The following is a 51,084-nucleotide window of genomic DNA, read 5'->3' as shown; positions in this document are numbered from 1 at the left end:
TCCCAAAACAGCATCCAACCATCACCACCGCGGGGTGGAGCAGCCCGGTAGCTCGTCAGGCTCATAACCTGAAGGTCACAGGTTCAAATCCTGTCCCCGCATCCAAAAAAGCGATTAATGATCGGCGCTTCGTTTCCCAACGAAGCGCCGCATTGCTTTTTGTTCTTCTCCGTGCAGCAATTGCGCTCTCAAGGCCGGTGACAAGGCCTGCAGGAAGGCACGCATGGCATCTGCTTCACGGAGACGCACCATGTTGACATTGACACGCCGCGGCTTGGCTCTGGCCCTACCTTTTATGGCTGGCTTGGCTGTGGCGCAGGCCGCGCAGGCTCAGAACCTCAGCCTGGCTGTCGCGGCACCGCCGACGACATTGGACCCGCACTATCATACGCTGTCCCCCAACAACATGGTGGCAGAGCACTTCTTCGATAAGCTGGTTGGACGCGATGCCCAGGCCAAGCTTGAGCCTGGCTTGGCGGAATCCTGGACACTGATCGATGACACCACCTGGGAATTCAAGCTGCGCCAGGGTGTGAAGTTCAGCGATGGCACCGATTTCAACGCACAGGACGTGCTCTACACTTTGGAGCGGGTGCCCAATGTGGTGAACAGCCCCGGCTCGTTCAGCATCTATACCCGTGCCATCACCCGGACCGAGGTGATCGATCCCCATACCGTCCGTTTCCACACCAACGGCATCTATCCACTCCTGCCGCAGGATCTGAGCCAGGTCTTCATTATTTCCGATTCCATCAAGGGTCGCGACGGCACAGCCGACTTCAACAACGGCCGCGCCACGGTTGGCACCGGACCTTTCCGCCTCGTGTCCTATACGCCCGATGACCGCATCGTCATGGAGCGAAACGAGAATTACTGGGGTGAGAAGCCGGCCTGGAAGCAGGTTACCTACCGCTTCATCGCCAATGACGGGGTACGTGTCGCGGCTCTGCTGTCCGGTGACGTGCAGATGATCGACGTGGTGCCGCCCGCCGATATCCCTCGCCTGCGCCAGACGCAGGGCATCGGCTTCTCCGAGGTGCCCAGCCTGCGCTCGATCTACATCAAGATCGACACGGCGCATGACTCCTCTCCGTATATTACGGACAACAATGGTCGCAAGCTCGACCGCAATCCCCTCCGCGACCTTCGCGTCCGGCAAGCCTTGTCCACCGCCATCAATCGCAAGGCTATCGCTGATCGCGTGATGCAGGGTGCAGCGACCCCCAGCGGCCAGATGATGCCGCCGGGCGCCAACGGCTATATCGCCGATCTTCCGGCACCGCCCTATGAACCGGACGGGGCCAAGAAGCTTCTGGCCGAGGCCGGCTACCCTGATGGCTTCCGCATCACCCTGATCGGACCCAACAACCGCTACGTCAACGACGCCCAGATTATCCAGGCCGTGGGACAGATGTGGCAGCGCATCGGCGTCGCGACCACCGTGGACGCCATGCCCTTCTCTGTCATGGCCCAGCGCCAGGCCCGCAACGACATGTCCGCCATGCTGATCGGCTGGGCCACGGCGGGCGAGCCTTCCACCGCCCTGCGCGGCAATCTCACCACCCGCATCCCGGAAAAGGGGTTCGGCACCGTCAATTTCAGCGGCTACTCCAACACCAAGGTTGATGCATTGGTGGAGGAAGGGCTTCGCACCGCAGATGACGAGAAGCGCGAGGATATCTTCAAGCAGGCGATGCGGGTCGCCATGGAAGATGTTGGGCTGATCACTCTGCACATGCAGAAGAATATCTGGGCGCTGCGGGGTGGCCTGACCTACGAGGCGCGGGCAGATGAATACACTGTCGCCATGGGGGTGAAGCCGGCCAAGTAGTTTCCAGCCTCCGCAACATCTTGCAACTCGGACGGGCAAGGGTCGTTCCGGTTGCAACTTGCGGATCGCCCGATGACCACCGACCAGCTCATCGTCACCGGCCTGACCCTTCTTGCCCTGGCCGGCTTTGTTTTGCAGCCTGTGCGCTACGACCTCGTCGCCATGCTGCTTCTTCTGGCGCTGGTGCTGACCGGGCAAGTAGGGGCGGAAAGCGCCTTCCTCGGCTTCGCCGAACCCGCCGTGACCACCGTCGCGGCCGTGCTTGCCATCAGCAAAGGATTGCAATCGGCCGGTACGGTGGATCTCTTGCTGCGCCGGCTGGGGGGCATGCGAGGCAAGCCTCGCCTGCAAGTCGGTGTGCAGAGCGGTCTTTGCGCAACCTTCTCGGCCTTCATGAACAATGTGGGCGCGTTGGCGCTCTTTATGCCCGTGGCCCTCCGTAACGCCCATCGGGATCAGTACCCGCCGGCCCGTTCGTTGATGCCGCTCGCCTTCGCCTCCGTGCTGGGAGGCTTGGTCACCCTGATCGGCACTCCGCCTAATCTGATCATTTCGGCCATCCGGCAGGAGCGCACGGAACTCGGCCCCTACGCCTTGTTCGACTTTGCCTGGGTGGGGCTGCCGATCGCGGTGGTGGGCGTCGCCTATGTGATTCTGGCCGGGCGGCTGCTTCGTGGGCGCTCCAATGGCGCGGCGGTCCGTTCCGATGTTGATACCGGTGATTATGTCGCGGAAGCCCTGATCAAGGAGGGTAGTGCGGCCATCGGCTTGTCCATCCGCGCATTGGAAGCGCTGGGAGAGGACGACGTCACCGTGGTCGGCCTGTTCCGCGGGCCCAACCGATCCCTGGCTCCGCCCGGCGAGGCCCGGTTGAGGCTGGGTGATGTGCTTCTGCTGGAAGGACCTCCGGACGCTTTACGTGACTTGGTTCAAGCCGCCAGGCTCTCGCTGACCCAGAAGGGGGCGGATGAGGAGGCGGATGCCGAGGCCGCCGATGGCGGCGGGTTGCGCGCCCTGGTTGCCGCCGATCTCGATGCGGCGGAGGCCGTGCTCAGGCCCGGCTCCCCCCTGGTTGGCCGCACGGTTGGGATGCTGCGCCTGCGCAGCCAGTACGGAGTGAACCTCCTGGCAGTATCGCGCCAGGGCCGTCGCGTGACCGCACGCATGGCCGAGATCGTACTGCGCAGCGGCGACGTTCTGCTCCTGCAAAGCCTGCCCGAGCGGCGCGCCGAGGCCTTCCAGCGGCTCAACCTCCTGCCACTCGCCGACCGTAACCTGACCTTGGGTCGACCTCAGCATGCCTGGCTTGCGGGCGGGCTCTTTCTCGCTGGCATCCTGGCGGTGCTCTTCGAGTTGGCGCCGGCCCATATCGCTTTTGCCGCCGTGCTGGTAGCGATGATCTGTGCCCGCGTGCTGCGCGCCGACGAGGCCTATACGGCCATCGACTGGCCGGTGATCATCCTGCTGGGTGCGTTGTTTCCGTTGGGCGAGGCCATGGAGCAGTCCGGCACGATGGCGCTGTTGGTGGACAGCCTGGCCGGGCCTGCGGCTGCCTTGCCGGCATGGGCGCTCATCGCGGTGGTCATGGCGGTCTGCATGGTGTTGTCCGAGATCATGGCCAACAACGCCACCGTGCTGATGATGGCGCCGATCGCACTCGGGCTGGGCCAAGCCTCTGGCCTGCCTTCCGATGCCATGCTGATGGCGGTGTGCATGGGCACCTCCTGCACCTTCCTCAGTCCAATCGGTCACCAATCTAACACCCTGGTGATGGAGCCTGGCGGCTACAGTTTCGCGGACTACCCTCGATTTGGTGCGCCCCTCACACTGATCTGCCTTGCTATCGGCACGCCGCTGATCCTTGCTGTATGGGGTTGAGGAGGTGGGCATCCATGGCGTCACCAGTGCTGCAGACCTTCAGGTCGATGGCCTACAATAATGGCTGGGCCAACCATAGGCTGCTGAGCGCGTGCACAGGCCTCACCCAGGACGAGTTCGAGGCGCTGCGTACCGGCTTCTTTCCATCCCTCCGCGCTACGCTGAACCACATCCTGGTGATCGACCGTTTCTATGTCGACGCGCTGGAGGGAGGCACGCTCGGCCCGGCGGCCTGGGCCGATGACCAACCTTGCCGCGACATCCCGTCCCTTCACGCCGCACAGGCTGCGGTGGACCGGCGGCTGATCGCTTTCTGCGAGCAGCTGGATGAGTCTGGCCTGACCGGTTGTACCCAGGTGCATCGCGCCACGCGCATCCAGCATGAACGGACTGACCGCCTGCTGCTGCACCTGTTCCAACACCAGATCCACCACCGTGGCCAGGCGCATGCGATGCTGTCTGGGACTTCCGTGCCGCCGCCGCAGCTCGATGAATTCTTTGCCGAGGAGGAGGCGCCGTTGCGGTCCAGGGAGTTCAGCGACCTGGGCTGGAGCGAGGCGCTGATCTGGGGGGAGACAGGCGCCGGATAGACAATCCCGACGACGGTAATTCGATGGGCTTGCCGCTCTTCTCCGGGAACGGGAGCGGCATGGCATGTCGGCCCGTCACGTGCCGGATCTTGGCGAAAGGGCAGCCGGTGGGCGAGCCCGCTGCCAGGCCATGGCAACAACGATCAGCGCCAGTGCGCCGGCAACAAGGGCGACGGCCAAGTCAAGCTCCCGTTCCACCGTGTTGGCATAGAGAATGGCCAGCATGGCCCAGGCGACGGCCGCTGCATACCAGGGTGATCCATGCGCGGCCCAGAGCACACCCAGTGTGAAGCCACCAGCGGCCAGCAGAAGCAACACCGCCGCGAATGTGCCGGCGGCACCATCCGCCACTATGGCGCCTGAAAGCAGGGCGGCGCCGGCGATATTGGCGAAGGTGGCGACCGAGACCCAGCCCGCCAGCAGGCCGACCAGGGGGCGCACGATCCAGAGCTCGGGCCAGCCCCGTGCCTGTCCGCTGTGCAGGAGCTGGCGATTGGCGAAGAAGGCGGCCAGTGAACCGGCCAGCACGACGAACATTACCAACACCAGATGCCAGCCATTCTCGGTCAGTTGCGACAGCACCATCCAGAGGATCGAGCCCGCGAAAGCCAGGGCCAGCGGCCAGCCCAGGCGGCGGGCGACGATGCTGTTCTTGCCGCCATCGGGCAGCACCTGCCAGATACCCCAGGCGATGGAGAGCGCGAAGAGCAGCCCCCAGATGGAGAAGGCATAGCCTGCGGGCACCACGGCGGTCTGGCTGCGGGCGGACATCTCGGCCTGGGTGTGCCCGATGCCGAAGACCGGCGCCATCATGGCCACCAGCGGCTGCGCCATGGGCAGAAGCAGGTTGAGCAGGGTGCGGGCGTCGTCACGGGTCATGGGCAGCCTCCATTCGCGGGGGCAACGCCAGGGGAAGGGCGAGGTTGGCGCGGGTTTCGGACAAGGCAAAAAGAAAGGGGCCCTTGCGGGGCCCCTCGGATCGTTGCGTGGTGACGCCGGGGCGTCACGCCGCGGCCTCGTACTTGATGCCCTTCTCGTCGAGCAGGGCGGTCAGCTCGTTGTTCTGGAACATCTCCATGACGATGTCGCAGCCGCCGACGAATTCGCCGCTCACATAGAGCTGGGGAATGGTGGGCCAGTTGGTGAAGGCCTTGATGCCCTCACGCAGCTCGGCGTCTTCCAGCACGTTCACGCCTTTGAACGGCACGCCGACATGGGACAGGATCTGCACCACACGGGCCGAGAAGCCACATTGGGGGAAGACCGGCGTGCCCTTCATGTAGAGGACCACCGGGTTCTCGGTGATTTCGGCCTGGATGCGGTCGAAGGTCGGGTTGCTCATGCGGGGGCTCCCTGGACGGGTGTGGCAGGTGCGGAGGTTTGCAGGGCAAGGGCGTGCAGCTCACCGCCCATGCGGCCCTGGAGCGCCGCATAAACCATCTGGTGCTGCTGCACGCGGGAGCGGCCGCGGAAAGCCTCGGACACCACGGTCGCAGCGTAGTGGTCGCCATCCCCGGCCAGATCCTGGATATCGATCTGGGCATCGGGGAAGGCCGCCTTGATCAGGGCCTCGATCTCTGCGGCGGGCATCGCCATGCGGGAACTCCTTTTCTCGCGCCGAAGCTTAGCGGGCCATCAGCGCCGGCAGGAAGCGCTCATGCGCGTCCCGCAGGTCAGCGACGGATATGGTTTCGCCGCCGGGGAGAACCAAGGCCCTGCCGCCCGAACGGCCGATCGGGCGGGCCGGGACGCCGGCGCTGCCGGCGGCGCTGAGCAGGGCGCGGCTGTCGGCGGTGGCCAGGACGTAGCGGCCCTGATCCTCGCCGAACAGGAACGCATGGACCGGGCCCTCAGGCAGGGCGGCCAGGGTAAGGCCGGTATTGCCTTCCATGGCCATCTCCGCCAGGGCGACCAGCAGGCCGCCATCGGCGCAGTCATGGCAGGCGGCGACATGACCGGCCAGGATCTGCTCGCGGACGAAATCGCCGTTGCGGCGCTCGGCGGCGAGGTCCACGGACGGAGGGGCGCCTTCCTCGCGTCCGGCGATCTCGCGCAGCCACAGGGACTGGCCGAGATGGCCCGCCGTGTCGCCCACCAGGATCAGGTCGAGCTCCGGGGCCAGGGCGTAGCCGACCGCCTGCCTCGCATCTTCCAGCACGCCGACCGCCCCGATGGCGGGGGTGGGGAGGATGCCCTTGCCCTCCGTCTCGTTGTAGAGGGAGACGTTGCCGGAGACGACGGGGAAGTCGAGCGCCTTGCAGGCGGCGGCCATGCCGCGCACGGCGGCGGCGAACTGGCCCATGATCTCGGGCTTTTCCGGATTGCCGAAATTCATGTTGTCGGTGATGGCGAGCGGCTTCGCGCCGGTGGCGGAAATGTTGCGCCAGGCTTCAGCCACGGCCTGCTTGCCGCCTTCCTCCGGGTCCGCCGCGCAGTAGCGGGGGGTGCAATCCGTCGTCATGGCGAGCGCCCGGGCCAGGCCGTCCAGCTTGACGATGGCGGCGTCGGCGGCGCCAGGGCGCTTCACCGTCTGTCCGCCCACCGTGCTGTCGTACTGGTCCCAGATCCAGCGGCGGGAGCAGAGATCGGGACTGCCGATCAGCTTCAGCAGGTCGGCGCCGGGGGTGGTGGTGGCGGTGACCTGCGCGGCGTCCAGCACCGGCTGCTTCGGGGTCTCGGCCGTGGGACGGTGGTAGAGAGGGGCTTCGGATTCCAACGGAGCGAGGGGGATGTCGGCCTCTGTCACGCCCTTATGCTTGATGACGATGTGGCCGGTATCGGTCAGATGGCCGATCACGGCGAAGTCCAGCTCCCACTTGGTGAAAATGGTCTCGGCCACGTGCTCCTGGCCGGGCTTGAGCACCATCAGCATGCGCTCCTGGGATTCCGAGAGCATCATCTCGTAGGCGGTCATGCCCGTTTCGCGCTGCGGCACATGGTCGAGGTTCAGCTCGACGCCGACGCCGCCCTTGCCGGCCATCTCGACGCCGGAGGAGGTGAGGCCGGCGGCACCCATGTCCTGGATGGCGACGATGGCGTCGGTCGCCATCAGCTCCAGGCAGGCCTCGATCAGCAGCTTCTCGGCATAGGGGTCGCCGACCTGGACGGTGGGGCGCTTTTCTTCCGAGTCCGCGCTGAACTCGGCCGAGGACATGGTGGCGCCGTGGATGCCGTCGCGGCCGGTCTTAGAGCCGACATAGACCACGGGGTTGCCGATGCCGGCGGCGGCGGACAGGAAGATGCGGTCGCGCGGGGCGATGCCCACGGTCATGGCGTTGACCAGCGGGTTGCCGTTGTAGGCGGGGTGGAAGTTGACCTCTCCGCCCACGGTGGGGACGCCCACGCAGTTGCCGTAGCCGCCGATGCCGCGCACCACGCCATCCAGCACATGGCGGGTCTTCGGGTGGTCCGGGCTGCCGAAGCGGAGAGCGTTGAGGTTGGCGATGGGGCGGGCGCCCATGGTGAAGACATCGCGCAGGATGCCGCCGACGCCGGTGGCGGCGCCCTGGTAGGGCTCGATGAAGGAAGGGTGGTTGTGGCTCTCCATCTTGAAGATGGCGGCCAGGCCGTCGCCGATGTCGATGACGCCGGCATTCTCGCCGGGGCCGTGGATCACCCAGGGGGCCTTGGTCGGCAAGGTGCGCAGCCAGACACGGCTGGATTTGTAGGAGCAGTGCTCCGACCACATCACCGAGAAGATGCCGAGCTCCGTCAGGGACGGGGTGCGGCCGAGGATGGCCAGGGCCCGCTCATACTCATCCGGCTTCAGGCCGAATTCGGCGGCGAGTTGCGTGGCGCGGGCGGGGTCAAGGGGTGCGGGCGTCGGCATGGGTGCCTTGTCGGCACCCGCGCGGCGCTTGTCCAGAGGTTCGATGGTGGGGGTGCCCGGCGCCGCGTGCATCACGGCCAGCCGAGGCGGACGGAGCGGAGGATGGAGGCGCGGCCCGCCGCATCCCGCGTCAGGCGCCTGACCGTATTCGTCGGGATCAAGGTTGAGCGCCATCGGGACGAAGCAGCGGAGGCGTTCCGAAAGTCTGTGCGGGCAATGCCGGAGGTCGTTTCGTGCCATCTGGTGTCCGGCGAGGCCGACTTCCTGCTGCAAGTCGTCGTGCCGGATTTGGCCGCTTATGAACGGCTCCTGTTGCGGACCCTTCTCAAGATGCCGCGCGTCACTGACATCCGCAGCAACTTCGCCATCCAGACGGTGAAGGAGCAGGCCCCCTTCCACTCGATCATCTACCGGGAAAGGCGGCTCCGTAGGACCGCCAAGGGTCAGAAGCCGCCGACCCATTTTACTTCGCCGTGGCGGAAGGTGCAGGAAACTCGGTTTCCTGCCGGGGTGCAGGGGCGGCGCCCCTGCGTGCACGGCTCCCGCATCCGCCTCCGTAACATGAATCTCGTGTAACCTTCGCCTGGCACTTCGGTTGGCTCTGCGGCAAGGATGGGGTGGCGTGCGTGGCGGAGGGTAAGCCCGAGGGTTTGCAGGACATCCTGCGGCGGCTGGAACAGGCGGGGGAAGAGCGGGACTGGGTGTCGGTCGGCGACATGCAGGCAGCGATGGGCGAGCGCAGCTACGGCCCCTTCCTGCTGGTGCCGGCGGTGGTGGAAATGTCGCCGGTCGGCGGCGTGCCGGGGGTGCCAACCGTGCTGGCGGCCATGATCGTGATCTTTGCCGCGCAGATGATGCTGGGGCGGCGGCGTTTCTGGATGCCGCGGCTGTTGCGCGAGCGGTCGGTGCGGGGCGGCAGGCTGCGGCGCGCGGCGGGGGCGATGCGGCCGCTCGGGCGGTGGACGGACCGGGTGTTCCACGGGCGGCTACGGGGGCTGGTGCGGTGGCCGGCGGTGCGGGTGGCGGCGGGGCTGTGCATCCTGCTGTGCCTGACCGTGCCGCTGCTGGAGCTGATCCCCTTTGCCAGCACCGTGCCGATGGCGGCGATCGCCCTGTTCGGGCTGGCGATGCTGGTGAAGGACGGGTTGCTGATGCTGTTGACCGGGGTGCTGGCGCTGGCGGCGCTGGGGCTTGGGGTCGGGTGGCTGGGCGGCTGGCTGTAGGGCGCGGGGCCTTGAAAGGGCGCGGCGGGTGCAACGCGCGGCCGTGGGTGCGTTCGCACCAGTGAGAAGGGCGCTGCCGCCTGGGGCGTCCTGTTGCAGAGGGGTGGTCATGGCGCACAGGGTTGTGGTTGTCGGTGCCGGGTTCGCGGGCCTGCATGTGGTGTTGGGGCTGAAGGGGGCGGGGTGCGAGATCGTGCTGATCGACCAGCGCAATCACCACCTGTTCCAGCCGCTGTTGTACCAAGTGGCGACGACCTTGCTCGCGACCTCGGACGTGGCTTGGCCGATCCGACGCATCCTGAGTGGCCGGCAAGATGTGACGACGCTGCTGGCCAAGGTGGTGGAGGTGGACCGGCCGGGGCGGGCGGTGGTGCTGGAGGATGGGCGGCGTGTGCCGTTCGATACGCTGGTGGTCGCGTCCGGCGCGCGGCACGCCTATTTCGGCAATGACCAGTGGGAGGCGGATGCGCCGGGGCTGAAGACGCTGGAGGATGCGACCACCATCCGGCGGCGGCTGTTGCTGGCGTTCGAGCGCGCCGAGATGGCAGAGGACGAGGCGGAGCGGCGGGCGCAGCTGACCTTTGTGCTGATCGGGGCGGGGCCCACGGGGGTGGAGCTGGCGGGCATCATCGCGGAGCTGGCGCGGCATGTGTTGCCCGGCGAGTTCCGGCGGATCGACACGCGGCAGTCGCGCATCCTGCTAGTGGAGGCGGGTGACCGGGTGCTGGCGGCGTTCCGGCCGGAGCTGTCGGAGTATGCCGAACGGGCGTTGGGGGAGCGCGGGGTGGAGGTGATGAAGGGCCGCCCCGTGACGGAGGTGACGTCCGCGGGCGTGAAGATCGGCGATGAGGTGGTTCCCGCGCGCACGGTGATCTGGGGGGCGGGGGTGCAGGCCTCCCCCGCGCGGGACTGGCTGGAGGCGGAAGGCGACAAGGCGGGGCGGGTGCTGGTGGAGCCGGACCTGACGCTGCCGGGCGACCCCTCGGTGTTCGTGCTGGGCGACACGGCGCATGTGGAGAGCGAGGGGCGGATGGTGCCGGGGATCGCGCCGGCGGCCAAGCAGCAGGGGCGGCACGCCGCGAGGGTGATCCGGGCACGGCTGGCGGGCAAGCCGGCGCCGGGCCCGTTCCGGTACCGGCACATGGGCAACCAGGCAACGATCGGGCGCAATGCGGCGGTGATCGAGCTGGGCCGGTACTCGCTGACGGGGCGGCTGGCGTGGTGGGCGTGGGGGATCGCGCACATCTACTTCCTGGTCAGCACGCGGTCGCGGCTGATGGTGGCGACAAGCTGGTTGTGGAGCTTTGCATCGGGGCAGAACTCGGCGCGGCTGATCACGCAGAAGGAAACGCTGCGCCCGAAGGCCTGAGGGGCCGGCAGGGGGATCCAGGGCGGCTTGCCCTGATCACCCCCTTGACGCCGGCCAGAGGGTGCCGGGCGGCCGGCGGACCGGCCGCCGCGGGGTCAGCCTGCGAAGATGATGTCGCTGTTGCTGATGGCGGAAACGCCGGCCAGAAAGATGCCGGGGGTGCTGCTGTAGAAGTCGAAGCTCACCGTCAGCCCGCCATTTTCCTGGGTGAAGGCAAGCGTCTCGTTGTCGGCGGTGATGCCGAAATCGCTGATGTCCAGCTTGTCGCGGCCTGGGCGGAAATCCATCACCGTATCATAGGGGCTGCCGGGCGAGGCGAAGTCGGGGGTGCCGGCGGCGAGGGCGAGCACGAAGGTATCGGCGCCGGCGCCGCCCCAGAGGGTGTCCTTGCCGCCGCCGCCCCAGATCTCGTCGTTGCCGGTGCCGCCGAAGATGCGATCGTCGCCGGCGCCGCCGCGCAGCTCGTCATGGCCGGTGCCGCCGAACAGCCAGTCCTTGCCGCCGCCGCCGGAGATGGTGTCGTCGCCGCTGCCGCCGTGGAGGATGTCGCGCTCGTCGCGGTTGGCGATGGCGAGGGCGGCGCTGGGGGTGGGGCCGCCGGTGCCGAAGCCGGAAATGATGTCGTTGCCGGTGCCGCCGTAGACGATGTCGTCGCCGAAGCCGGCGATCACGCGGTCATCGCCGCCGCCGGCATAGATGATGTTGCGGGGGGCGTCCTCAGGCCAGTCGTCCCAGTCGCCATAGTCGGCGCGGGCGCCGAGGATGGTGTCGTTCGACCGGCCGAAGGAATAGGTCAGGACGAAGCTGCCGAGATCGCGGGTGATGATGGCCATGCTCTGATGCCTTCTTGGCTGGGCCCGGGGTTGTTGCCTTGTGGGGCCGGTGCTGGCGACGCGGCGTTATCGTTCCACAAGAGCAACTTCCTCGTCCAGGCCGTTCCGCACGGCGGGCGGGCCACCGCGCGAAGATGCGATCAGGGCCAGCCGACGCCGCCGGTCTGGCCGTAGATCTGGCCCGTGGTGTAGCTGGAGGAGGCGGCGGCGAGCTCCACGAAGACGGAGGCGAGCTCGGCCGGCTGGCCGGGGCGCTTCATGGGCGATTGCGCGCCAAAGGTCTTGAGGCCCTGCTCCGTCTGGCCGCCGCCGACCTGGAGCGGGGTCCAGAACGGGCCGGGAGCGACGCCGTTCACGCGGATGCCCTTGTCGATCACCTGCTTGGCGAGGCCTTTCACGAAGGCCTCGTTGGCGGCCTTGGTGCAGGCGTAGTCGAGGATGTACTGCGAAGGGCGATCGGCGTTGACCGAGGAGGTGACGATGATGGCCGCGCCTTCCGGCAGGTGGGGCAGGGCCGCCTGGGTCACCCAGAACATGGCGTAGACATTGGTTTTCATGGTCTGGTCGAGCTGCTCGGCGGAGATGTCGACCAGCTGATGCTGGGCGTGCTGGTAGGCGGCGTTGTTCACCAGGATGTCGAGGCCGCCGAGCTCGCGCCGGGCTTCCTCCACCAGGCGGTTGCAGAAGGATTGCTCGCGCAGGTCGCCGGGGATGAGGACGGCCTTGCGGCCGGCATCGCGGATGTGGCGGGCAACGTCCTCGGCATCGGACTGCTCCGGGGGGAGGTAGTTGATGGCGACATCGGCGCCTTCGCGGGCATAGGCGATGGCAGCGGCGCGGCCGATGCCGGAATCGCCGCCGGTGATCAGGGCGCGGCGGCCAGCGAGGCGGCTGGAGCCGCGGTAGCTTTCCTCGCCGCAATCGGGCACCGGGTTCATCTTGGATTGCAGGGCGGGCCAGGGCTGGGATTGCGCGGGGAAGGGCGGCTTGGGGAAGCGGTTCTGCGGGTTGGACAGGATGGGTGCCGAGGGCGGCTGCTGGGCGGGCGCCTGCGGCATGGGTGCCTGCTGCACCGGGGCCGCGGCCGAAGCGCTGCCGGTGCCGGAGGCAAGATGCGTTGCAAGGCCGCCGGCGGCGAGGCCACGGACCAGGTCGCGGCGGGAAGCAGGGGGAGTGCTGGGCATGGGCCGCTCCGTTCGGGGGTGTCCGGAAGGGAACGGCGCAGGCGGGCGGGTGTTGCGGCAGGGCGGCCACGGTGGACCACGGGCTGCGCAGTGGAGCGCAGCCCGGCCTGAAGGTTCAGGCGGCGTAGATGATGTCGCCGTTCTGCAGCGCCGGCACGCCGAGCAGGTCGATGCTCACCATGCTGCCGAAGAAGTCGAAGCTGACGGTGAGGCCACGGGCGGTCGCGGTGAAGGTGGCCTCGCCGGCGGCTACCTGGTAGCCGGCAAGGGAAAGCTTGTCGGTGCCGGGTTCGAAGTCGAAGATGGTGTCGGCCTGGCCATCGGCGAAATCGGCATCGGAGGTCGAGGGGGCAAGGGCTTTGACAAAGGTGTCCGCGCCGGCGCCGCCCCACAGCTGGTCGGGCCCGCCGCCGCCCCAGATCTCGTCATCGCCGGAGCCGCCGAAGATCCGGTCGGCCTGGGCGCCGCCATGCAGCTCATCATTCCCGGTGCCGCCGAACAGCAGATCCTCGCCCCCGCCGGCCAGCAGAACGTCGTTGCCGGCGCCGCCATCAAGGATGTCGTTCTCCAGGCGGCTGTAGAAGGTGCTGTTCGCACCCGGCGTCGGGGCGCCTGATCCCCAGGCGATCAGGGTGTCATTCCCCGCACCGCCAAAGGCGATGTCGTTGCCGAAGCCGGTCCAGACGCGGTCATTCCCCGGACCCGCATAGATGATGTTGTCGGGCGGATCCTCGGGGGGGAAGCTTTCCCAGTCACTGTAGTCGGCCAGATGCCCATAGAGGGTCTTGTCCGATGAACCATAGGCGAAGGTAAGGAAAAAGGAGCCGAAGTCTTGCGTGATCACAGGCATGGTTCGAAGCCTTCCTGGCTGAAAACCCCCGCCCGGCCGATGGCCCGATGGGGCGCTGCTGCGGCCTTCATGTTCCACATAAGGAACGATGGAGTCCAGGGCCGGGGACCCTCCGCAGGGCGGGCGCCCATGGCCGGCGCCGCGCGGGTGATGTAAGCCTAGCGGCCATGCGCGTGGTGGCACTTCTGATGTCGGCCGGCACCGGCTCCCGGTTCGGGGCGGAGCGGCCGAAGCAATATCTTGACCTGCGGGGACGGCCGGTGATCCGGCACGCGGCCGAGGCACTGCTGGCCGACGGGCTGGTGGATGCGCTGCTGCCGGTGGTGGGGTCGGAGGCGGATGCGACGCTGGTGGCGCGACTGCTGGATGGGCTGCCGGTGCTGCCGGCCGTGCGGGGCGGCGCCACGCGGCAGGCCAGCGTGCGGGCGGGGCTGGAAGCGCTCGCGGCCGCAGCCATGCCGCTTGGCACCGTGCTGGTGCATGACGCGGCGCGGCCCTGCCCGCCATCCGGCACGGTGAAGGCGTTGCTGGCAGCGCTGGAAGCGGGCGCGGCCGGTGCCATCCCGGCGCTGGCGGTGACGGACACGGTGAAGGCGGTGGAAGGCGGGCGCATCACCGGCACGGTGCCGCGCGACGGGCTGCGCAGGGCGCAGACGCCGCAGGCCTTCCGCCTGGCTCCTCTGCTGGAGGCGCATCGTGCCGCCCTGGCCGAGGTGACGGATGACGCGGCGCTGCTGGAAGCGGCGGCGCCTGTGGTTTGGCTCCCTGGATCGGAAGACAACATCAAAGTGACCTACCCCGAGGATCTGGCGAAGATCGAGGCGCGGCTGATGCCGGCCACCTTTCCGGCGATGGGCACGGGATTCGACGTGCACAGGCTGGTGCCCGGGCGGAAGCTGATCCTGTGCGGGATCGAGGTGCCGCACCCGCTGGGGCTCGACGGCCATTCGGATGCCGATGTCGGGTTGCACGCGCTGTGCGACGCCATCTACGGCGCGCTGGCCGAGGGCGATATCGGCCGGCACTTCCCGCCCAGTGAGGCGGAATGGAAGGATGCCGACAGCGCGCGGTTCCTGCGCCACGCCGCCGGGCGCGTGACGGCGCGGGGCGGCATCATCACCCATGCCGATGTCACCCTGATCTGCGAGCGGCCAAAGATTGGCCCGCATGCCGACGCCATGCGGGCGCGGCTGGCGGAGCTGATGGGCATTCCGGTGGCGCGCGTTTCGGTGAAGGCGACCACCACCGAGCGGCTGGGCTTTACCGGCCGGGGCGAGGGCATCGCGGCCCAGGCGGCGGCGACGCTGTTGCTGCCGCCAGGCTGAGCCTTCTCCCCTTCTGTTTCGTGGCGGAAGCGCAACGGCTTGACGTTCCGGCGGTTTACGCGCCAGGACATGGCCGGGCGTTTGCCCAGCGGGAGGGGAGCGCGCGGATATGGCGGGTGCGGCGCCCGAGGAGTTCCGCGACGAGGCGGAATTGCGGGCCGAGTTCGACCGGCTGCGGCGAAGCGAGGCGCAGTGGCGCGCCATCTTCGAGAACATGCATGAGGGCTTTGCCTTGTTCGAGGTGGTGCGCGGTCCCGACGGCGCGCCCGATTTCCGCTACCTGGAGCTGAATGCCGCCTGGGAGCGCCTGACCGGCGTGCCGGCCTCGGCAACCTTGGGGCGCCTGGGCAGCGAGGTGTTTCCCGGCCTGGAGCCGTTCTGGACGGAAACCTTCGCCCGGGTCGCCGAAACCGGGGAAGCGGTGCATTTCGAGCATTGCCTGACACCGGTGTCGCGGTGGTTCGAGGTGTTCGCTTACCGCACCGGGCCGGGCTGCGTGGCCACGCTGTTTCTCAACATCACGGAGCGGCGGGAAGCTGAGGCGCGGCAGACGCTCTTGCTGCGCGAGCTGAGCCACCGCGGCAAGAACGCGCTGGCGGTGGTGCAGGCGGCGCTGCGGCTGACACGGGCGGAGGACCTGCCCGCCTATGTGCAGGCGATCATCGGCCGCGTGGACGCCCTGGCCCGGGCGCAGGCGCTGCTGGCCGAGGGACGGTGGGACGGCGCGGATCTGCGCAGCCTGCTGCAAGGGGAGCTTGCCCCGTTTCTGGATCGGTCGGGACGCCATGGACCCCGCGCCGCCCTGTCGGGCCGGCCGGTGCGTCTGCCGGCGCTGATGGCGCAGCCCCTGGCCATGGCGCTGCACGAGCTGGCCACCAACGCGGTGAAGCACGGCGCGCTGTCTGTCCCGGGGGGGCGCCTGCGGGTGCGCTGGACGGTGCGGGTGGCCGCCCGGCGGTGGCTCGAGCTGGAGTGGAGGGAGGAGGGCGGGCCAAGCGTGTCCGGAGCGCCGGAGCGGCAAGGCTTCGGCTCCCGCCTGCTGGACCGGACGGTGCGGGTGCAGATGGGGGGAAGCCTGTCCCTGCACTGGGCGCTGGGAGGGCTGATCTGCGCCCTGCATGTGCCGATGGAGCAACCCGGCATGGCCCGCTTCGATCCCGGTTGAAGTTCAAGCCGATGTGAGGTGGTATTCACCGATTCTGCGCGTTATGGTTGCGAATGCCCGAGGACTGGACAACCATAGACGATCCTGCCGATCTTCGGCTCGGTGCCGTGATGCCGGCCTGGTTCGCCGGCCGCATGATGGCGGATGAGTGGGTCTTTGCGCTGTTGCTGTCCGGTGGGCAGACGGTGCTGATCCGCCGCATCGATGCGGTGCATGTTTCGCCGGCGGGCACGGTTTTGCTGGATGTGGATCTGCTGGAAGGTGACGAGGTGCCGCGCTTCCTCCGTCGGGATGCCTTGTCGCAGCCGGTTCTCGCTGCGCCCACCGGGCGGGTCAGGGCCACGGTGAACCTGGCACATCTGGCCATGGCTTACGAGGTCGCGGAGGGCGGCTGAGCGCCGCGCCCCCATGGCCTTGCCGGTGAGCTTCCGGGCCCGCCCCTGTGGCGGCGTTCCGGCGGGCCGGCCGGTGTCCGCCCAAAACGGCGCGTCCCAAAATGGATTGCCCCAAAACGGGACGCCCCAAAACGGGACGCCCCAAAACGGGACCCGGCGGCGGCCGCCGCCCTACAGGCCGAATCGTGGCCGGCGTCCATCCCTGAACAGCGAAAGTGGCCCTCGGCGCGGTGGACAGCCGTGCCTGCTGGTAGGATGCCGCCGGCCGCCTCGTCAGGCGGTGGCGAAAGCCGCGGCGATGGAGGTGAAGAGCGGCAAACCGTCTTCGCCGCCCATCAGCGGGTCCACGAGGTCTTCCGGGTGCGGCATCATGCCAAGGATGCGGCGGTTCTCCGACAGGATGCCGGCGATGTTGCCGCGGGCCCCGTTGCGGTTGGCTGCCTCGGTCGCCTCGCCTTCGGCGGACACATAGCGGAAGGCTACGCGGTCCTCCGCCTCCAGCGCCTGCAGCGTGGCGTCATCGGCGAAGTAGTTGCCATCCCCATGCGCCATGGGCGCACGGAAGATGGCGCCCTTCTGCCAATGGTGGGTGAAGGGTGTGGACGCGTTCTCCACCCGCAGGTGGCAATCCATGGACAGAAAGCGCAGCGAGGCGTTGCGGAGCAGCGCGCCCGGCAGCAGCCCGGCCTCGGTGAGGATCTGGAAGCCGTTGCAGACGCCGAGAATGTGGCCGCCCTTCGCCGCGAACGCCGCCACCGCCGGCATGATGGGTGAGCGCGCCGCCATGGCGCCGCAGCGCAGATAGTCGCCATGGGAGAAGCCGCCGGGCAGCACCACCAGGTCGGTGCCGGCGGGCAGGTCGGTTTCGCCATGGAACAGGATGGTGGGCCTGCGGCCCGTGGCGCGCTCCAGAGCGATCGCCATGTCGCGCTCGCGGTTGGTGCCGGGGAAGAGCAGGATAACGGCGTTCATGTCGGCTTGGTCCTCAGCAGGCGGCCGGAAACGGGAGCGGCTCAGCCATGGCCGAGCCAGATGCGAAGCCAGTGCAGCCCGCCAACCAGGGCGATCGACAAGGCCGAAGCCAGGGCGGCAGCGGTGACCCAGCGATCCAGCCCTGCCTTGGAGCGGGCCAGCAGGCCGCGGCGGCGGGCGGCGGCGACCTGGGGCTGCCGTGCCTCGCGCCAGCGCAGGCCGAAGCCGATCACCAGCGTCAGCACCAGCATGACGATCAGGGACACCTTCACCATGCGCGCGCCTCCTTGGGCCGGCCCAGCCGGGGCCGGCGGCTCAGGCCAGCTCGACCCGGAAGCTTTCGATCACCGTGTTGGCCAGCAGCTTGCGAGCCATCTCCTCGGCCTGGGCACGGGCCCGGGCAGGGTCGGTCTCGGTTAGCTCCAGCTCGATGATCTTGCCGGTGCGGACCTCGCCCACGCCGTTGAACCCGAGCGTGCCGAGGGCGTGGCCGATGGCCTTGCCCTCGGGGTCGAGGACGCCGGCCTTGGGCATGACGGTGACAAGGGCTTTGGTCATGGCTGCAGGGCCTTTCATTGCATCGCCGCTCATTGCATCGCCTCCGGCCCCTTCATGTCGCGCGCGCCGGCCTCGGGCAGGATGCCGAGGCGGCGGGCGACTTCCTGGTAGCCTTCCTCGACCCGGCCGAGGTCGCGGCGGAAGCGGTCCTTGTCCATCTTCTCGCCAGTGTTGACATCCCACAGGCGGCAATTGTCGGGGCTGACCTCGTCGGCCAGGACGATGCGCATCTCGTCGTTCTCGTAGAGCCGGCCGAATTCCACCTTGAAGTCCACCAGCACGATGCCGACACCAAGGAAGAGGCCCGACAGGAAGTCGTTGATGCGCAGCGCCAGGGCGACCATGTCATCCAGGTCCTGGGTCGAGGCCCAGCCGAAGCAGGTGATATGCTCTTCGGACACGAAGGGGTCCTGGAGCTGGTCGTTCTTGTAGTAGTATTCGACGATGGAGCGGGGAAGGCGGGTGCCTTCCTTGATGCCGAGCCGGGTGGAGAGGCTGCCGGCGGCGACGTTGCGCACCACCAGCTCCAGCGGAACGATCTCCACCTCGCGGATCAGTTGCTCGCGCATGTTCAGGCGGCGGATGAAATGGGTGGGCACGCCCATCTCGGACAGCCGCGTCATCAGGTACTCGCTGATGCGGTTGTTCAGCACGCCCTTGCCGGTGATGATGCCCTTCTTGGTGCCATTGGCGGCGGTGGCATCGTCCTTGAAGTATTGCACAAGGGTGCCGGGCTCGGGGCCCTCGAACAGTACCTTGGCCTTGCCCTCATAGAGCTGCCGGCGACGCGCCATCTGCACAGAATCCCTCTCGCCGCCGGAACGGGGGCCGGCGGGTGTCGGGCCGCTATAGCAAAGCGGGGGGCGGATCGCTACCGCCCGCCGGAAACGGCAGGGGCGCGGCGGGAGCATGGAGGGCGGCTTTGGAGCTTTCCGGCGCCCTTTCGCCGGGCGGGCCGGAACGGCACTCTGCCGGGCCAGCGGAACATCGGGAGGAATCCAGCCATGCCGAATCGCGGAGTCCAGGGATGGAGGGGGGAGTGGCGTGGCGTCTGGCTGGGGATCGCCATGATGACGATCGCCGCCGCGCCCGCGCTGGGTGCCGAGGCGCCGGCACAGAAGCGCGACGAGTTCTTCTGGCTCGGCGAGATCAACAAGGCCACGGCCGTGATCAACACGGAGGAGGGGCTGCTGGACCGGGCGGCGGCGCCACGTATCGCCGCCGGACTGCGCCAGGTGCTGGAGGCAGGAGCGAGGCCGGGTGGCAAGCGCCCGGCCACCGTGATCAGCTTCGAGCCGCTGCTGATCGAAGCGGGCGGCGTGGAGGCAACGCTGCTGCACGCCGGGCGATCGAGCCAGGACATGCATGCGACGTACCGCGCCGCGATCCTGCGCGAGGAAACGCTCGCGGTGGCCGCGGCGCTGAACCGCACCACCACTGCCATGCTGCGACTGGCCGAGACGCATCGCGAAACGGTGGTGCCGAACTACACCAATGGCGTGGCGGCGCAGCCCAACAGCTACGGGCACTACCTCCTAGGGCACATCGCCGGGCTGCTGCGGGATGGGGAGCGGCTGCGGGAGGCCTATGCGCGGCTGGACCGGTCGCCCATGGGAACCACGGTGCTGAACGGCACGGGCTGGCCGCTCAACCGGCGGCGCATGGCGGATTACCTCGGCTTTCCGGCGCTGGTGGACAATGCTTATGATGCGTCGCAGATTTCCTCGGCCGAGATGCCGGTGGAACTGGGCGGGGTGATCACGGGCATCGCACTGCACGCGGGGGCGTTCATCGAGGATGTGCTGGTGCAGTACGCCCAGTCCCGCCCCTGGATCCTGCTGCAGGAAGGGGGCGGCAACACCTACGTCTCCTCCGCCATGCCGCAGAAGCGGAATCCCGGCTTGCTGAACGACACGCGCACCCAGGCCTCGGCCCTGCTGGGGATGGCGGCGGGGCGGGTGTTCCAGGCGCACAACATCCCGCCCGGCATGCCGGACCCCAAGGGGGTGCGGGAAAACGGCGCCATGATGGCGGCGGCGGTGCAGGTGTTGCGCGGCTGGGAACGCATTCTGGGGGCCTTGGCCATCAGCCCCGATCGGGCGCTGGAAGAGTTGAACGGGGACTGGACCGCGTCGCAGGAACTGGCCGACGCGCTCATGCGCGACCATGGACTGCCTTTCAGGGTGGGGCATCACTTCGCCTCGGCGGTGGTGGACTTCGCCAGGGAGCGCGATATCCGGCCGAGCGATTTCCCGTATGCGGAAGCGCGGCGGATCTACGCCGAAACGGTGCGGCACGAGATGCCGGGCCAGGACGAGGCGCTGCCGCTGAGCGAGGCCGGTTTCCGCGCCGCGCTGGACCCGCGGGCCATCGTGCGGGGGCGCGCCACCAGCGGGGGGCCGCAGCCGGCAGAGATGACGCGGATGCTGGACGGCGCGACGCAGGCGGTGACGGCGCAGGAGAGCTGGATCGCCGGGCGGCGCGGGGCGATCAACAGCGCGCTGGCGCGGCTGGACGCGGATTTCGCCAAGCTGAGGTGAAGGGTTGGAAGCTGAGGGGGCGTTCCCCCTCAGCCTTGCCGACGGGGGACGCCGTCGCCTGCACCCGCGTTCGTTCGGGTGCCGCGGAAGGGGCGAGGCCCCTCCCGGTTCGGCTCAGTTCAGGAATTCCGGCGAGACCAGGCTGGGCAGGAACAGCACCAGGGCCGGCCAGAGAATGATCAGCAGCAGCACGCCCAGCATGGGCAGCAGCATGATAAAGGTGTCCTTCAGCGCGTCCGCCATGCGCATGCCCGCGACGGAGCAGGCGATCATCAGGCAGAGCCCGTAGGGCGGCGTGACGAGGCCGAAAGCCAGGGACACGATGCCGATCATGGCGAAGTGCACCGGATCGAGCCCGACCGTCTGCGTCAGCGGCTGCAGAATGGCGCCAACGATGATGATGGCCGGGATGGCGTCGAGGAAGCAGCCGGTGATCAGAAAGACGGCGGCAATGAACAGGCCGACGCCGATCGGACCCATCCCCCAGGCTTCCACGCCGGCGAGCAACACGCGCGGGATCTCGTAATAGGCGAGCAGCCAGCCGAAGGCGCTGGCGGTGCCGACGCAGAACAGCGCGATGCCGGCCAGTCGCCCGGAGTCGAGCAGACAATCCCACAGCCCCTTCATGTCCATCTGGCGGTAGATCAGCAGCGATAGGAAGGCAGCGTAGAGCACCGCGATGCAGGCGGATTCCGTTGCGGTGAACCAGCCGAACAGCTTGCCAGCGATGATGATGAAGGGGGTCGTCAGGGCCGGGATGGACACCAGGAAGGCGACGCCGACCTCGCGCAGGGTGGACCGCGCATAGGTCGGGTAGCCGCGCCGTTTGGCGTAGACGTGGACAGTGGCCATCTGCACGGCCGCGATCAGGATGCCGGGGATCACGCCGGCCAGGAACAGCGCGCCAATGGAAACGCTGAGCACGCCGCCCCAGACGATCATCAGGATGGAGGGCGGGATGATGACGGCGAGCACCGCGGAGACCGCCGTGATGGCGACGGAGAAGCTGTCGTCATAGCCTTCGCGGCGCTGGGCCTCGATGAAGATCTTGCTCTGGCTGGCGGCATCGGCGGTGGAACTGCCGGAGATGCCGGCGAAGAAGAAGGAGAGCACCACGTTGATCTGGGCGAGGCTACCGGGAAAGTGGCCGACCAGCGCGCGGGACAGGCGCATCAGCTGCTCGGTGATGCCGCCGATGTTCATCAGGTTGGCGGTGAGCAGGAAGAAGGGCACGGCCAGCAGGATGAAGCTGTTATAGGCGTTGAAGGTCTCCTGCACGACGATGGCGGGCGATAGATGCGGCTCGATCAGCATGATCGGCAGGCAGGCGAGGCCGAGGCAGAAGGCCACGGGCACGCGCAGCGCCATCAGGCCGAAGAAGACCCCGAACAGCAGTGCCGCGGCGATGCCGGGCGACAGGACGGCGCCGGTCATGCGGTGCGCCCCCGCAGCAGGTTGATGGCGTCGGCCATGCGTTGTCCCATGAAGATCAGCCAGGAAAGGCCCGCGATGGGCCAGGCGACGTGGATGGTCCAGAGCGGCAGCTCGGCCATCTCGCTGATGCGGTAGAAGGCGAACTCGGTGAATTCCCAGCCCCAGATCAGGAAGACCAGGGCGAAGATCAACACAAAGACGCCGGACACCAGCTCCATGATGGCGGTGCCGCGCGGGGACAGGCGGGGAAACACGTCGACGATGAAGTGCGTACCCTCGCGCACTGCGAGGATGCCGCCCAGCATCACCATCCAGACGAGGGCGAAGCGCGCCATTTCCTCGGTCCAGATGTAGTGCGGCACCAGCGGCGTGTAGCGGGAAAAGATCTGCAGCGTCACGGGCAGCAGCAGGATCAGCACGGAGATGCCGAGCAGCAACCGCAGCAGCGCGGCGTAGAGGTCGGCGAGGCGGCCGAACAGGCCGGTGTGGCGGACGGTTTCCTGGGCGCCGATGAGTTCGGGCGAAACGGTGGGAGAGGATGACGCCGCCACGATGGCTGCGGTGGCGTCATCGGCGATGACCTTACGCGTCATCAGGCGGTGGCGCCGGCAATGCGGCTCATGATGCCCTCGGCATCGATCTCGCGCGCGTAAGTGGTGAGAACCGGCGTCACCTTTTCCTGCAGGGCGGCACGGTCGGTGAAGGGAATGCGCTTGAGCTTGCCGCCCTTTTCCAGCGCGGCGATCTTCTGGCCGTCCTCGGTCGATTCGATTTGCCGGCCATAGGCCGCGGCTTCCGGGCCGGCGCGCATGATGGCGTCCTGCAGATCCTTGGGCAGGCGGGCAAAGGTGCCGGCGGAGAAGCAGAGCGGACGGATGGTGATGGCGTGCTCGGTCAGCGCAAGATGCGGCGCGACCTCGTAGAAGCGCATCTGCTCCACGCCGGCGGCCTCATTCTCGCCCGCCTCGATGACGCCGTTCTGGATGGCGTTGTAGATCTCGTTATAGGCAATCACGGTCGGCGACATGCCGGCTGCGGTGAAGGTGCGGCTCCAGATCGGCGCGCCCTGCACGCGGATCTTCATGTTGCGCAGCGCTTCGAGGTTGCCGGCAGGGCGGGAAGCGAAGACGTTGCGCACGCCGCCGCCGGCATAGCCGATCAGCATGACGCGGGCGCGCTTGGCGACCTCGTCGCCGATCGGCTTCAGCATGTCCTGCTCCAGCACGCGGTTCCAATGCGCCAGGTCGCGGAACAGGAAGGGCGCGTCGATGAAGGGCGCGGCGCGGGAGAAGGTGGACATGTGCGCGGGCGAGACGATGCCGTAATCCACGGCGCGGCCCTGCGCCATGTACTCGAAATACTGCTTTTCCAGCCCGAGGCTGCTGTTCTTGTGCAGGATGAAGTTGATCGGCTTGCCGTAATACTGCTTTACCAGCTCCTCGAACTTGGCGATGCAGCGGGTGAAGGCGTGCTCGTCATTGAATTGCGAGGCGCCGTTCAGCGTGATGGTCTGCGCCGCAGCACGGCCGGTGATCGCGAAGGTGGCAAGGCCGCCGCCAGCCGCGCCGAGCAGCACGCTCCGGCGTGGCAGAGAGGTGGATGTCATGGATGAAGTCTCCCTGGAACGTTCCATTGCTTGCCGCTCAACTGGCGGCTTGGCTCCGAGGTTAGACCACTCCTGATCCGGAATGAAATGGGGAAGCGTGGGCTCGGGCGCGGAAGGATGCGCGCATCTTCGTGTGGCGTGGCTCGGCGTCTGGAAGGGCGTCCCGACTAGGACCCCGGCGGGGCGCGGCGTTTTCTGACATGCTCGATCAGCGCGCGGAGCCTGGGGTCCACGGCACGCCGGCTCGGGTAATAGAGGTAGAAGCCGGGGAAGGGCGTGCTGAAGCCCGGCAGCAAGGCTACCAGCTCGCCGCGCCGGAGATGGGACTCAAAGGTTTCGGCCATGCCGAAGGTGATCCCGGCGCCATGCAGCGCCATCCGGATCATCAGCCCCATGTCGTTGGTGGTGCATTCCGGGGCGACGTCGACCACGAATTCGCGGCCTGCCTCGGAAAACTCCCAGCGATAGGGTGGCCGATGCGGCGCCGGCCGCCAGCCGATGCAGCGGTGGCGCGCGAGGTCGCGCGGGTGGTCCGGAGCGCCATGTTCCGCCAGGTAGGCGGGGGAGCAGACGGCGAGCTGGTGCTGGTCCCCCGAGACGGGGATGGCGATCATGTCCTGCTCGATCACCTCGCCCAGGCGCACCCCCGCATCGAAGCCCATGGCGACGATGTCGTCCTCCTCATCGGTCACCAGAATGTCGAGCTGCACTTCGGGAAAGGCGCGGGCGAAGCCGGCCAGGAGCGGGCCGGACAGAAAGCTTTCGGCGATGGAGGACACGGCGAGGCGAAGCTGGCCACGCGGCGCGCCACCCAGGCCCCGCACCTTCTCGGCCGCCTCGCGTAGTTCGGCCATGGCGGGGGCAATGTCCCGGCGCAGCGTGTCCCCCGCCTCGGTCAGGCCAAGGCTGCGGGTGGTGCGGCGAAAGAGCGGGGTGCCGAGGCTGTCCTCCAGGCGCCGGACCGCCTGGCTGACGGCGGAGCGTGTGACACCCAGCCGGTCGGCGGCGGCGCGGAAGCTCTGCTCCTCGGACACGGTGATGAAGATGGAGAGAGCATTGAGATCGGCCGACATTGTCCAGTCATGCTAACCGAGCTGTTGCGTATCGGATAGGTTATCTTGCCGTCAACCGGCGCCTAGCTTCTCCCCCGCAAGCTGCTGCCGCGCCGCTTCTTGCAGCCGGCGCTGGCAGTGGCTCCACACAAGGAGAAGCAAGCATGGCTCTCAACAAGATCGTGCTGATCACCGGTGCCTCCAGCGGCATCGGCGCTGGCATCGCCCGCGAGCTGGCGGCAGCCGGGGCGACGCTGGTGCTGGGCGCCCGCCGCACCGAACGGCTGGAAGCCCTGGCCGCCGAGCTTGGCGCCGCAACCGGCGCGCAGGTCCTCACGCGCGCGCTCGACGTCACCGACCGCGCCAGCGTCGCGGATTTCGCGGCGGCGGGGCGCGAAGCCTTCGGGCGGGTGGATGCCATCGTCAACAATGCCGGCATCATGCCGCTTTCGCCCATGGCCTCCATGAAGGTCGAGGAGTGGGACCGCATGGTGGATGTGAACATCAAGGGCGTGCTGCACGGCATCGCCGCCGTGCTGCCCGAGATGACGGAGCGCGGCTCCGGCCACATCGTCAACATCGCCTCGATCGGCGCCTTGTCGGTGGTGCCGACGGCGGCGGTGTACTGCGCGACCAAGTTTGCCGTGCGGGCGATCTCGGACGGGCTGCGCCAGGAGCGCCCCGATATCCGCGTCACCTGCGTCCATCCGGGTGTGGTGGAAAGCGAGCTGGCCGGCACCATCACCGATCCGGCGGCCGCGGAAGCGATGCGGCAGTACCGCGCCATCGCGCTGCGGCCGGATGCCATCGGCCGCGCCGTGCGCTTCGTGCTGGAACAGCCCGAGGACGTGGACGTGAACGAGATCGTCGTTCGTCCCACGCGGTCGCCGAACTGATGCGCCGCATGCTCGCCGCCGCGCTGGGCGTGGCGATCGCCGGTGCCGCCGAGGCTGGCGCGCAACCGGCCCCGAGCCCGCACCCCTATGTCGGCATGTGGGTCACCGATGACGGGCGAGTGCGGCATGAGCTGCTGCCCGATGGCCGCTACGACGAGGCGCGCGGCACGCGGGAAAGCGCGTATCGCGGCCGCTACGAGGTCACCGGCACGCATATCGAGTACTGGGACGACACCGGCTTCACCGCCGATGGTGACTTCGTGGATGCCGATACGCTGCACCATGGCGGCATGGTGCTGCGCCGGCGGCCGGCTGCGGGCAGCGGGGTCCGCTGAGGCGGCCTGCCTCCGCCCGCCCGTTTCCTGCGACCCCTTGCTGAAAGGAACGATGCCCATGACGAACCGTATCGCCTTCCATCCGGCCCGCGGCGGCCGCCGCCTGGTGGCTGCGCTGGCACTGGCCCTGGCCGTGGGGCCGGCCCTGCCGGCGGCGGCCGATACCGGCGCCACCGCCCGCAACCACGCCATTGTGCGCCAGGCCTTCGACAACTGGACCCAGGGCGGCAACGTGTTCGAGCTTCTGTCGCCCGACGTGGTCTGGACCATCCATGGCTCGGGACCGGTGGCCGGCACCTATCGCGGACGCGAAGCCTTTGTGGAAGACGCGTCCATGCCGCTGGTCAGCCGCCTGGCCACCCCCATCGTGCCCAGGGTGCATCACCTCTGGGCGGTGGAGGACCGGGTGATCATCCGCTTCGAGGGATCGGCCACCACCACCGGCGGGCATCCCTACAACAACCAGTTCGTCTGGATCTTCCGGATGCGCGACGGGGTGGTGGTGGAGGGAGAAGCCTTTCTGGACCTCGCCGCCTATCAGGCCGTGGTGGAGAACAACCCGCCGCGCGGGCGCTGAGCCCCGGCCTCGCCCCCGGCAAAGGATCCTGCCGGGGGAGGCCCGCCTCAGCCTTCCATGGTCACGCCGGTCAGCCGCACCATCTCCGCCCAGCGCGCCACTTCCTCGCGCTGGAAGGCGGCGAAGGGCTCGGGCAGCAGGGGATCGGCGGTGAAGCCGGCGGAGAGCAGCTGTTCCTCGGCGCCTGGATCGCTCAGCATGGCGAGGGCGGCCTTGGCGATGGCCTCCACCGCGGGGCCGGGTGTGCCGGCGGGGGCGAAGAGGCCGAACCAGGCATCCACCGCCAGGTAGGGGAAGCCGGCCTCGGCGGCGGTGGGCACGTCGGGAAAGCCGTTGACGCGGTTGGGCGCACCGATCTCCAGGGCGCGCAACCGGCCTTCCCGCACCAGCGGCGCGACGGACGGAAAGGTTGCCACGTAGAAGTCGACGATGCCCGACATGGTGTCGGTCGCCGCCGGGGCGGCTCCGCGATAGGGGACGTGGGTGGCGTCCAGCTTTTCCCGCCGCACCAGCGTCTCGGCGATGATGTGGCTGGCCGAGCCGGCCTGCGACGAGGCGTAGCTCAGCTTGCCCGCCTTGCCGCGCGCCACCAGCGCCGCCAGGTCGGCCGCGCCATTCGCCGGCACCACCAGCGCGTGGTGCACCGTGGCGAGCTTGGCCACGGGGGTGAAACTGTTCACGACGTGGTAGGGCAGCTGCTTCATCAGCGACTGGTTGCCGGCATGGGTCTGGTTGTGGCCGAGCACCACCGTGTTGCCGTCGGGCGCGGAACGGGCGGCGGCCTCGGTGCCGATGATTCCGCCGGCGCCGGAGCGGTTCTCTACGATGATCGGTCGGCCGAGTGGGGCGGCGGCGCGGTCCGCCAGCACGCGGGCCAGGATGTCGGTGGGGCCGCCGGGCGGGGCGGGCACGATCAGGCGCAGCGGATTGCCGGGGCTTGGCCGGGAGGCCAGGCCTTCGGGCGCCGATTGCGCCCGGGCTGTGCCGGATACGATCCAAGGGGCGGCGAGCGCCAGGAGTGGCGCGGTGGCGAGCAGTCGGCGGCGTTGCATGATGGGCGGCTTTCCCGGGCGGCGTGTGCGTTTTGCCCAGGCGTCGCCTCCCAAGCCGGCGGCGTCAAGGGGGCGTGATGGAGGGGCAGGCGGAGGCGCCGTGGCGAAAAGCCGCTTGACGGGCGCAAGCGAGCGGCTTAATTGCGAATAACTCGCAGTTGCAGTGAAGGCCCGGCGGAACGCGGTACTCTACCGTCCCACCGCGAACCGGATCCCGCATTCTCCCCCGGCCCGCGGGGCCGAGCTGCACCGCGAGACGACCGGCCCCCCGCTTGCAGGGGAAGCGTTGGGCCGCAGGCGGATCGGGGATGGCCGGGCGCACTCAGCGAACCGCTCGTCCAGAACCGCGCCAGGCCCTGAGGGGGGTCTGGCCGGTGACCATCTTTGCACGCGGGCAGGGCGTGCAATCCCCGATCCGCCCCCTTCCTTCTTTCTTCAGGAACGATCAGGCCGGCCCGGCGGGTCGGGGCTGGCCGCCGAAGCCGCGCAGGGCGCGGGTGACCGGCCGCTCGAACAGGGCGTGGCAGACGGCGGCGACCAGGATGCAGCCGACGAGCACCAGGGCCGCATAGGCCCAGACCCAGGGAGTGGGATCGAGGCCCCCGGCCTGGGCCACCCGGCGCGCCAGGGCGATCACAAAGGGATGCGTCAGGTAGAGCGAATAGGAGGCGTCGCCCAGCCAGGCCAGGAAGCGGGAAAAGGGCAGGGGGTGCTGCACCGGCGCACGGAGCACGGCCCCGGCCACCAGCAGGGCGGCCGGCAGCCCGAAGGTCAGGGCGCGTTCGGCGGGCGGCATCAGGTGAGTGGCCGCCGGAGCGGCCTGGATCAGGAACAGGGCGAGGCCGGCGGCGACCAGCCCCCAGGCGGCGGGGCGCGGCAGGCGAAGCCCCTCGCGATGCGCCAGGCCGATCGCCATGCCGAGGGCGAATTCGCCGATGATCGGTGCAGTCCAGAATTGCAGGGCCGGGTTCTGCGGCCGCAGCGCCAGGCCGGCGGCGATCAGGGCCACCAGCAGCAGCATCAGCGACGCCACGGCCTGGCGCCGTGGCAGGGCCAGGGCGGTGGCGAACAGGACGTAGAAGAACATCTCGTAGTTCAGCGTCCAGCCGATGGCATGCACCGGCAGGGTGGCGCCGCCGGCGTCGGGCCAGGGGATGAAGGCCAGGGCGGCGGCGAGGACCGGCAGGGTCGTCTGCTCGCGCACCTGCGGGGCGCTGGCGAGGGCGAACACGGTGGTGAGCCAGTAGAGCGGCACGAGGCGGATCGCGCGACGGGCCATGAAGCTGCGTGCGGCGCCAGGCTGGCCGAAGAGCCGGTCGGAGGACAGCACCATCACCACGCCGGACACCACGAAGAACACATCCACCCCGGCGGCACCGACCGCCAGATCGGGCAGGGCATCGGGCAGGCCGAGACGCGTGGCGATGTCGAGCTGCAGATGGAACAGGGCCACCGCCAGCGCCGCCAGGCCCCGCAGAACCTGGATGCTGTGAAGAAAGGGGACGGAGGGAGGCATGGCGGGGCACCGGGCTGGAAGGGGAAGGCCGCGACGGATTGGCGCGATCCGGCAGCGGCGCCAAGGGGGGCGCAGGCGGCGGGGCGGGGGGACAGTGCCATTGCCGCCTGATTGTGGCTTGGCTGCCCAGGGCGCTCAGGGTGCAGCGGATCATCCTTTCTGCCCGCTGAAATGAAGCGGAGCCGCCGCCTGCGCCCGCCGCGAGCGCTTCGGGGGACGGGTTCATGCCGTGCAGGAAGGAGATGCTCTAGCCGAGGCGCGGGTCGAGCCAGGGGACCGGCATCGGGGCCCAGGGGCTGTTGCGCGCCGCTGCCGGATCGAGCGACAGGCCCAGCCCCGGCGCCTGAGGCAGCGCCGCGGCGCCGGGGCCGAAGGCGAGCAGGTCTCCCCCTTGCATCAGGCTGAAGAAGCGTTCCGTTTCGCCGAACTGTACCTCCAGATGCAGGAGGTTGGGCAGGGTGGCGCAGAGGTGCAGGGAATGGGCGTGGCAGACGGGCCCGGTGGGGTTGTGCGGGGCGATCTCCGTTCCCGCCGTCAGGGCCAGGGCGGCAATGCGGCGGATCTCCTCATGTCCGCCGGCGTGCTTCAGGTCAGGCATCAGCACGTCGTAGCAGCCGGCCTCGACCAGCGGACGGTAGGCGGCGAGGCCGGACAGGGTTTCGGCACCGGCCAGGCGCATGCCGCGATCGTTGCACATGTGGCGCAGGCGGCGGATGGCGGGGTGGTTGGTCTCGGCCACCGGGCATTCCAGCCAGAACAGGTTGAAGGGTTCGAGGTCGCGGATCAGCCCGGCCGCGCCACCGGGTGAAAAGCGCCAATGGGCGTCCACCATCAGCAGGGCGTCCGGGGCGGCTTCGCGCACGGCGGCGATGCGGGCCAGCCCGCCGGCATAGGCGGCGCGCTGGGCGGCCGGGTCGGTGCCGGCATCCTGCCAGACCATCGGTTCGAAAGGCGCCAGCTTCAGGGCGGTGAAGCCCTGGGCCAGGGCGCGGCCGGCGGCGGCGGCGAAGCCTTCCGGCGTGCGGGGCGAGGCGCCGCGGTTGATGTTCGCATAGAGCGGGATGGGGTCGCGCAGCGCGCCGCCGAGCAGCGCGTGGATGGGCTGGCCCGCCTGTTGCGCGGCGATGTCCCACAACGCCTGCTCGAAGGCGCTGAGCACCGTTTGCGCCACCAGGCCACCCGGGGCGTGAGGCAGGAGCTGGCAGAGCCGGTTGCGGGCGAGCGGGTCCGCGCCGGTGTGGAGGGCAGCGAGGCGGGCAGCCTCGGCGGCGAGGCCGGCCTCCTGGTTGGCCAGGGTGCATTCGCCGAGGCCGGTGAGGCCGGTATCGGTGGACACGGTGAGGAAGCACCAGTTGGTCTTGGGCGTGACGCCGATGCCGTGGAAGGCGATGTCGGTGATGCGCATGCCGTTCACTCCGCGCGGATGCCGGTACGGGCGGCCAGCTGCTTCCATTGTGCGATGTCGGCCGCGATCCGGGCCTGGAAGGCCTCGGGGGTGGAGACCACCAGCTCGCCGCCCATGCCGCGCATGCGCCGCTCCATCTCGGGGTTGCGCAGCGTCAGGAGGGCCTCGTGCAGGCGGGCCCGGATGGGCGCGGGGGTGCCGCGCGGAGCCAGGATGCCGTTCCAGGCAAGCGTCTCGAAGCCGGGCAAGGTTTCGGCCACGGTGGGCACGCCGGGCAAGCCGGGCCAGGGCGCGCGGGCGGTAACAGCAAGTGGCTTCAGCTCGCCGCGCTCGATATAGGGCATGACGTTGACCAGGTTGGCGAACATCAGCGCCGTTTCGCCCGCGATGACCGACTGCGCCATGGCCGGCGTGCCCCGGTAGGGAACGTGCACCACGTCCACGCCGGCCTGTGCCTTGAACAGCTCCATGGACATGTGCGCCGAGGAGCCAATGCCCCCCGAAGCGTAGTCGAGCGCGCCCGGCCGGGTCCGGAGCGCGGCGATCAGGCCCGGAAGGTCGGATACGGGCAGCGCCGTGGTGTTCGCCACCAGAACGTTGGGGCCCTGCACCAGCAGCGCCACCGGCTCGAAGGCGGTGGCGAGGTCATAGGGCAGGTCGGGGTAGATCGCCGCGTTGATGCCGTTCGAGCCGGCATTGCCTAGGAGAAAGGAATAGCCGTCGGCGGGCGCGTTGAAGGCGGCCTCGACGCCGATGCGACCGCCGGCGCCGCCGCGGTTCTCCACCACGAAGGGCTGCCCGAGCGCGGACTCCAGGGAGGGCGCGATCAGCCGAGCGGTGGTGTCGTTGCCGCTGCCGGGAGCGTCGGGAAGGATCAGGCGGACAGGGCGGGTGGGCCAGTTGACGGCCGGACCAGCGGCCCGCGCCATGATGGGCAAAAGGGCCGGTCCCGCCAGGGGCAGGACGATGCCTAGGCGCAGCAGGGCGCGGCGGCGGGGCATGGCAGCTTCCTCGGGCTTTGTTTTGGCCCCGAGGATGGGACCGGGCCGCCGCCGGGTGCAAGGGGGGTGTTCCCCCTTGCTTCAGGCGGGGATCAGTGGTCCCGCATTTCCAGCTGACGGTTGAGGCGCAGCGCCAGCAGGGTGCATACCACGCCCGACAGCAGGTAGCCGCCCACGGAAACGACGCCGATCAGGTTGGACAGGCCCAGCACCACCAGCGGTGCGAAGCCGGCGCCGATCAGCCAGCCGAGATCGGAGATCATGGCCGAGCCGGTGTAGCGGTAGCGGCGGGGCAGGCCAGAGGCAACGGCGCCACTGGCCTGGCCAAAGGAAAGGCCGAGCAGGGCAAAGCCCACCAGCACGAAGCCGTAGCCGGTGGCATCGGGGCCGCGCAGGGTGAAGGGGGCGACGAAGCTGAACAGGCCGATCAGCGCGGCGCCCACGCCGAGCAGGGTGCGGCGGCCGGTGATGTCGGCGATCCAGCCCGACAGCACCACCATCACGAACATCACGCCGGCGCCGGCCATCTGCACCTGGAGGAAGCCGGAGATGTCGGTGCCGGGGCGCAGCGCCGTCCAGGCCAGGGGAAACACCGTGACCAGGTGGAACAGGGCGTAGCAGGCCAGGGGAACAAAGGCGCCGACCAGGATGTTGGAGCCGTTGCGCTCCACCACTTCCTGAACAGGAACCGGCTGCAGCTCCTGTTTCTGCAGCATGGAGGAAAATTCGTGCGTGGCGACCAGGCGCAGCCGGGCGAACAGCGCCACCACGTTGATGGCGAAGGCCACGAAGAACGGGTAGCGCCAGCCCCATTCCTGGAAATCCTGCTGCGACATGCTGGAGGTCAGGTAGGCGAACAGGCTGGCCGCCAGCAGAAAGCCGAAGGGGGCGCCAAGCTGCGGGATCATGGCCCAGAAGCCGCGGCGCTTCTGCGGGGCGTTCAGCGCTAGCAGGGACGAGAGGCCGTCCCAGGCGCCGCCGAGGGCGAAGCCCTGCGCAGCGCGGGCCAGGCAGAGCAGCGCCACCGCGTAGCCGCCGATGGAGAGGGGGCTGGGCAGAAAGGCAATGGCCGCGGTGGAGCCGCCGAGCAGGAACAGGGCGATGGTGAGCTTGGTGCCGCGACCGTGCCGGCGGTCGACCTCCATGAAGAAAAGCGAGCCCAGCGGCCGGGCCACAAAGGCCAGGGCGAAGATGACAAAGGAGTAGAGCGTGCCGGTCAGCGGGTCGGTATTTGGAAACAGGAAGGACGGAAACACCAGCACGGCGGCGATGGCATAGACGAAGAAGTCAAAGAATTCTGAGGTGCGGCCGATCACGACGCCGATGGCGATCTCGCCGAGCGAGGCCTGGTCATGGCCGGTGTGGTGCTCCCGCCGGGCATCCTGTTCGAGCCCCGAGGATGTCGGGAGCGGTGCTGATGGGTTGGTGCTGATGGCCAAGTCTCGATCTCCTGCAGCCCAGTATGCGCCCGGCGCGGCCCTGGGGTGCGGCCCCCGGGGCGGCATCCACAGGGCGGCGGGGCCGCTGCGGAATTGTGCCAGGAGGCGCCCCTCCCACGCCAGTGGGCATGGTGGCGATAGGACAAATTGTCCTCTCCCCGGTTTGGTTCCATCCGCGCTATAGGGCGCGCGATTTAGCCCAGCGGTGACCGATCGACATGTTTTGGAAACGTTATCGACCTCTGGCCCTGATGGCGGCCCTGCTGCTGCTCCCGGGTTGCGAGAGCCTGACCGTTCTTTATCCGGCCGGCGACGTGGCGGCGCAGCAGAGCGACCTGATCATCGCGTCCACGCTGCTGATGTTGATCATCATCGTGCCGGTGATCCTGCTGACGCTGTTCTTCGCCTGGCGCTACCGCGCCTCCAACAAGCGGGCCACCTATGCGCCGGAATGGTCGCATTCGACCGGCCTCGAGGTGATCATCTGGGCGGCGCCGCTGGCCATCATCATCGCGCTGGGCGGCATCACCTGGGTGGGGACGCATGTGCTCGACCCCTACCGGCCGCTGGGCCGGATCGACGCGGCGCGCCCGGTCGAGGACGGGGTGCTGCCGCTGGAGGTCGAGGTTGTCTCGCTCGACTGGAAGTGGCTGTTCATCTACCCGCAGCAGGGCATCGCGACGGTTAACGAGCTGGTGGCACCGGTGGACGTGCCGATCAACTTCCGCATCAGCTCCGAGAACAACATGAACACCCTCTGGGTGCCGACCCTGGCGGGCATGATCTATTCCATGCCCGGCATGGAAACGAAGCTGCACGCGGTGATCAACCGGGCCGGCGTGTTCGAGGGTCGGTCGGGCCATTACAGCGGCGCCGGCTTCTCGGACATGCACTTCAAGTTCCACGGCATGAACCAGACCGACTTCACAGCCTGGGTGGAACGCGTGCGGGCCGAAGGCGGCGGCACCCTGGATCGCGCCCGCTACATCGAGCTGGCCAAGCCGAGCGTCGCCGACCCCGTGCGGTACTTCGGCGGCTTCGAGGACGGGTTGTTCCGCGCCATCGTGGAGCGTTGCGTCCGTCCGGGCACCACCTGCATGAGCGAGATGATGCATGGCGCCGGCGGGCATGGCGGCCCGGCCGCGCCGAACCGGCAGCCATCCTCGTCCGAATCATCCGCCCCCGCGGCCACCCCGGCCGATGGCCATGGCGGCCATGGCGGCCATGCGCCGGGTTCTCCCCCCACCTCCTCCGGCACCACGGAGTAAGATTGCCATGACACCCGCAACGGAGAGCAGCTGGAGCCCGGTTTTCGGGAAGCTGACCCTCGACTCCTTCGCGCCGACCCATGAGCCGATCCTGGCGATCACCTTTCTGGGTGTTGTCGCCGGGGCGGCGGCGGTGGTCTGGCTGCTGCAGAAGTACAAGCTCTGGGGCTATCTCTGGTCGGAATGGTTCACCACGGTGGACCACAAGAAGATCGGGATCATGTACATCATCCTCGCCATCATCATGCTGCTGCGCGGCTTCGCCGACGCGCTGATGATGCGCCTGCAGCAGGCCATCGCCTTCGGCGGGTCCGACGGCTACCTGCCGCCGCACCACTACGACCAGATCTTCACCGCGCACGGCGTGATCATGATCTTCTTCGTGGCCATGCCGCTGGTCACGGGGCTGATGAACTTCGTGGTGCCGCTGCAGATCGGCGCGCGCGACGTGTCCTTCCCCTTCCTGAACAACTTCTCCTTCTGGATGACCACGGCGGGCGCCGTGCTCACCATGGTGTCGCTGTTCTTCGGCGAGTTCGCCGCCACCGGATGGCTTGCCTTTCCGCCGCTGTCGGGGATCGAAAACTCGCCCTCGGTGGGCGTCGACTACTACATATGGTCGCTGCAGATCGCGGGCGTGGGCACAACGCTTTCGGGCATCAACCTGATCGCCACCATCGTGAAGATGCGCGCGCCCGGCATGAGCCTGATGAAGATGCCGATCTTCACCTGGACCTCGCTGGTCACCAACGTGCTGATCGTCGCCTCCTTCCCGATCCTCACGGCGACGCTGGTGCTGCTGTCGCTCGACCGGTATGCCGGCTTCAACTTCTTCACGAACGACCTTGGCGGCAACGTCATGATGTACGTGAACCTGATCTGGATCTGGGGCCACCCGGAGGTCTACATCCTGATCCTGCCGGCCTTCGGCGTGTTCTCCGAGGTGGTGGCGACCTTCTCGCGCAAGCGGCTGTTCGGCTACACCTCCATGGTCTATGCCTCGGTCGTCATCTGCATCCTGTCCTACCTGGTCTGGCTGCACCATTTCTTCACCATGGGCTCGGGCGCCAGCGTGAACGCCTTCTTCGGCATCACGACCATGGTCATCTCGATCCCGACCGGCGCGAAGATCTTCAACTGGCTGTTCACCATGTTCCGCGGCCGCATCACCTACGAGGTGCCGATGCTGTGGACGCTCGGCTTCATGGTCACCTTCGTGATCGGCGGCATGACCGGCGTGATGCTCGCCGTGCCCCCCGCCGACTTCCAGTTCCACAACTCGCTGTTCCTGATCGCCCACTTCCACAACGTGATCATCGGCGGCGTGGTGTTCGGCATGTTCGCCGGCATCGTCTACTGGTTTCCCAAGGCCTTCGGCTGGCAGCTGGACGCCTTCTGGGGCAAGCTGTCCTTCTGGTTCTGGCTGGTGGGCTTCTGGGTCGCGTTCACGCCACTCTACGTGCTGGGCCTGATGGGCGTGACGCGCCGCATGTCCAAGTTCGAGGACCCGTCCCTGCAGATCTGGTTCGTGATCGCGGGCTTTGGCGCGCTGCTGATCGCGGCGGGCATCGCCTGCTTCATCATGCAGTTCGTGGTGGGCTGGATGAAGCGCGACCAGACCCGCGACGTGACCGGCGACCCCTGGGGCGGCCGCACGCTGGAATGGTCCACCTCCTCGCCGCCGCCGGCCTACAACTTCGCCTTCTCGCCGGTGGTGTACGACCATGACGCTTGGTTTGACATGAAGAACCGTGGCTATGTGCGGCCGCTGGATGGCTTCGTGCCGATCCACATGCCGAAGAACACGGGCGCCGGGGTGATCCTGTCCGCGCTCTCCACCGTGCTCGGCTTCGCGCTGATCTGGCACATCTGGTGGCTCGCCATCGCCTCCTTCGCGGCGGTGGTGCTGGCCTCCATCATCCACACCTTCAACTACAACCGGGACTACTACATTCCGGCGGAGGAGGTGACCCGCACCGAGCAGGGCCGCACGGCGCTGCTGGCCGGAGAGTAAGGACATGTCCGCGAATCCCCACACAGCGACGGCCGATGGGCCGGTCACCTTCTACGTGAAGGAAGACCACGGGCATGGTGACGGCGGCACCATGCTGGGCTTCTGGATCTACCTGATGAGCGACTGCCTCATCTTCGCGGCGCTGTTCGCGACCTATGGGGTGTTGGGCCGGGCCTATGCCGGCGGCCCGACCGGGGCCGAGCTGTTCGACCTCGGCCTCGTGGCGCTCAACACCACCATGCTGCTTTTCTCCTCGATCACCTATGGCTTCGCCATGCTGTCGATGCAGAAGGGGCGGAAATGGGCGGTGATCTTCTGGCTGGGCGTCACCGGGCTGTTCGGCGCCGCCTTTCTGGGCATCGAGCTCTACGAGTTCTCGCATCTGCTGCACGAGAATGCGGGGCCGTGGCGCAGCGCGTTCCTGTCTGCCTTCTGGGCGCTGGTGGGCACGCACGGGCTGCACGTGACCTTCGGCATCATCTGGCTGGTGGTGCTGATGATCCAGGTCGCGCAGCGCGGCCTCGGGATCGAGAACCGGCGCCGGCTGATGTGCCTCAGCCTGTTCTGGCACTTCCTCGACGTGATCTGGATCGGCGTGTTTTCCTATGTCTACCTGTTGGGAGTGCTGTGATGGCCAGCGATCCGCATACGCATGCCGCGCACGGTCATGACGACCACCATGACGACGGTGGAATGCATGGCACGCTGAGGGACTACGTCACCGGGTTCCTGCTGGCGGCGTTGCTGACGGCCATCCCGTTCTGGCTGGTGATGGGCGACGTGCTCGGCAGCAAGACAGCGACGGCCGGGCTGGTTCTGGCCTTCGCCGTGGTGCAGATCGTGGTGCACATGGTCTACTTCCTGCACATGAACTCGCGTGCCGAGGGTGGCTGGACCATCCTGGCGCTGATCTTCACGGTCATTATCCTGGTGATCGTCATGGCCGGTTCTCTCTGGGTCATGCACAACATGAACGCGAACATGATGCCGATGCCCGGCAACATGACAGCACCCTGAGGGCAGGGCCTTGATCATCGCCGACAGGCCTGAGCGATCCCGGTCCCCGGTGTTGCTCGGCCTGTTGGGAGGCCTGGCGCTGCTGCTCCTGGCGGGACTGGTGGCGCTGGGCAACTGGCAGGTCGAGCGGCGGGCCTGGAAGCTTGAGCTGATCGACCGGGTGGAAAGCCGGGTGCATGCGGCGCCTGTTCGCGCCCCCGGTCCCGGCGAATGGCCGGAGATCACTGCCGCCACGGCGGAATACCGCCGCATCGCCGCCACCGGGCGCTTCCTGCCGGGGCAGGACACCTCCGTCGCCGCCACCACCGACCGCGGCGCCGGCTTCTGGATCATGAGTCCTTTCCGCACGGCCGATGGCTTTACCCTGCTGGTCAACCGCGGCTTCGCGGGCGGCCAGCGCGGCGATGCCACGGGCACTGCGCAGCCGGCTCCGGAAGGCGAGGTCCGGATCAGCGGTCTGCTGCGCATGGATGAACCGGGAGGCGGCTTCCTCCGCGCCAACGATCCGGCCGCCGGACGCTGGTATTCGCGCGACATCGGCGCCATGGCGGCGGCGCGCGGGCTGTCAGGGCCGGTGGCGCCCTACTTCATGGATCTGGGCCTGGAGGCGGGGCTGCCCGCGCCGCCGGTGGCGGGCATGACGGTGATCCAGTTCCGCAACACCCACCTTGTCTATGCGCTGACCTGGTACGGGCTGGCGCTGATGGTCGCTGGCGGGATCGCCATCGTGGCGCGGCACGAGTGGCGGCTGCGGCGGACGCGGCGGAGGGGCGAGGCACCGCGCTGAAGCAGGGCGTGCCGGCCCGGCGGGCGGGCCACGATTTGCCAGCGTGGTGCTGCCGGCTGAAACTGACCGAGGACACTGCCCGGTCCGTGGGCGTGGCGGGGCCGGGCGCAGGCGAGGCCGGAAAGGAACCGAGGCTGCATGACCGGGCGGAACGGGGGCGACAGGAGATGGCCGGAGGAGGATGCGGCCGGCCCTTCGGGCGCCGGCGCCGGCCGCGATCCCGCCAACCGGCAGAACCTGCTGCAGCTGGCTCAGCTGCGGATGCTGGCGACGCTGGGGCAGGTGCTCACCATCGGGATCGTTGAGATCGGCCTTGGCGTGCGGTTGCCGCTGCATGCCATGGCGGCCGTGGTGCTCGGGCTGGTGGCGGTCAACCTGGCGAGCCTGCTGCGCCTGCGGCTGCCGGTGCCGGTGCATGCCTGGGAGCTGATGCTGCTGCTGCTGCTGGATGTGCTGGCGCTGGCGGCGCTGCTGTTCTTCTCCGGCGGGGTGACGAACCCCTTTGTCGGGCTGTTCCTGTTGCAGGTGACATTGGCCGCCGTGCTGCTGCCGGTGGGCTGGGCCTGGACCGTGGCGGCAGTCAGCGTGGTCTGCGTGCTGGGGCTGGGCGCTGCGGGCCGGCCGCTGGCGCTGCCGCCGCGACTGGCCGCCGATCCGTTCCAGCTCTACCTGGCGGGGTTCCTGATCTGCTTTGTGCTGGTGGCGGCGCTGCTGGTGGCCTTTGTTACGCGCATGAGCGGCAATCTCCGCGATCGCGACCTGCATCTGGCGGAGCTCCGCCGGCGCGCCCTGGAAGAGGAGCACATCGTGCGCATGGGGCTGCTGGCCTCGGGCGCCGCGCATGAGCTGGGCACGCCGCTGGCCACACTGTCCGTCATCCTGGGCGACTGGCGACGGCTGCCGCAGGTGCGCGCCGATGCCGAGATGGCGCAGGACGTGACGGAGATGCAGGGCGAGGTGGCGCGCTGCAAGGAGATCATCAGCGGCATCCTGGTCTCGGCCGGGGAAGCGCGCGGCGAAGGGGCGGCGGCGACCACGCTCGGCGCCTTCCTGCGCGGCTTCGTCGAGGAATGGAACGGGCAAGGGACCGGGAGGGCGCTGCGCTACGATGCCGCCTTCGGGCCCGATGTGCCGATCGCCGCCGATCCGGTGCTGAAGCAGGTGCTGGCCAATCTGGTGAACAATGCCGGCGAGGCAGGGGCGGGCGACATCCTGCTTTCCGCCGCGCGGGAGGGCGAAGCGCTGCTGCTGACGGTGAGCGATGACGGCCCCGGCTTCGCCCCGGCCATGCTGGAGCGGCTGGGCACGCCCTACAGCTCCACCAAAGGCAGCGCGGGGGGCACGCGGCCGCGTGGGCTCGGCCTGTTCCTGGTGGCGAACGTGGCGCGCAAGCTGGGCGGCGCGGTCAGCGCCCGCAACCGGCCGGAGGGTGGCGCCTCCGTCACCTTGTCGCTGCCGCTGCCGGCCCTCATCATCGAACGGGAGAAGGATCATGGACGCGCCAAGAAGCCTGTTGATCGTCGAGGATGATGCGAGCCTGTCACGCACCCTGGCGCGCTCCTTCGAGCGGCGCGGCTACATGGTGCGGACGGCCCGGCGGCTGGAGGAGGTGGAGGCGCTGCTGCCGGATTTCTCGCCCGGCTACGCGGTGGTGGACCTGAAGCTGGAGGGGGCCTCCGGCCTGGCCTGCGTCGCCGCGCTGCACGCGCATGACCCGGCCATGCAGATCGTGGTGCTGACGGGCTTTGCTTCCATCGCCACGGCGGTGGAGGCCATCAAGCTCGGGGCCTGCCACTACCTCGCCAAGCCATCCAACACGGATGACATCGAGGCCGCCTTCGGAAAGGTGGAGGGGGATGCCGAGACACCGCTGAGCGGACGGCCGACGTCGATCAAGACGCTGGAATGGGAGCGCATCCACCAGACGCTGGCCGAGACCGGGTTCAACGTCTCGGAATCAGCCAGGCGGCTGGGGCTCCACCGCCGCACCCTGGCCCGGAAGCTGGGCAAGCGGCAGGTGGATTGAGGCCGGCCCAGGGGAGGGCCGGCAGGGGGGATCAGAAGCCGATGATGCCGGTGATCCAGAGCAGAATAACGATGATGCCCGGAACGCCGAGTAGCCAGAGAAGCAGTGGCATTGTGAATCCCCTATCCATGCCCGGCCGCCGATCGGCCGGTCCCACCCGGGCTCAACGCAGAACTGGGCTCAGCGATGCAGCAAAGTTGCAGGTCGGCGATGTTCCCAGCCCTCACGCTGCAGCTCGGGCGTGTCATGCCAGGCTTCCGGGTAGCCGAGGCAGAAATAGCCGATGAAGCGCCATTCCGCCGGCACGTCCAGCGCGACCCGCGCGGCCTCGGGTTCGAGGATCGACACCCAGCCAAGGCCCAGCCCCTCGGCGCGGGCCGCCAGCCAGATGGTGTGCAGCGCCATCACCGCCGAATAGGCGGTGGTTTCGGGCATGGTGCCGCGGCCGAGGCCGTGGCCCTGTTCGGGGTCGGGCAGCGCAAACAGGGCGAACTGGCAGGGCGCCTGATCCATGCCTTCCAGCTTGAGGCGAGCGTAAAGGCCGGCACGCTCCTCCCCTTGGCCGGCGAGGGCCGTGGCGTTGACCCGGAGGAAGTTCTCCCGCAGCGCTGCCCGGCGGGCCGGGTCCTCCACCAGCACGAAGCGCCAGGGCTGGCTGAGTCCCACGGAGGGGGCGAGGTTCGCAAGGTTGAGCAGGGCGTGCAGCCGCGCCTCCGGCACCGGGTCGGGACGGAAATGGCGAACGTCGCGCCGGGCATGGAGCAGGGCGGCGAGCCCGTCGCGGAAGGCGGCGTCGAAGGTGGCGATGGTCATGCGCGGGGCCTCGGATCATGGGGGCAGGGCGGCACCCTTCCATAGGGCAAGCGCCGGCGCCGCGCCCGGGTTTCGCCCCGGTGCCGGCGCGCAGCCGCCGATCGCCGCTGCACCGTCGCGGCTTCGTGAGAGCGGTTCCGCGTGCTGTGCCGCGTCCTGGTGCCGTGCTGGCCTGTTGATGCAGGAACACAGGAGAGTTCGCATGAAGCTGCAGAACAAGGTCGCCATCGTGACCGGGTCCGATTCCGGCATCGGCCAGGCCATTGCGGTGCTGTTCGCTGAGAATGGCGCCGATCTGTGCATCGGCTACCACACCGACAAGGACGGGGCGGAGGAAACGAGGCGCCGTGTCGAGGCCGCCGGGCGGCGCGGAGTGGTGGTGCAGCTGGATGTCGGGCAGCCGGCCGATGTGCGGCGGATGTTCGAGGCGGCTGCTGCGCTGGGGCCTGTCGATGTGCTGGTGAACAATGCCGGCAAGGGCATGGGGGGGATGCCGGTGGCGGACATGGAGGATGAGAAGCTGGAGCTGGTGCTGCGCACCGACCTGATGGGGCCGCTTTTCTGCTGCCGCGAGTTCATCCGGTTGCGGCGGCAGCAGGGCGGCGGCGGTCGGATCGTCAACATTTCCTCCGTGGCGCAGCACCTGCCGACGGCGGGGAGCGCGCCCTATGGCATGGCCAAGGCCGGGCTCGGTTCATTGGCGCGCAGCCTGGCGCTGGAACTGGCGGAGGACCGCATCAACGTCAACAACATCGCGCCCGGGCTGATCCAGACCCCCATGACCGCGGAAAGGCTGGAAGACCCGGAGAAGCGCGCAGCTTCGCTGAAGGAAATCCCCTGGCACAGGCCGGGCCAGCCGGAGGAGATCGCGCGGCTGGCGCTGTTTCTGGCCTCGGAGGACGGCGACTACGTCACGGGCCAGACCTGGACCATGGATGGCGGGCTGACCATGAACTGGGGCGGCGCCTGAACCGGCAGACCGCGCAAAGGGAGGCGGAGATGGAGACATCGGGGCGGATCGAGGCGGTGATCGGGCAGGAAACCCATGCCGCGCGCTACGAGGTGGCGGCGGGGCAGGTGACGGTGATCTGCGAGGATGACGGCAGCCGCGACAGCGTGAAGCTGGAGGGCGGTGAGCCTCGCGAGGTGGCGGAAACGCTGCTGCGCGAAATGCTCCGGCGGCGCGAGCCCCTCTGAGGGATTAGCCTCAGCGGGGCGGGGGGCCATCGCAGAGCAGCCATACTCCGGTGCCGCCGGTGACGGCGGCGCTGCCGGCATGCAGCAGCAGGTGGAGCGGCGACACCGGGCCTTGCCAGCTCAGCACCAGCAGCAGGTCGCCCAGCGGGATGACCACGGTGGCCACCAGCACGACCCCGAGGCCGCGCCGGCTGCCAAAGCGCAGCAATCCCCCCAGATACAGCCCCAGTGCCAGGTCTCGCAGGGCAAGCGCCCGCAGATAGGCTCGCGCCTGATCGTTGTCGGCAGGAATGCCGAACAGGGTGGCCCCGAGTGGCGGAGCGGCGATGAACACCGCGCCGATCAGCAGAAACACCCCTGCCAGGCCGAGCGCCAGCAAGGCGGGCGGGCCACGTGGCGGATCGTTCCTGTCAGGCTGGATCATGGCGCGGCCTTTCCGTTCCCGCAGCAACGATGCAAGGGGGGCAGGGGTTCCGGCAGGCCCCCGCGCGGATGGCTGGAGCGGGCGCTGTCAGGCCGTGCCCGACACCATCCAGGCCCGGGCAGTGAGGGGGATCTGGCCATCCTCGGTCCGCGGCAGGGTCGCCCGCAGGCGCTCGCGCAGGGCATCCCGCAGCCGAGGTTCGAGCGCGCGGCAATAGGCGGGGGCCGGGGCACCGCCGGCCAGAAAGGGGGACCAGTAATCCTTGAAGTCGCGAAACGGGGTCGGGATCTCCAGCGGCTCCACAGCGACGCCGCCGAACCCAGCCTCGCGAAAGGCTTCGCGCAGGGGATCGGGACGGCAAAGGGTGAAGCGCAGCGCCTCGTCCCGTCCGGCTGCGCCTTCCGGGTCGATCTCGGCTGCGGCATCCCAGAACCGGCGCATCATCTGCATGCCGCCGGCGTAATCCCATACAAAGGCACCGGCGCGGCCGCCGGGCCGCAGCGCGGAACGCATTCCGGCCAGCGCGGCGACGGGATCGGACAGGAAGTTCAGCACCAGCCCGCAGGCCAGCGCGTCCGCCTGGCCGGGGGCGACAGGCAGGGCACCGGCATCGGCGAGGCAGAAGGTGGCGCGTGGATCGGCGAGGTCGCGGCGCGCCCAGGCAAGAAAGCCGGGCGAGCGGTCGATGCCCAGGACGGAGCGCGGCGTGCAATGCTCCAGGATGCCCGCCGTCAGCGCGCCGGTGCCGCAGCCCACATCAAGCCAGAACCCCCCCGCCGGTGCTGCGAGCCAATCCAGGAACGGCCCTGCCAGGCGCCGGCTCCAACGCCCGACATAGGGTTCATAGGCCTCGCCAGCAGCCCAGAGCGTGGCCATCGACCGCCTGCCTCCGCCGCAAGGTAGCCAGCTCTACGCCTCCGCATGGGAAGGCGGGATCACAAGGCGAAGAGCGGCCGCAGGACCGGAATCACGCCGCTTCGAGCTTTTCCTGCAAGGAAAGCCATTCCTCTTCCAGCGTGGCGACCTGCTTGGTGAGGAAGCCGTGCTTCTGCGTCACCTTGGCGATCTCGGCGGGCTTGAACCGTTGATGCGTCGCCGGGTCGGCGAGCTTCTTGGCGATCAGCTCGGCTTCGCGCGTCATGCGGGCGATGTCGGCCTCGATCTGGGTGACGCGCTCGCGCAAGGGCGCCAGGGCAGCGCGGGCCTCGGCACGCTCGCGCCGGTCGTCGCGCGGCTTTTCCTTGGGCGCGGCATTGGCCTGGCGGGCGGCGCGGGCACGGTCGGCCAGATAGGCGCGGTAATCGTCGAGGTCGCCGTCGAAAGGGGTGATGCCACCATCGGCCACCAGCAGGAGCCGATCGGCCACCAGCGTCACCATGTCCGGATCGTGGGTGATCAGCACCACGGCGCCGCCGAAGCCGGCCAGCGCCTTCACCAGCGCGTCGCGAGCGTCGATGTCGAGGTGGTTGGTCGGCTCGTCGAGGATCAGCAGGTGCGGCGCCTCGCGCGTGCAGAGGGCGAGCAGCAGGCGCGCCTTCTCGCCGCCGGACAGCGCGCCGATCCTGGTGGTCGCACGTTCGACGTCCAGTCCGAAGCGGGCAAGCTGGGCGCGGCACTGCGTTTCGGTGGCCGTCATGCCCAGCGCCTGCTGCATATGGGTCAGCGGCGTGCCGTCGAGGTCCAGCTCGTCCGACTGGTGCTGGGCGAAATAGCCGACCTTGAGGCGGCGGTCGCGCCGGGCCTCGCCGGCCATGGTGTCCATCCGGCCGGCCAGCAGCTTGGCCAGGGTGGACTTGCCGTTGCCATTGGCGCCGAGGAGCGCGATGCGGTCTTCCTGGTCCAGGCGCAGGTTCAGGCTGCGCAGGATAGGGCGGCCATCATAGCCGACCGTGACGCCTTCGAGGTTCAGGATGGGCGGGGACAGCTCGCCCGGGTCGGGAAAGGCGAAGCGGGTGGGGGCGTCCTCCACCAGCGTCTCGACATCGGGCAGCTTTTCCAGAGCCTTGATGCGGGATTGTGCCTGGCGGGCCTTGGAAGCCTTGGCGCGGAAGCGGTCCACGAAGGCCTGCATGTGGGCGCGCTGGGCGGAAACCTTTTCGGCCAGCGCCGCCTGCTGTGCGGCGCGTTCCGAGCGGACGCGGACAAAGTTCTCGAAGGCGCCGGGGTAGAGGGTGATCTTCTGCTTGTCGAGATGCGCGATGGCATCGACGCAGCGATCCAGCAGGCCGCGGTCGTGGCTGACCACGATGGCGGCGCCGGAGAAGCGGGACAGCCAGCCCTCGAGCCAGATGGTGGCCTCGAGGTCGAGGTGGTTGGTGGGCTCGTCCAGCAGCAGAAGGTCGGGCTCCAGGAACAGCGCCTGGGCCAGCGCCACGCGCATACGCCAGCCGCCGGAAAACTCGCCGACCGGGCGAGCCTGAGCCTCGGCGTCGAAGCCCAGCCCCGCCAGCACCACCGCGGCGCGGGACGGGGCGCTGTCGGCGCGAATGGCGATCAGGCGCTCGTGGATTTCGGCAAGGGCATGGCCATCGGTTTCCGTATCGAGCGCCGCGAGCAGGTCGGCGCGCTCGTGGTCGGCGGCGAGCACGGTGTCCAGCAGGTTCTGCGAGCCGCCCGGCGCTTCCTGCGCGACATGGGTCATGCGGGCACGGCTGGCCAGGCGGATTTCGCCGCCGTCGGGCTGCAACTGGCCGGTGATGGCGCGCAGCAGGGTGGATTTGCCGGCCCCGTTGCGGCCGACCAGGCCGACCTTGCGGCCGGTATCGACCACCAGCCCGGCATTCTCCAGGAGCGGACGGCCGGCAATGCGGATGGTGAGGTCGCGGATGGCAAGAACGGTCATGATGCCGTGCATTTAAAGGAGGCAGGCGGCGGCGGGAAGCGCCAGGAGCGCGGGGCTGCTGCTAGGTGGCGGGCGGCCGGGCTGTTCGGGGCGGCATGGAAGCTCTATCTGGTGGGGACGTTTCCGCGCTCCGGCCCTGTGGCGCCGTGCGCGTGGCATTGCCATGCACCGTCATGCCCCGGGGGCCCGCCGCCATCTTGCCACCTCGCCTTTGCCGCCCCGCATGCGCCTGATCCCCGAACTTTCCCGCCGGACGCCGCCCCGGGAAGATGCGCCGCGTCCGCCCTGGCGGCGGGTGGGCGCCTGGGTGTCGCTGGCGCTGCATGCCGCGTTGCTGCTGGCGCTGCTGCGCTGGACAGAGCCGCGGGAGATGGGGCAGCCGGCGACGGGCGAGGTGCCGGTGGTGTTTGAAACGCTGCAGGGTGGCGGCACGCCCGAGCCGGAGGCGCCGGCTGAGGAAGCGCCGGCCGGCGTGCCGGGGCCGCAGGGGCCGACGCCCACCGAGCCGCCCGACGAGGCCGCGACGGAGGCGCCGCCCCCCGTGGTGCAGGCCGCGCCGCCGCCACCGCCCGCCCAGACGCCGACGGAGGCGGTGCCCGAGCCGCCCCCCGATCCTCCGCCCCCCGTGGCGGAGCCTGTTCCCCCGCAGCCCGAGCCGGAGCCTCCCGTGGCCGAGGCACCTCCGCCGCCCGCCATCACGCCCGCGCCCGCGCCCGCGCCCGAACTGCCCGAGCCGGAGCCGCTGGAGCAAACCGGGCTGGCGGCGCCGACCCCATTGCGGCTGAACCCGATGGCGCTGCCGCCGCCACCTCCGGAGCCGCCACCTCCGGAGCCGCTACCTCCTGAGCCGGCGCCGCAGCCGCCCGCGCGGCGCGGCACGCCCTTTCCCGGCACCACGGATCTGAGCCAGGGACCGCCGGTGCGCCTGGCGCCGCCAGCGCGCCGGGCGCCGCCGCCGGGCGGCGGGATGGACATGGCGCTCGGGCCTGTTCCGGAGCGGTCGCGGGCGCCCCGGCGCTCCTCGGCACCCGGCGAGAGCAATGTGCTCACCCATGTTTCCGGCGTGCGGCCGAGCGGGGATTGGGGCAGCCTGTTCCAGTCCTGGGTGCAGCGGCGCGGCTTCTATCCCCCGCAGGCGGCGCAGGCGGGAGAGGACGGGCTGGTGGTTCTGCGGGTGACGGTGCAGAAGGACGGCCGGATCTCGGCGGTGCGAATCACCTCCTCCTCCGGCTCGCGCTGGCTGGATTCCGCCAGCCTGTCGCTGTTCCGCGACCAGGTGGGTCCGGCCTTCACGCCGGACATGGCGGATGAAGGGGACAGCACAACACTGACCTTTCGCACCTACTACAACCTGATCTTTCGCTGAGGAGGCACCGCATGGCCCTGACCGAGATGCAGAAGATGCTGGCCGGCTCGCTCTACGATCCGGCGGATCCGGAGATCCAGGCGGCGCAGGCCGAGGCCAAGCAATGGATGGCGCGCTACAACGCCGCCCTGGCCGCCTCCGCCGCAGAGCGCCGCGCCCTGTTGCGGGAGCGCTTCGCCGAGGTGGGCGACGGCGCGGTGATCCGCCCGCCCTTCCACTGCGACTATGGCTCCAACATCCGCCTCGGAGCCGGGAGCTTCCTGAACTTCAACTGCGTCATTTTGGATGTGGTGGAGGTCGAGATCGGCGAGGCGGCACAGATCGGGCCGGGGGTGCAGATCCTGACCGCCGACCACCCGCGCGACCAGGAAGGGCGCGAATCCGGGTTGGAATTCGGCCGCCCCGTCCGCATCGGGCGGCATGCCTGGATCGGCGGCGGCGCCATCATCCTGCCCGGCGTCACCATTGGCGAAGGGGCGGTGATCGGCGCCGGCAGCGTGGTGACGCGGGACGTCCCGCCGGGCGCCACGGCCTTCGGCAATCCGGCGCGGGTCAAAGGGGGCGGCTGAAGGCCCCCCTATGGCGGCGGCGGGAATGGGGCTCATATGGCGGGCACGCAACCGGAACGGAGCTTCTCCGCGATGACCGACCTTTCCGCCTTTCCGATCACCCGCCGCTGGCCGGCGCAGCATCCGGACCGCATCCAGCTCTACTCCCTGCCGACGCCCAACGGGGTGAAGGTCTCCATCATGCTGGAGGAGACCGGGCTGGCCTACGAGCCACACACGATCAACATCGGGGCCAATGAAAGCTGGACGCCGGAGTTCCTGTCGCTGAACCCGAACGGCAAGATCCCGGCGATCATCGACCCGGACGGGCCGGGCGGAAAGCCGTTGGGACTGTTCGAGTCCGGGGCGATCCTGCTTTATCTGGCCGAGAAGACGGGGAAGCTGCTGCCGGCCGACGCGGCACGGAGGATGGAAGCCATCCAGTGGGTGTTCTTCCAGATGGGGGGCATCGGGCCGATCTTCGGGCAGCTCGGCTATTTCCATAAGTTCGCCGGGCGGGAGATCGAGGACAAGCGGCCGCTGGAACGCTACCGCGCCGAGTCGCAGCGCCTGCTGGGGGTGCTTGAAACGCGGCTCGAGGGACGGGACTGGATCATGGGCGACGAATATTCCATCGCCGACATCGCCAGCCTGGGCTGGGTCCGCAACATCAACGGCTTCTACGGTGCCGGCGAGCTGGTGGAATGGGACAAGCTGAAGCGCGTGCCGGCTTGGCTGGAGCGCGGGCTGGCGCGGCCGGCGGTGCAGCGGGGGCTCGAGATCCCGAAGCGGCCGTGACGGCGCGGCGGGCGGGGGCGGCGCCCCCGCCCCGCCAGCGGTTCACGGCCGGACGAGGGGGGGTGGCTCAGGGACGGCGGCGCTTACGGCGAGGCGCTGTTCCGGTTCTTGGTCCAGATAGCCTTCCACATAGATGCGGCGGATCAGCATCAGACCCAGCGCCGCCAGCGGTGTCGCCAGCATCATGCCCAGAAAGCCGTAGAGCAGGCCAAAGGCAACCAGTGCGATAATGGTGGCGGCTTCCGGCAGGTTCACCTTCTGCTTCTGCACGTAGGGGGTGATCAGGTAGCTCTCCACCGACTGCACGGCGATGTAAACGCCGATCACCGCCACTGCCGTGTTGAACCCGCCGGCCATGCCGAGCAGCACGCCGGGCACCGCGGCGATCACCGGGCCGATGGTGGGAATAAAGGTCAGCACGGCCGAGATGACGCCGAGCACGAGCGCCAGCGGCACGCCGACCAGCCACAGGCCGAGGGCAGTGAGCAGCCCGACCACGGCCATGGACACCATCTGCGCTTCCAGCCAGTTGCGCAGCGTGACCGCCGCCTCATGCGCCAGTTCGCCGGCGCGGGGGCGCAGCGAGGGGGCGAACAGCGCCACGATGCCGCGGCGGTAGAGATCCGGATCGATGGCGAAGTACAGGGCGAGGAAGCCCACCAGAACCACGTTGGCGAGGGCACCGAAGGTGGTGTTCAGTGCCGAAAAGGCAGAAGAGCCGCCGCCCGAGGGCAGACGCAAATTCTCCACCTGCAGGCTGTCAAGCAGTTGCCGGCCCCAGGAATATTGCGAGATGCGGTCGGCCAGGTTGCCGGCGGCGATCGGCACCTGCCGCCAGAGCTCGCTGAACTGGGCCGCCATGGGGTCGGCGGCCAGCAAAACGAACAGGGCGGTGAGCAGCAGCAGCAGCAGCACGAACAGCCCGACCCCGAGGCCGTTGGAGATGGGCAGCAGGCGGCGGATCTGGGCGCTGCCACCATACAGGAACACGCCCAGCAGCGTGGCGGCGAACACCAGCAGCGGCACGTCGGGCACCAGCCAGAGCAGCAGCAGCAGCAGCCCGGCGAAGGCCGTGGCGGAGACGGTGCGGCGGGTCATGGTATGGCACTCCGCTGGTGGTGCCGCGCCGGATGGCGGGGCCGAGTAGTCGGCCAAGGCCGCGCTTTCGATGCGGAAAGAAGCCGCCAGGAGCCTTGGGGTTGCGCACCCATCCCCGGGGCCGGGGGACGATGGCGCCGGGTGTCATCCTTGTGCCTCCTTGCGTGGCCTCTTGCGTCCGGGCGCGTCCCCGCCTATCCGGCGCGGGAACCAGCCGAGCCGCGCCCGCCCGGGCGTTACCTCAGCCATACCGCGAAGGAAGCCCCCATGGCCGTCGAGCGCACCCTGTCGATCATCAAGCCGGATGCCACCCGCCGCAACCTCACCGGCAAGATCAACGCCAAGTTCGAGGAGAAGGGCCTGCGCATCGTGGCGCAGAAGCGCGTCCAGCTCTCGCAGGCTCAGGCCGGCGCCTTCTACGCCGAGCACAAGGCGCGCCCGTTCTACAACGACCTGGTGTCCTTCATGACCTCGGGCCCGGTGGTTGTGCAGGTGCTGGAAGGCGAGAACGCGATCGCCGCCAACCGCGAGATCATGGGCGCCACCAACCCGGCCAACGCCGCCGAGGGCACCATCCGCAAGGAATTCGCCGAGAGCATCGAGGCGAACTCGGTGCATGGCTCGGACGGCGCCGAGGCTGCGGCGCGCGAGGTGTCCTTCTTCTTCGCCGGCACCGAGATCGTCGGCTGAGGCCGCAACCCGGGTAAACCTCCCCGGGCAAAGAAAAAGGCGGCCCCGCATGCTGCGGGAGCCGCCTTTTTTAATGCGCCCGTTTTCCGGACGGGCGCGCCGTGCCCGGTGCCTACCCCCAGATCAGGTAGATCACCAGCAAGAGCACGATGATGGCGCCGATGCCCCATTTGCTGGCCAGGATGAAGGCATCCCAGCCGCCGGTGCGCTCGGCCAGGATATCGTCCGACTTCACCTCGACGAAATCGATCTGCTGTGGTGCCTCGGCCATGGGTTTCCTCTGCGGTGGCGATGTTGCGCCGGAGTTTGAAGAGGTGGCGGCGGCGGGGCAAGGGGCGAGGTGGTGGAGGCGCCGTTGACAGGCTTTCGGCACCCCTCCTACCGTTGCCGTGGCTGTCGGCCGAATCAGGGTCGGCAGCGCCATGACGCGCTGAGGCGCGCCTGGCGGGAGGTCGGATACACCAGGGATCCGTTCAGCGCGGCGCCAGAACAGGGTGCCGCCCGCGCGAGGTCCCGGTCTGCCGCCGCCGCCACGCGCGGCCTGCCCAGAACGTCGCCCAGGGAGAGAAACGCGTCCATGTCGCCACCGGTCGAGCGCATCCCCAGCAACGAGGCGCTCCCCGCCAGCGCAGATGCGGTGGTGATCGGCGGCGGCATTGCCGGCGTCGCCGCGGCGTATCACCTGGCGCGCAAGGGGCATTCCGTGGCGCTGGTGGAAAAGGGGCACATCGCTGGAGAGCAGTCCAGCCGCAACTGGGGCTGGTGCCGGCAGCAGAACCGAGACGAGCGGGAATTGCCGCTGATCCGATACAGCCTGGAGCTCTGGGGCAGGCTGGCGGAAGAAACCGGTGCCGATCTGGGATTTCGCCGCACCGGGCTGCTCTATGTGACGGACAAGCAGAGCGACCTCGACGAGTGGGAGCGGTGGATCGATCTGGCACGCGGCTACCAGGTGCACAGCCGCATGCTGAGCGCGGCGGAGGCGCAGGCGATGACGCCGGGCTTCAGACAGCGTTGGCTGGGCGGGGTGCATTCACCCACCGATGGCAAGGCCGAGCCCTCAAAGGCGGCGCCGGTGCTGGCCGAGGCGGCGCGGCGGCTGGGCGTCACCATTCATCAGGGCTGCGCGGTCCGGGGGCTGGAAACCACCGGCGGGCGGGTTTCCGCGGTGGTGACGGAGAAGGGGCGGATCGCCACGGGCAGCGTGCTGTGCGCAGCTGGGGCGTGGTCCTCGCTGTTCTGCCGGCAGCTGGGGATCGACCTGCCGCAGGCCGGTGTGCGCTCCACCGTGTTCGCCACCGGACCGGCGCCGGAGGTGATCGCCGGCGGCCTGTCCACGCC

53 protein-coding genes and 1 tRNA gene (1 of these 54 running past the window's edge) are annotated in these 51,084 nt (G+C 69.0%); 28 read left to right on the top strand and 26 right to left on the bottom strand.

Translation table 11 applies throughout. The annotated features are described in order from the left end of the window. Positions 1-28 precede the first annotated feature (28 nt). The 4 genes from ACFOD4_RS04470 to ACFOD4_RS04455 all read left to right on the top strand — a co-directional run bounded on the left by ACFOD4_RS04470 (position 29) and on the right by ACFOD4_RS04455 (position 4,299). Positions 29-105 (top strand) — tRNA-Met (locus ACFOD4_RS04470). 145 nt (positions 106-250) lie between these two features. Then, entirely contained in the window at positions 251-1,831 is a 1,581-nt protein-coding gene (locus ACFOD4_RS04465) for an ABC transporter substrate-binding protein (RefSeq protein ID WP_379594716.1), read from the top strand. Positions 1,832-1,903: 72 nt separating this feature from the next. Further along, complete coding sequence (locus ACFOD4_RS04460; RefSeq protein ID WP_379594715.1) at positions 1,904-3,709, top strand: SLC13 family permease; 1,806 nt, start codon at positions 1,904-1,906, stop codon at positions 3,707-3,709. 14 nt (positions 3,710-3,723) lie between these two features. After that, a complete protein-coding gene (locus tag ACFOD4_RS04455; protein WP_379594714.1) occupies positions 3,724-4,299 on the top strand; it encodes a DinB family protein in 576 nt (191 codons plus the stop codon). 75 nt (positions 4,300-4,374) lie between these two features. On the opposite strand, the gene ACFOD4_RS04450 is transcribed toward ACFOD4_RS04455, so the two are convergent. From ACFOD4_RS04450 to purL, 4 genes are all read right to left on the bottom strand, one after another. Next, positions 4,375-5,178: a hypothetical protein gene (locus tag ACFOD4_RS04450; RefSeq protein WP_379594713.1), complete on the bottom strand. Its 804-nt coding sequence runs from the start codon at positions 5,176-5,178 to the stop codon at positions 4,375-4,377. 124 nt (positions 5,179-5,302) lie between these two features. Further along, a complete protein-coding gene (gene grxD / locus ACFOD4_RS04445; protein ID WP_379594712.1) occupies positions 5,303-5,641 on the bottom strand; it encodes a Grx4 family monothiol glutaredoxin in 339 nt (112 codons plus the stop codon). Further along, positions 5,638-5,895, bottom strand: coding sequence for a BolA family protein (locus tag ACFOD4_RS04440; RefSeq protein WP_379594711.1), 258 nt, complete (start codon positions 5,893-5,895; stop codon positions 5,638-5,640). The genes grxD and ACFOD4_RS04440 overlap by 4 nt, the downstream gene beginning before the upstream one ends. A 28-nt stretch (positions 5,896-5,923) precedes the next feature. Next, positions 5,924-8,128, bottom strand: coding sequence for a phosphoribosylformylglycinamidine synthase subunit PurL (gene purL, locus ACFOD4_RS04435; RefSeq protein WP_379594731.1), 2,205 nt, complete (start codon positions 8,126-8,128; stop codon positions 5,924-5,926). Positions 8,129-8,230: 102 nt separating this feature from the next. Here purL and ACFOD4_RS04430 point away from each other — a divergent pair, with 102 nt between their 5' ends. From ACFOD4_RS04430 to ACFOD4_RS04420, 3 genes are all read left to right on the top strand, one after another. Next, positions 8,231-8,704: an Lrp/AsnC ligand binding domain-containing protein gene (locus ACFOD4_RS04430; protein ID WP_379594710.1), complete on the top strand. Its 474-nt coding sequence runs from the start codon at positions 8,231-8,233 to the stop codon at positions 8,702-8,704. Between the two features lie 50 nt (positions 8,705-8,754). Further along, the gene (locus ACFOD4_RS04425) at positions 8,755-9,351 is read left to right on the top strand and encodes an exopolysaccharide biosynthesis protein (protein ID WP_379594709.1); all 597 of its coding nucleotides are present in this window, start codon (positions 8,755-8,757) and stop codon (positions 9,349-9,351) included. 109 nt (positions 9,352-9,460) lie between these two features. Beyond that, positions 9,461-10,720, top strand: coding sequence for an NAD(P)/FAD-dependent oxidoreductase (locus ACFOD4_RS04420; RefSeq protein WP_379594708.1), 1,260 nt, complete (start codon positions 9,461-9,463; stop codon positions 10,718-10,720). 95 nt (positions 10,721-10,815) lie between these two features. On the opposite strand, the gene ACFOD4_RS04415 is transcribed toward ACFOD4_RS04420, so the two are convergent. From ACFOD4_RS04415 to ACFOD4_RS04405, 3 genes are all read right to left on the bottom strand, one after another. After that, on the bottom strand, positions 10,816-11,553 hold the full coding sequence (locus ACFOD4_RS04415) for a calcium-binding protein (protein WP_379594707.1): 738 nt from the start codon (positions 11,551-11,553) through the stop codon (positions 10,816-10,818). Positions 11,554-11,693: 140 nt separating this feature from the next. Further along, positions 11,694-12,737 (bottom strand): SDR family oxidoreductase, encoded by a 1,044-nt coding sequence (locus tag ACFOD4_RS04410; RefSeq protein ID WP_379594706.1) that lies wholly within the window; start codon positions 12,735-12,737, stop codon positions 11,694-11,696. Between the two features lie 115 nt (positions 12,738-12,852). Then, the gene (locus ACFOD4_RS04405; RefSeq protein WP_379594705.1) at positions 12,853-13,587 is read right to left on the bottom strand and encodes a calcium-binding protein; all 735 of its coding nucleotides are present in this window, start codon (positions 13,585-13,587) and stop codon (positions 12,853-12,855) included. A gap of 167 nt (positions 13,588-13,754) precedes the next feature. On the opposite strand from ACFOD4_RS04405, the gene ispF reads away from it, so the two are divergent. The 3 genes from ispF to ACFOD4_RS04390 all read left to right on the top strand — a co-directional run bounded on the left by ispF (position 13,755) and on the right by ACFOD4_RS04390 (position 16,472). Then, positions 13,755-14,912: a 2-C-methyl-D-erythritol 2,4-cyclodiphosphate synthase gene (gene ispF, locus ACFOD4_RS04400; RefSeq protein ID WP_379594704.1), complete on the top strand. Its 1,158-nt coding sequence runs from the start codon at positions 13,755-13,757 to the stop codon at positions 14,910-14,912. Positions 14,913-15,021: 109 nt separating this feature from the next. Next, a complete protein-coding gene (locus ACFOD4_RS04395; protein ID WP_379594703.1) occupies positions 15,022-16,077 on the top strand; it encodes an HWE histidine kinase domain-containing protein in 1,056 nt (351 codons plus the stop codon). Positions 16,078-16,130: 53 nt separating this feature from the next. After that, a complete protein-coding gene (locus tag ACFOD4_RS04390; protein ID WP_379594702.1) occupies positions 16,131-16,472 on the top strand; it encodes a hypothetical protein in 342 nt (113 codons plus the stop codon). Between the two features lie 273 nt (positions 16,473-16,745). On the opposite strand, the gene purQ is transcribed toward ACFOD4_RS04390, so the two are convergent. From purQ to purC, 4 genes are read right to left on the bottom strand one after another with little or no spacing between them, the layout of a single operon-like run. Then, positions 16,746-17,444 (bottom strand): phosphoribosylformylglycinamidine synthase subunit PurQ, encoded by a 699-nt coding sequence (gene purQ / locus ACFOD4_RS04385; RefSeq protein WP_379594701.1) that lies wholly within the window; start codon positions 17,442-17,444, stop codon positions 16,746-16,748. 41 nt (positions 17,445-17,485) lie between these two features. After that, positions 17,486-17,719, bottom strand: coding sequence for a hypothetical protein (locus ACFOD4_RS04380; RefSeq protein WP_379594700.1), 234 nt, complete (start codon positions 17,717-17,719; stop codon positions 17,486-17,488). A 40-nt stretch (positions 17,720-17,759) separates the two neighbouring features. Then, positions 17,760-18,002, bottom strand: a complete 243-nt coding sequence (purS, locus tag ACFOD4_RS04375) for a phosphoribosylformylglycinamidine synthase subunit PurS (protein WP_379594699.1) — start codon at positions 18,000-18,002, stop codon at positions 17,760-17,762. A gap of 29 nt (positions 18,003-18,031) precedes the next feature. Further along, the gene (purC, locus tag ACFOD4_RS04370) at positions 18,032-18,796 is read right to left on the bottom strand and encodes a phosphoribosylaminoimidazolesuccinocarboxamide synthase (protein ID WP_379594698.1); all 765 of its coding nucleotides are present in this window, start codon (positions 18,794-18,796) and stop codon (positions 18,032-18,034) included. 210 nt (positions 18,797-19,006) lie between these two features. Between purC and ACFOD4_RS04365 the strand changes: the two genes are divergently transcribed. Further along, positions 19,007-20,542 (top strand): lyase family protein, encoded by a 1,536-nt coding sequence (locus ACFOD4_RS04365; RefSeq protein WP_379594697.1) that lies wholly within the window; start codon positions 19,007-19,009, stop codon positions 20,540-20,542. Positions 20,543-20,656: 114 nt separating this feature from the next. Here the strand turns inward: ACFOD4_RS04365 and ACFOD4_RS04360 are convergent, their stop codons facing one another. The 4 genes from ACFOD4_RS04360 to ACFOD4_RS04345 form a co-directional block, all read right to left on the bottom strand. Beyond that, a complete protein-coding gene (locus ACFOD4_RS04360; RefSeq protein ID WP_379594696.1) occupies positions 20,657-21,976 on the bottom strand; it encodes a TRAP transporter large permease in 1,320 nt (439 codons plus the stop codon). After that, positions 21,973-22,569, bottom strand: coding sequence for a TRAP transporter small permease (locus tag ACFOD4_RS04355; protein WP_379594695.1), 597 nt, complete (start codon positions 22,567-22,569; stop codon positions 21,973-21,975). Before ACFOD4_RS04355 ends, ACFOD4_RS04360 begins: the two co-directional genes overlap by 4 nt. After that, positions 22,569-23,582, bottom strand: coding sequence for a TRAP transporter substrate-binding protein (locus ACFOD4_RS04350; protein WP_379594694.1), 1,014 nt, complete (start codon positions 23,580-23,582; stop codon positions 22,569-22,571). The genes ACFOD4_RS04355 and ACFOD4_RS04350 overlap by 1 nt, the downstream gene beginning before the upstream one ends. Before the next feature lie 167 nt (positions 23,583-23,749). Then, the gene (locus ACFOD4_RS04345; RefSeq protein ID WP_379594693.1) at positions 23,750-24,655 is read right to left on the bottom strand and encodes a LysR family transcriptional regulator; all 906 of its coding nucleotides are present in this window, start codon (positions 24,653-24,655) and stop codon (positions 23,750-23,752) included. A gap of 143 nt (positions 24,656-24,798) precedes the next feature. Between ACFOD4_RS04345 and ACFOD4_RS04340 the strand changes: the two genes are divergently transcribed. Genes ACFOD4_RS04340 through ACFOD4_RS04330 form a run of 3 tightly spaced genes read left to right on the top strand, consistent with a single transcriptional unit; the run spans position 24,799 to position 26,442 of the window. Beyond that, positions 24,799-25,530 (top strand): SDR family oxidoreductase, encoded by a 732-nt coding sequence (locus ACFOD4_RS04340; protein ID WP_379594692.1) that lies wholly within the window; start codon positions 24,799-24,801, stop codon positions 25,528-25,530. Next, complete coding sequence (locus ACFOD4_RS04335) at positions 25,530-25,865, top strand: Atu4866 domain-containing protein (protein WP_379594691.1); 336 nt, start codon at positions 25,530-25,532, stop codon at positions 25,863-25,865. Before ACFOD4_RS04340 ends, ACFOD4_RS04335 begins: the two co-directional genes overlap by 1 nt. 58 nt (positions 25,866-25,923) lie before the next feature. After that, a complete protein-coding gene (locus ACFOD4_RS04330; RefSeq protein ID WP_379594690.1) occupies positions 25,924-26,442 on the top strand; it encodes a nuclear transport factor 2 family protein in 519 nt (172 codons plus the stop codon). Between the two features lie 47 nt (positions 26,443-26,489). On the opposite strand, the gene ACFOD4_RS04325 is transcribed toward ACFOD4_RS04330, so the two are convergent. From ACFOD4_RS04325 to ACFOD4_RS04305, 5 genes are all read right to left on the bottom strand, one after another. Continuing rightward, positions 26,490-27,494, bottom strand: coding sequence for a Bug family tripartite tricarboxylate transporter substrate binding protein (locus ACFOD4_RS04325; protein WP_379594689.1), 1,005 nt, complete (start codon positions 27,492-27,494; stop codon positions 26,490-26,492). Between the two features lie 445 nt (positions 27,495-27,939). Further along, positions 27,940-29,010 carry an acyltransferase family protein gene (locus ACFOD4_RS04320; RefSeq protein ID WP_379594688.1) on the bottom strand — a complete coding sequence of 357 codons (1,071 nt, stop codon included), beginning with the start codon at positions 29,008-29,010 and terminating at the stop codon, positions 27,940-27,942. Positions 29,011-29,257: 247 nt separating this feature from the next. Next, positions 29,258-30,415, bottom strand: a complete 1,158-nt coding sequence (locus tag ACFOD4_RS04315; RefSeq protein ID WP_379594687.1) for a mandelate racemase/muconate lactonizing enzyme family protein — start codon at positions 30,413-30,415, stop codon at positions 29,258-29,260. A gap of 5 nt (positions 30,416-30,420) precedes the next feature. Further along, a complete protein-coding gene (locus ACFOD4_RS04310) occupies positions 30,421-31,416 on the bottom strand; it encodes a Bug family tripartite tricarboxylate transporter substrate binding protein (protein ID WP_379594686.1) in 996 nt (331 codons plus the stop codon). Positions 31,417-31,508: 92 nt separating this feature from the next. Continuing rightward, a complete protein-coding gene (locus tag ACFOD4_RS04305; protein WP_379594685.1) occupies positions 31,509-32,855 on the bottom strand; it encodes an MFS transporter in 1,347 nt (448 codons plus the stop codon). A 218-nt stretch (positions 32,856-33,073) separates the two neighbouring features. On the opposite strand from ACFOD4_RS04305, the gene cyoA reads away from it, so the two are divergent. From cyoA to ACFOD4_RS04270, 7 genes are all read left to right on the top strand, one after another. Continuing rightward, on the top strand, positions 33,074-34,123 hold the full coding sequence (gene cyoA / locus ACFOD4_RS04300; protein ID WP_379594684.1) for a ubiquinol oxidase subunit II: 1,050 nt from the start codon (positions 33,074-33,076) through the stop codon (positions 34,121-34,123). A gap of 7 nt (positions 34,124-34,130) precedes the next feature. Next, a complete protein-coding gene (cyoB, locus tag ACFOD4_RS04295) occupies positions 34,131-36,137 on the top strand; it encodes a cytochrome o ubiquinol oxidase subunit I (RefSeq protein WP_379594683.1) in 2,007 nt (668 codons plus the stop codon). 4 nt (positions 36,138-36,141) lie between these two features. Continuing rightward, on the top strand, positions 36,142-36,768 hold the full coding sequence (gene cyoC, locus ACFOD4_RS04290; RefSeq protein ID WP_379594682.1) for a cytochrome o ubiquinol oxidase subunit III: 627 nt from the start codon (positions 36,142-36,144) through the stop codon (positions 36,766-36,768). Then, entirely contained in the window at positions 36,768-37,154 is a 387-nt protein-coding gene (cyoD, locus tag ACFOD4_RS04285) for a cytochrome o ubiquinol oxidase subunit IV (RefSeq protein WP_379594680.1), read from the top strand. Before cyoC ends, cyoD begins: the two co-directional genes overlap by 1 nt. A 10-nt stretch (positions 37,155-37,164) precedes the next feature. Further along, on the top strand, positions 37,165-37,941 hold the full coding sequence (locus tag ACFOD4_RS04280) for an SURF1 family protein (protein ID WP_379594678.1): 777 nt from the start codon (positions 37,165-37,167) through the stop codon (positions 37,939-37,941). A gap of 138 nt (positions 37,942-38,079) precedes the next feature. Next, on the top strand, positions 38,080-39,471 hold the full coding sequence (locus ACFOD4_RS04275; protein WP_379594676.1) for an ATP-binding protein: 1,392 nt from the start codon (positions 38,080-38,082) through the stop codon (positions 39,469-39,471). Then, entirely contained in the window at positions 39,434-39,967 is a 534-nt protein-coding gene (locus ACFOD4_RS04270) for a response regulator transcription factor (protein ID WP_379594674.1), read from the top strand. Before ACFOD4_RS04275 ends, ACFOD4_RS04270 begins: the two co-directional genes overlap by 38 nt. Before the next feature lie 180 nt (positions 39,968-40,147). Here the strand turns inward: ACFOD4_RS04270 and bluB are convergent, their stop codons facing one another. Beyond that, a complete protein-coding gene (bluB, locus tag ACFOD4_RS04265) occupies positions 40,148-40,780 on the bottom strand; it encodes a 5,6-dimethylbenzimidazole synthase (RefSeq protein WP_379594672.1) in 633 nt (210 codons plus the stop codon). 202 nt (positions 40,781-40,982) lie between these two features. On the opposite strand from bluB, the gene ACFOD4_RS04260 reads away from it, so the two are divergent. After that, positions 40,983-41,750 carry an SDR family NAD(P)-dependent oxidoreductase gene (locus ACFOD4_RS04260; RefSeq protein ID WP_379594670.1) on the top strand — a complete coding sequence of 256 codons (768 nt, stop codon included), beginning with the start codon at positions 40,983-40,985 and terminating at the stop codon, positions 41,748-41,750. Between the two features lie 29 nt (positions 41,751-41,779). Next, complete coding sequence (locus ACFOD4_RS04255) at positions 41,780-41,977, top strand: hypothetical protein (RefSeq protein WP_379594667.1); 198 nt, start codon at positions 41,780-41,782, stop codon at positions 41,975-41,977. 10 nt (positions 41,978-41,987) lie between these two features. On the opposite strand, the gene ACFOD4_RS04250 is transcribed toward ACFOD4_RS04255, so the two are convergent. The 3 genes from ACFOD4_RS04250 to ACFOD4_RS04240 form a co-directional block, all read right to left on the bottom strand. Beyond that, positions 41,988-42,401, bottom strand: a complete 414-nt coding sequence (locus ACFOD4_RS04250) for a DUF4267 domain-containing protein (protein WP_379594665.1) — start codon at positions 42,399-42,401, stop codon at positions 41,988-41,990. An 87-nt stretch (positions 42,402-42,488) separates the two neighbouring features. Then, positions 42,489-43,277 (bottom strand): class I SAM-dependent methyltransferase, encoded by a 789-nt coding sequence (locus ACFOD4_RS04245; protein WP_379594663.1) that lies wholly within the window; start codon positions 43,275-43,277, stop codon positions 42,489-42,491. Between the two features lie 91 nt (positions 43,278-43,368). Then, positions 43,369-45,243, bottom strand: a complete 1,875-nt coding sequence (locus tag ACFOD4_RS04240; RefSeq protein ID WP_379594661.1) for an ABC-F family ATP-binding cassette domain-containing protein — start codon at positions 45,241-45,243, stop codon at positions 43,369-43,371. A gap of 163 nt (positions 45,244-45,406) precedes the next feature. Here ACFOD4_RS04240 and ACFOD4_RS04235 point away from each other — a divergent pair, with 163 nt between their 5' ends. The 3 genes from ACFOD4_RS04235 to ACFOD4_RS04225 all read left to right on the top strand — a co-directional run bounded on the left by ACFOD4_RS04235 (position 45,407) and on the right by ACFOD4_RS04225 (position 47,955). After that, positions 45,407-46,609, top strand: coding sequence for an energy transducer TonB (locus ACFOD4_RS04235; RefSeq protein ID WP_379594659.1), 1,203 nt, complete (start codon positions 45,407-45,409; stop codon positions 46,607-46,609). 11 nt (positions 46,610-46,620) lie between these two features. After that, entirely contained in the window at positions 46,621-47,178 is a 558-nt protein-coding gene (locus tag ACFOD4_RS04230) for a sugar O-acetyltransferase (protein ID WP_456316865.1), read from the top strand. A gap of 72 nt (positions 47,179-47,250) precedes the next feature. After that, positions 47,251-47,955, top strand: a complete 705-nt coding sequence (locus tag ACFOD4_RS04225) for a glutathione S-transferase N-terminal domain-containing protein (RefSeq protein WP_379594657.1) — start codon at positions 47,251-47,253, stop codon at positions 47,953-47,955. 42 nt (positions 47,956-47,997) lie between these two features. Here ACFOD4_RS04225 and ACFOD4_RS04220 read toward each other — a convergent pair whose 3' ends face one another. Then, positions 47,998-49,053: an AI-2E family transporter gene (locus tag ACFOD4_RS04220; protein ID WP_379594655.1), complete on the bottom strand. Its 1,056-nt coding sequence runs from the start codon at positions 49,051-49,053 to the stop codon at positions 47,998-48,000. A 267-nt stretch (positions 49,054-49,320) separates the two neighbouring features. On the opposite strand from ACFOD4_RS04220, the gene ndk reads away from it, so the two are divergent. Next, positions 49,321-49,743: a nucleoside-diphosphate kinase gene (gene ndk, locus ACFOD4_RS04215; protein ID WP_379594653.1), complete on the top strand. Its 423-nt coding sequence runs from the start codon at positions 49,321-49,323 to the stop codon at positions 49,741-49,743. 112 nt (positions 49,744-49,855) lie between these two features. On the opposite strand, the gene ACFOD4_RS04210 is transcribed toward ndk, so the two are convergent. Further along, complete coding sequence (locus tag ACFOD4_RS04210) at positions 49,856-50,014, bottom strand: preprotein translocase subunit SecE (RefSeq protein WP_379594651.1); 159 nt, start codon at positions 50,012-50,014, stop codon at positions 49,856-49,858. Between the two features lie 306 nt (positions 50,015-50,320). On the opposite strand from ACFOD4_RS04210, the gene ACFOD4_RS04205 reads away from it, so the two are divergent. Then, positions 50,321-51,084, top strand: the 5' portion of a protein-coding gene (locus ACFOD4_RS04205; RefSeq protein ID WP_379594649.1) for an NAD(P)/FAD-dependent oxidoreductase. The gene runs 565 nt beyond the window's last position; the window shows 764 of its 1,329 coding nt (coding positions 1-764); the start codon lies at positions 50,321-50,323; its stop codon lies beyond the right edge, outside the window.

This window comes from Teichococcus globiformis (assembly GCF_042646265.1).
Taxonomy (GTDB): Bacteria; Pseudomonadota; Alphaproteobacteria; order Acetobacterales; family Acetobacteraceae; genus Pseudoroseomonas; species Pseudoroseomonas globiformis.
This window is presented reverse-complemented; position numbering and strand designations above follow the sequence as displayed.

Bases quoted from the DNA above. Each gene is read 5' to 3' on its own strand.
- ACFOD4_RS04465 (WP_379594716.1), top strand. From the start codon at position 251: ATGTTGACATTGACACGCCGCGGCTTGGCTCTGGCCCTACCTTTTATG.
- ACFOD4_RS04460 (WP_379594715.1), top strand. From the start codon at position 1,904: ATGACCACCGACCAGCTCATCGTCACCGGCCTGACCCTTCTTGCCCTG.
- ACFOD4_RS04455 (WP_379594714.1), top strand. From the start codon at position 3,724: ATGGCGTCACCAGTGCTGCAGACCTTCAGGTCGATGGCCTACAATAAT.
- ACFOD4_RS04450 (WP_379594713.1), bottom strand. From the start codon at position 5,178: ATGACCCGTGACGACGCCCGCACCCTGCTCAACCTGCTTCTGCCCATG.
- grxD (WP_379594712.1), bottom strand. From the start codon at position 5,641: ATGAGCAACCCGACCTTCGACCGCATCCAGGCCGAAATCACCGAGAAC.
- ACFOD4_RS04440 (WP_379594711.1), bottom strand. From the start codon at position 5,895: ATGGCGATGCCCGCCGCAGAGATCGAGGCCCTGATCAAGGCGGCCTTC.
- purL (WP_379594731.1), bottom strand. From the start codon at position 8,128: ATGCCGACGCCCGCACCCCTTGACCCCGCCCGCGCCACGCAACTCGCC.
- ACFOD4_RS04430 (WP_379594710.1), top strand. From the start codon at position 8,231: ATGGAGGCGCGGCCCGCCGCATCCCGCGTCAGGCGCCTGACCGTATTC.
- ACFOD4_RS04420 (WP_379594708.1), top strand. From the start codon at position 9,461: ATGGCGCACAGGGTTGTGGTTGTCGGTGCCGGGTTCGCGGGCCTGCAT.
- ACFOD4_RS04415 (WP_379594707.1), bottom strand. From the start codon at position 11,553: ATGGCCATCATCACCCGCGATCTCGGCAGCTTCGTCCTGACCTATTCC.
- ACFOD4_RS04410 (WP_379594706.1), bottom strand. From the start codon at position 12,737: ATGCCCAGCACTCCCCCTGCTTCCCGCCGCGACCTGGTCCGTGGCCTC.
- ACFOD4_RS04405 (WP_379594705.1), bottom strand. From the start codon at position 13,587: ATGCCTGTGATCACGCAAGACTTCGGCTCCTTTTTCCTTACCTTCGCC.
- ispF (WP_379594704.1), top strand. From the start codon at position 13,755: ATGCGCGTGGTGGCACTTCTGATGTCGGCCGGCACCGGCTCCCGGTTC.
- ACFOD4_RS04395 (WP_379594703.1), top strand. From the start codon at position 15,022: ATGGCGGGTGCGGCGCCCGAGGAGTTCCGCGACGAGGCGGAATTGCGG.
- ACFOD4_RS04390 (WP_379594702.1), top strand. From the start codon at position 16,131: ATGCCCGAGGACTGGACAACCATAGACGATCCTGCCGATCTTCGGCTC.
- purQ (WP_379594701.1), bottom strand. From the start codon at position 17,444: ATGAACGCCGTTATCCTGCTCTTCCCCGGCACCAACCGCGAGCGCGAC.
- ACFOD4_RS04380 (WP_379594700.1), bottom strand. From the start codon at position 17,719: ATGGTGAAGGTGTCCCTGATCGTCATGCTGGTGCTGACGCTGGTGATC.
- purS (WP_379594699.1), bottom strand. From the start codon at position 18,002: ATGACCAAAGCCCTTGTCACCGTCATGCCCAAGGCCGGCGTCCTCGAC.
- purC (WP_379594698.1), bottom strand. From the start codon at position 18,796: ATGGCGCGTCGCCGGCAGCTCTATGAGGGCAAGGCCAAGGTACTGTTC.
- ACFOD4_RS04365 (WP_379594697.1), top strand. From the start codon at position 19,007: ATGCCGAATCGCGGAGTCCAGGGATGGAGGGGGGAGTGGCGTGGCGTC.
- ACFOD4_RS04360 (WP_379594696.1), bottom strand. From the start codon at position 21,976: ATGACCGGCGCCGTCCTGTCGCCCGGCATCGCCGCGGCACTGCTGTTC.
- ACFOD4_RS04355 (WP_379594695.1), bottom strand. From the start codon at position 22,569: ATGACGCGTAAGGTCATCGCCGATGACGCCACCGCAGCCATCGTGGCG.
- ACFOD4_RS04350 (WP_379594694.1), bottom strand. From the start codon at position 23,582: ATGACATCCACCTCTCTGCCACGCCGGAGCGTGCTGCTCGGCGCGGCT.
- ACFOD4_RS04345 (WP_379594693.1), bottom strand. From the start codon at position 24,655: ATGTCGGCCGATCTCAATGCTCTCTCCATCTTCATCACCGTGTCCGAG.
- ACFOD4_RS04340 (WP_379594692.1), top strand. From the start codon at position 24,799: ATGGCTCTCAACAAGATCGTGCTGATCACCGGTGCCTCCAGCGGCATC.
- ACFOD4_RS04335 (WP_379594691.1), top strand. From the start codon at position 25,530: ATGCGCCGCATGCTCGCCGCCGCGCTGGGCGTGGCGATCGCCGGTGCC.
- ACFOD4_RS04330 (WP_379594690.1), top strand. From the start codon at position 25,924: ATGACGAACCGTATCGCCTTCCATCCGGCCCGCGGCGGCCGCCGCCTG.
- ACFOD4_RS04325 (WP_379594689.1), bottom strand. From the start codon at position 27,494: ATGCAACGCCGCCGACTGCTCGCCACCGCGCCACTCCTGGCGCTCGCC.
- ACFOD4_RS04320 (WP_379594688.1), bottom strand. From the start codon at position 29,010: ATGCCTCCCTCCGTCCCCTTTCTTCACAGCATCCAGGTTCTGCGGGGC.
- ACFOD4_RS04315 (WP_379594687.1), bottom strand. From the start codon at position 30,415: ATGCGCATCACCGACATCGCCTTCCACGGCATCGGCGTCACGCCCAAG.
- ACFOD4_RS04310 (WP_379594686.1), bottom strand. From the start codon at position 31,416: ATGCCCCGCCGCCGCGCCCTGCTGCGCCTAGGCATCGTCCTGCCCCTG.
- cyoA (WP_379594684.1), top strand. From the start codon at position 33,074: ATGTTTTGGAAACGTTATCGACCTCTGGCCCTGATGGCGGCCCTGCTG.
- cyoB (WP_379594683.1), top strand. From the start codon at position 34,131: ATGACACCCGCAACGGAGAGCAGCTGGAGCCCGGTTTTCGGGAAGCTG.
- cyoC (WP_379594682.1), top strand. From the start codon at position 36,142: ATGTCCGCGAATCCCCACACAGCGACGGCCGATGGGCCGGTCACCTTC.
- cyoD (WP_379594680.1), top strand. From the start codon at position 36,768: ATGGCCAGCGATCCGCATACGCATGCCGCGCACGGTCATGACGACCAC.
- ACFOD4_RS04275 (WP_379594676.1), top strand. From the start codon at position 38,080: ATGACCGGGCGGAACGGGGGCGACAGGAGATGGCCGGAGGAGGATGCG.
- ACFOD4_RS04270 (WP_379594674.1), top strand. From the start codon at position 39,434: ATGGACGCGCCAAGAAGCCTGTTGATCGTCGAGGATGATGCGAGCCTG.
- bluB (WP_379594672.1), bottom strand. From the start codon at position 40,780: ATGACCATCGCCACCTTCGACGCCGCCTTCCGCGACGGGCTCGCCGCC.
- ACFOD4_RS04260 (WP_379594670.1), top strand. From the start codon at position 40,983: ATGAAGCTGCAGAACAAGGTCGCCATCGTGACCGGGTCCGATTCCGGC.
- ACFOD4_RS04255 (WP_379594667.1), top strand. From the start codon at position 41,780: ATGGAGACATCGGGGCGGATCGAGGCGGTGATCGGGCAGGAAACCCAT.
- ACFOD4_RS04250 (WP_379594665.1), bottom strand. From the start codon at position 42,401: ATGATCCAGCCTGACAGGAACGATCCGCCACGTGGCCCGCCCGCCTTG.
- ACFOD4_RS04245 (WP_379594663.1), bottom strand. From the start codon at position 43,277: ATGGCCACGCTCTGGGCTGCTGGCGAGGCCTATGAACCCTATGTCGGG.
- ACFOD4_RS04240 (WP_379594661.1), bottom strand. From the start codon at position 45,243: ATGACCGTTCTTGCCATCCGCGACCTCACCATCCGCATTGCCGGCCGT.
- ACFOD4_RS04235 (WP_379594659.1), top strand. From the start codon at position 45,407: ATGCACCGTCATGCCCCGGGGGCCCGCCGCCATCTTGCCACCTCGCCT.
- ACFOD4_RS04230 (WP_456316865.1), top strand. From the start codon at position 46,621: ATGGCCCTGACCGAGATGCAGAAGATGCTGGCCGGCTCGCTCTACGAT.
- ACFOD4_RS04225 (WP_379594657.1), top strand. From the start codon at position 47,251: ATGACCGACCTTTCCGCCTTTCCGATCACCCGCCGCTGGCCGGCGCAG.
- ACFOD4_RS04220 (WP_379594655.1), bottom strand. From the start codon at position 49,053: ATGACCCGCCGCACCGTCTCCGCCACGGCCTTCGCCGGGCTGCTGCTG.
- ndk (WP_379594653.1), top strand. From the start codon at position 49,321: ATGGCCGTCGAGCGCACCCTGTCGATCATCAAGCCGGATGCCACCCGC.
- ACFOD4_RS04210 (WP_379594651.1), bottom strand. From the start codon at position 50,014: ATGGCCGAGGCACCACAGCAGATCGATTTCGTCGAGGTGAAGTCGGAC.